The sequence below is a fragment of the Vreelandella indica genome (genome assembly GCF_037070225.1).
Classification (GTDB): Bacteria; Pseudomonadota; Gammaproteobacteria; order Pseudomonadales; family Halomonadaceae; genus Vreelandella; species Vreelandella arctica.
The window spans coordinates 1-57,671 of the sequence record NZ_JBANSO010000026.1 but is presented as its reverse complement, the minus strand read 5'-3'; the positions used below and the strand labels follow the sequence as shown (position 1 = coordinate 57,671).

Annotated in this window: 51 protein-coding genes and 1 pseudogene (1 of these 52 running past the window's edge); 28 read left to right on the top strand and 24 right to left on the bottom strand. The window is 54.1% G+C overall.

All coding sequences use genetic code 11. The features are described 5' to 3' along the window. Positions 1-345, top strand: partial view of a nitrite reductase small subunit NirD gene (gene nirD, locus V8L71_RS16530; RefSeq protein ID WP_101148027.1) — the 3' portion only. It extends 57 nt beyond the left edge of the window; the window shows 345 of its 402 coding nt (coding positions 58-402); the start codon falls outside the window, past its left edge; it ends in the stop codon at positions 343-345. Between the two features lie 111 nt (positions 346-456). On the opposite strand, the gene V8L71_RS16525 is transcribed toward nirD, so the two are convergent. Then, the gene (locus V8L71_RS16525; RefSeq protein ID WP_336274818.1) at positions 457-1,293 is read right to left on the bottom strand and encodes an alpha/beta fold hydrolase; all 837 of its coding nucleotides are present in this window, start codon (positions 1,291-1,293) and stop codon (positions 457-459) included. Positions 1,294-1,502: 209 nt separating this feature from the next. Here V8L71_RS16525 and V8L71_RS16520 point away from each other — a divergent pair, with 209 nt between their 5' ends. Continuing rightward, the gene (locus V8L71_RS16520; RefSeq protein ID WP_336274817.1) at positions 1,503-2,432 is read left to right on the top strand and encodes a cation diffusion facilitator family transporter; all 930 of its coding nucleotides are present in this window, start codon (positions 1,503-1,505) and stop codon (positions 2,430-2,432) included. A 16-nt stretch (positions 2,433-2,448) separates the two neighbouring features. On the opposite strand, the pseudogene V8L71_RS16515 reads toward V8L71_RS16520, so the two are convergent. After that, positions 2,449-3,608: pseudogene (locus tag V8L71_RS16515) on the bottom strand (MFS transporter). 137 nt (positions 3,609-3,745) lie between these two features. On the opposite strand from V8L71_RS16515, the gene V8L71_RS16510 reads away from it, so the two are divergent. Further along, positions 3,746-5,134, top strand: a complete 1,389-nt coding sequence (locus V8L71_RS16510) for an aminotransferase-like domain-containing protein (RefSeq protein WP_336274816.1) — start codon at positions 3,746-3,748, stop codon at positions 5,132-5,134. Between the two features lie 3 nt (positions 5,135-5,137). Here the strand turns inward: V8L71_RS16510 and V8L71_RS16505 are convergent, their stop codons facing one another. The 5 genes from V8L71_RS16505 to V8L71_RS16485 all read right to left on the bottom strand — a co-directional run bounded on the left by V8L71_RS16505 (position 5,138) and on the right by V8L71_RS16485 (position 11,242). Then, on the bottom strand, positions 5,138-6,628 hold the full coding sequence (locus tag V8L71_RS16505) for an alanine/glycine:cation symporter family protein (RefSeq protein WP_176304913.1): 1,491 nt from the start codon (positions 6,626-6,628) through the stop codon (positions 5,138-5,140). Positions 6,629-6,956: 328 nt separating this feature from the next. Continuing rightward, a complete protein-coding gene (locus V8L71_RS16500) occupies positions 6,957-7,718 on the bottom strand; it encodes a metallophosphoesterase (RefSeq protein WP_101148022.1) in 762 nt (253 codons plus the stop codon). A 29-nt stretch (positions 7,719-7,747) separates the two neighbouring features. Then, the gene (locus tag V8L71_RS16495) at positions 7,748-8,563 is read right to left on the bottom strand and encodes an alpha/beta fold hydrolase (RefSeq protein WP_336274815.1); all 816 of its coding nucleotides are present in this window, start codon (positions 8,561-8,563) and stop codon (positions 7,748-7,750) included. Between the two features lie 776 nt (positions 8,564-9,339). Beyond that, positions 9,340-9,891, bottom strand: a complete 552-nt coding sequence (speG, locus tag V8L71_RS16490) for a spermidine N1-acetyltransferase (RefSeq protein ID WP_336274814.1) — start codon at positions 9,889-9,891, stop codon at positions 9,340-9,342. A 130-nt stretch (positions 9,892-10,021) separates the two neighbouring features. Then, a complete protein-coding gene (locus V8L71_RS16485) occupies positions 10,022-11,242 on the bottom strand; it encodes an NAD(P)/FAD-dependent oxidoreductase (protein WP_336274813.1) in 1,221 nt (406 codons plus the stop codon). A 115-nt stretch (positions 11,243-11,357) separates the two neighbouring features. Between V8L71_RS16485 and ltaE the strand changes: the two genes are divergently transcribed. After that, complete coding sequence (gene ltaE / locus V8L71_RS16480; RefSeq protein WP_336274812.1) at positions 11,358-12,365, top strand: low-specificity L-threonine aldolase; 1,008 nt, start codon at positions 11,358-11,360, stop codon at positions 12,363-12,365. A gap of 28 nt (positions 12,366-12,393) precedes the next feature. On the opposite strand, the gene V8L71_RS16475 is transcribed toward ltaE, so the two are convergent. Beyond that, positions 12,394-13,008, bottom strand: coding sequence for a LysE/ArgO family amino acid transporter (locus V8L71_RS16475; protein WP_101148017.1), 615 nt, complete (start codon positions 13,006-13,008; stop codon positions 12,394-12,396). 134 nt (positions 13,009-13,142) lie between these two features. Further along, positions 13,143-15,143 carry a Fe(3+)-hydroxamate ABC transporter permease FhuB gene (gene fhuB / locus V8L71_RS16470; protein ID WP_336274811.1) on the bottom strand — a complete coding sequence of 667 codons (2,001 nt, stop codon included), beginning with the start codon at positions 15,141-15,143 and terminating at the stop codon, positions 13,143-13,145. Positions 15,144-15,461: 318 nt separating this feature from the next. On the opposite strand from fhuB, the gene V8L71_RS16465 reads away from it, so the two are divergent. Both V8L71_RS16465 and fhuF read left to right on the top strand, forming a co-directional pair. Further along, a complete protein-coding gene (locus V8L71_RS16465) occupies positions 15,462-16,229 on the top strand; it encodes an ABC transporter ATP-binding protein (RefSeq protein WP_336274810.1) in 768 nt (255 codons plus the stop codon). Positions 16,230-16,354: 125 nt separating this feature from the next. Then, positions 16,355-17,146, top strand: a complete 792-nt coding sequence (gene fhuF / locus V8L71_RS16460; protein WP_336274809.1) for a siderophore-iron reductase FhuF — start codon at positions 16,355-16,357, stop codon at positions 17,144-17,146. A gap of 3 nt (positions 17,147-17,149) precedes the next feature. Here the strand turns inward: fhuF and V8L71_RS16455 are convergent, their stop codons facing one another. After that, on the bottom strand, positions 17,150-18,802 hold the full coding sequence (locus V8L71_RS16455; protein ID WP_336274808.1) for a multidrug ABC transporter permease/ATP-binding protein: 1,653 nt from the start codon (positions 18,800-18,802) through the stop codon (positions 17,150-17,152). 153 nt (positions 18,803-18,955) lie between these two features. On the opposite strand from V8L71_RS16455, the gene V8L71_RS16450 reads away from it, so the two are divergent. After that, positions 18,956-19,822, top strand: a complete 867-nt coding sequence (locus V8L71_RS16450) for a LysR family transcriptional regulator ArgP (protein ID WP_336274807.1) — start codon at positions 18,956-18,958, stop codon at positions 19,820-19,822. Positions 19,823-20,047: 225 nt separating this feature from the next. Beyond that, the gene (locus tag V8L71_RS16445; protein ID WP_336274806.1) at positions 20,048-21,856 is read left to right on the top strand and encodes a sensor domain-containing diguanylate cyclase; all 1,809 of its coding nucleotides are present in this window, start codon (positions 20,048-20,050) and stop codon (positions 21,854-21,856) included. A gap of 2 nt (positions 21,857-21,858) precedes the next feature. Here V8L71_RS16445 and V8L71_RS16440 read toward each other — a convergent pair whose 3' ends face one another. Together V8L71_RS16440 and V8L71_RS16435 are read right to left on the bottom strand one after the other, a co-directional pair. Continuing rightward, positions 21,859-22,416 carry a cytochrome b gene (locus V8L71_RS16440; protein WP_176303327.1) on the bottom strand — a complete coding sequence of 186 codons (558 nt, stop codon included), beginning with the start codon at positions 22,414-22,416 and terminating at the stop codon, positions 21,859-21,861. Between the two features lie 170 nt (positions 22,417-22,586). After that, positions 22,587-23,450 (bottom strand): LysR substrate-binding domain-containing protein, encoded by an 864-nt coding sequence (locus V8L71_RS16435; RefSeq protein ID WP_176303326.1) that lies wholly within the window; start codon positions 23,448-23,450, stop codon positions 22,587-22,589. 101 nt (positions 23,451-23,551) lie between these two features. On the opposite strand from V8L71_RS16435, the gene V8L71_RS16430 reads away from it, so the two are divergent. After that, positions 23,552-24,430, top strand: a complete 879-nt coding sequence (locus tag V8L71_RS16430; RefSeq protein ID WP_336274805.1) for a DMT family transporter — start codon at positions 23,552-23,554, stop codon at positions 24,428-24,430. Between the two features lie 2 nt (positions 24,431-24,432). On the opposite strand, the gene V8L71_RS16425 is transcribed toward V8L71_RS16430, so the two are convergent. Together V8L71_RS16425 and V8L71_RS16420 are read right to left on the bottom strand one after the other, a co-directional pair. Next, entirely contained in the window at positions 24,433-24,924 is a 492-nt protein-coding gene (locus tag V8L71_RS16425; RefSeq protein ID WP_336274804.1) for an NUDIX hydrolase, read from the bottom strand. Positions 24,925-25,049: 125 nt separating this feature from the next. Next, complete coding sequence (locus tag V8L71_RS16420) at positions 25,050-26,120, bottom strand: hypothetical protein (RefSeq protein WP_336274803.1); 1,071 nt, start codon at positions 26,118-26,120, stop codon at positions 25,050-25,052. Positions 26,121-26,445: 325 nt separating this feature from the next. Here V8L71_RS16420 and V8L71_RS16415 point away from each other — a divergent pair, with 325 nt between their 5' ends. The 3 genes from V8L71_RS16415 to V8L71_RS16405 all read left to right on the top strand — a co-directional run bounded on the left by V8L71_RS16415 (position 26,446) and on the right by V8L71_RS16405 (position 30,921). Beyond that, the gene (locus V8L71_RS16415; protein WP_176303323.1) at positions 26,446-26,826 is read left to right on the top strand and encodes a septal ring lytic transglycosylase RlpA family protein; all 381 of its coding nucleotides are present in this window, start codon (positions 26,446-26,448) and stop codon (positions 26,824-26,826) included. 259 nt (positions 26,827-27,085) lie between these two features. Next, positions 27,086-28,090 carry an NADP-dependent oxidoreductase gene (locus tag V8L71_RS16410; RefSeq protein WP_336274802.1) on the top strand — a complete coding sequence of 335 codons (1,005 nt, stop codon included), beginning with the start codon at positions 27,086-27,088 and terminating at the stop codon, positions 28,088-28,090. A 269-nt stretch (positions 28,091-28,359) separates the two neighbouring features. Beyond that, a complete protein-coding gene (locus tag V8L71_RS16405; protein WP_336274801.1) occupies positions 28,360-30,921 on the top strand; it encodes a glucose/quinate/shikimate family membrane-bound PQQ-dependent dehydrogenase in 2,562 nt (853 codons plus the stop codon). A gap of 90 nt (positions 30,922-31,011) precedes the next feature. On the opposite strand, the gene V8L71_RS16400 is transcribed toward V8L71_RS16405, so the two are convergent. Next, positions 31,012-33,072, bottom strand: a complete 2,061-nt coding sequence (locus V8L71_RS16400) for a TonB-dependent receptor family protein (protein ID WP_336274800.1) — start codon at positions 33,070-33,072, stop codon at positions 31,012-31,014. 153 nt (positions 33,073-33,225) lie between these two features. Between V8L71_RS16400 and V8L71_RS16395 the strand changes: the two genes are divergently transcribed. Further along, a complete protein-coding gene (locus tag V8L71_RS16395; protein ID WP_035538925.1) occupies positions 33,226-33,399 on the top strand; it encodes a YqaE/Pmp3 family membrane protein in 174 nt (57 codons plus the stop codon). Positions 33,400-33,469: 70 nt separating this feature from the next. Here V8L71_RS16395 and V8L71_RS16390 read toward each other — a convergent pair whose 3' ends face one another. Continuing rightward, positions 33,470-33,949: a nucleoside deaminase gene (locus V8L71_RS16390; protein WP_336274799.1), complete on the bottom strand. Its 480-nt coding sequence runs from the start codon at positions 33,947-33,949 to the stop codon at positions 33,470-33,472. A 63-nt stretch (positions 33,950-34,012) separates the two neighbouring features. Continuing rightward, a complete protein-coding gene (locus V8L71_RS16385) occupies positions 34,013-35,275 on the bottom strand; it encodes a dicarboxylate/amino acid:cation symporter (RefSeq protein ID WP_336274798.1) in 1,263 nt (420 codons plus the stop codon). A gap of 396 nt (positions 35,276-35,671) precedes the next feature. On the opposite strand from V8L71_RS16385, the gene V8L71_RS16380 reads away from it, so the two are divergent. From V8L71_RS16380 to V8L71_RS16370, 3 genes are all read left to right on the top strand, one after another. Then, entirely contained in the window at positions 35,672-36,160 is a 489-nt protein-coding gene (locus V8L71_RS16380; RefSeq protein WP_336274797.1) for a DUF6438 domain-containing protein, read from the top strand. 65 nt (positions 36,161-36,225) lie between these two features. Next, entirely contained in the window at positions 36,226-36,441 is a 216-nt protein-coding gene (locus V8L71_RS16375) for a TIGR02450 family Trp-rich protein (protein WP_335596674.1), read from the top strand. Positions 36,442-36,695: 254 nt separating this feature from the next. Further along, positions 36,696-36,902 carry a cold-shock protein gene (locus V8L71_RS16370; protein ID WP_007111402.1) on the top strand — a complete coding sequence of 69 codons (207 nt, stop codon included), beginning with the start codon at positions 36,696-36,698 and terminating at the stop codon, positions 36,900-36,902. Between the two features lie 154 nt (positions 36,903-37,056). Here the strand turns inward: V8L71_RS16370 and V8L71_RS16365 are convergent, their stop codons facing one another. Continuing rightward, on the bottom strand, positions 37,057-37,926 hold the full coding sequence (locus tag V8L71_RS16365; RefSeq protein ID WP_336274796.1) for a putative RNA methyltransferase: 870 nt from the start codon (positions 37,924-37,926) through the stop codon (positions 37,057-37,059). 103 nt (positions 37,927-38,029) lie between these two features. On the opposite strand from V8L71_RS16365, the gene V8L71_RS16360 reads away from it, so the two are divergent. Beyond that, positions 38,030-41,206: an acyl-[ACP]--phospholipid O-acyltransferase gene (locus V8L71_RS16360; RefSeq protein WP_336274795.1), complete on the top strand. Its 3,177-nt coding sequence runs from the start codon at positions 38,030-38,032 to the stop codon at positions 41,204-41,206. A gap of 83 nt (positions 41,207-41,289) precedes the next feature. Here V8L71_RS16360 and V8L71_RS16355 read toward each other — a convergent pair whose 3' ends face one another. The 4 genes from V8L71_RS16355 to V8L71_RS16340 all read right to left on the bottom strand — a co-directional run bounded on the left by V8L71_RS16355 (position 41,290) and on the right by V8L71_RS16340 (position 45,824). Further along, on the bottom strand, positions 41,290-43,059 hold the full coding sequence (locus V8L71_RS16355) for a mechanosensitive ion channel family protein (RefSeq protein ID WP_336274794.1): 1,770 nt from the start codon (positions 43,057-43,059) through the stop codon (positions 41,290-41,292). Between the two features lie 188 nt (positions 43,060-43,247). Continuing rightward, complete coding sequence (locus tag V8L71_RS16350) at positions 43,248-43,781, bottom strand: GDYXXLXY domain-containing protein (RefSeq protein WP_336274793.1); 534 nt, start codon at positions 43,779-43,781, stop codon at positions 43,248-43,250. Continuing rightward, positions 43,771-44,856 (bottom strand): DUF4401 domain-containing protein, encoded by a 1,086-nt coding sequence (locus V8L71_RS16345; RefSeq protein WP_336274792.1) that lies wholly within the window; start codon positions 44,854-44,856, stop codon positions 43,771-43,773. The genes V8L71_RS16350 and V8L71_RS16345 overlap by 11 nt, the downstream gene beginning before the upstream one ends. Then, entirely contained in the window at positions 44,853-45,824 is a 972-nt protein-coding gene (locus V8L71_RS16340) for a DUF2157 domain-containing protein (RefSeq protein ID WP_336274791.1), read from the bottom strand. Before V8L71_RS16340 ends, V8L71_RS16345 begins: the two co-directional genes overlap by 4 nt. Positions 45,825-46,025: 201 nt before the next feature. Between V8L71_RS16340 and V8L71_RS16335 the strand changes: the two genes are divergently transcribed. The 5 genes from V8L71_RS16335 (at position 46,026) to msrQ (ending at position 50,308) form a co-directional block, all read left to right on the top strand. Beyond that, positions 46,026-46,301, top strand: a complete 276-nt coding sequence (locus V8L71_RS16335; RefSeq protein WP_336274790.1) for a hypothetical protein — start codon at positions 46,026-46,028, stop codon at positions 46,299-46,301. A gap of 47 nt (positions 46,302-46,348) precedes the next feature. Next, positions 46,349-47,050 (top strand): winged helix-turn-helix domain-containing protein, encoded by a 702-nt coding sequence (locus V8L71_RS16330; RefSeq protein WP_336274789.1) that lies wholly within the window; start codon positions 46,349-46,351, stop codon positions 47,048-47,050. Between the two features lie 17 nt (positions 47,051-47,067). After that, complete coding sequence (locus tag V8L71_RS16325) at positions 47,068-48,585, top strand: HAMP domain-containing sensor histidine kinase (RefSeq protein WP_336274788.1); 1,518 nt, start codon at positions 47,068-47,070, stop codon at positions 48,583-48,585. A gap of 86 nt (positions 48,586-48,671) precedes the next feature. Then, complete coding sequence (gene msrP / locus V8L71_RS16320) at positions 48,672-49,688, top strand: protein-methionine-sulfoxide reductase catalytic subunit MsrP (RefSeq protein ID WP_336274787.1); 1,017 nt, start codon at positions 48,672-48,674, stop codon at positions 49,686-49,688. Next, positions 49,688-50,308, top strand: coding sequence for a protein-methionine-sulfoxide reductase heme-binding subunit MsrQ (msrQ, locus tag V8L71_RS16315; RefSeq protein WP_336274786.1), 621 nt, complete (start codon positions 49,688-49,690; stop codon positions 50,306-50,308). Before msrP ends, msrQ begins: the two co-directional genes overlap by 1 nt. A 20-nt stretch (positions 50,309-50,328) precedes the next feature. On the opposite strand, the gene V8L71_RS16310 is transcribed toward msrQ, so the two are convergent. Further along, the gene (locus tag V8L71_RS16310; RefSeq protein WP_176303306.1) at positions 50,329-50,907 is read right to left on the bottom strand and encodes an NAD(P)H-dependent oxidoreductase; all 579 of its coding nucleotides are present in this window, start codon (positions 50,905-50,907) and stop codon (positions 50,329-50,331) included. 201 nt (positions 50,908-51,108) lie between these two features. Between V8L71_RS16310 and V8L71_RS16305 the strand changes: the two genes are divergently transcribed. Then, positions 51,109-52,011, top strand: coding sequence for a LysR substrate-binding domain-containing protein (locus V8L71_RS16305; protein ID WP_336274785.1), 903 nt, complete (start codon positions 51,109-51,111; stop codon positions 52,009-52,011). 154 nt (positions 52,012-52,165) lie between these two features. Here the strand turns inward: V8L71_RS16305 and V8L71_RS16300 are convergent, their stop codons facing one another. After that, positions 52,166-53,104 carry a LysR family transcriptional regulator gene (locus tag V8L71_RS16300; protein ID WP_336274784.1) on the bottom strand — a complete coding sequence of 313 codons (939 nt, stop codon included), beginning with the start codon at positions 53,102-53,104 and terminating at the stop codon, positions 52,166-52,168. Positions 53,105-53,245: 141 nt separating this feature from the next. Here V8L71_RS16300 and V8L71_RS16295 point away from each other — a divergent pair, with 141 nt between their 5' ends. The 5 genes from V8L71_RS16295 (at position 53,246) to V8L71_RS16275 (ending at position 57,187) form a co-directional block, all read left to right on the top strand. Continuing rightward, positions 53,246-53,638 carry a RidA family protein gene (locus V8L71_RS16295; RefSeq protein WP_336274783.1) on the top strand — a complete coding sequence of 131 codons (393 nt, stop codon included), beginning with the start codon at positions 53,246-53,248 and terminating at the stop codon, positions 53,636-53,638. A gap of 231 nt (positions 53,639-53,869) precedes the next feature. Next, positions 53,870-54,613: an SDR family oxidoreductase gene (locus V8L71_RS16290; RefSeq protein ID WP_336274782.1), complete on the top strand. Its 744-nt coding sequence runs from the start codon at positions 53,870-53,872 to the stop codon at positions 54,611-54,613. Between the two features lie 238 nt (positions 54,614-54,851). Then, positions 54,852-55,280, top strand: a complete 429-nt coding sequence (locus V8L71_RS16285) for a DUF2231 domain-containing protein (RefSeq protein ID WP_336274781.1) — start codon at positions 54,852-54,854, stop codon at positions 55,278-55,280. Then, entirely contained in the window at positions 55,277-56,569 is a 1,293-nt protein-coding gene (locus tag V8L71_RS16280; RefSeq protein WP_336274780.1) for a PQQ-dependent sugar dehydrogenase, read from the top strand. Before V8L71_RS16285 ends, V8L71_RS16280 begins: the two co-directional genes overlap by 4 nt. Positions 56,570-56,653: 84 nt before the next feature. Beyond that, positions 56,654-57,187: a hypothetical protein gene (locus V8L71_RS16275; RefSeq protein WP_336274779.1), complete on the top strand. Its 534-nt coding sequence runs from the start codon at positions 56,654-56,656 to the stop codon at positions 57,185-57,187. Positions 57,188-57,671 lie beyond the last annotated feature (484 nt).

Sequence of the window (57,671 nt, the reverse complement as noted above, 5' to 3'; positions counted from 1 at the left end):
GCATGGCAAAAAGCCTGCACCAAAGCCGACCTAGTCGCGTTCTCCGGCGTCGCCGCTTGGTTGGAAACCGCCGACGGTCCCGCCCAGGTCGCTATTTTCTACTTGCCCGGGCTGCGAGGGCAGAGCGATGAACTCTATGCTCTCGATCATCATGACCCCTTCTCGAACGCCAACGTAATCGCCCGAGGCATTGTCGGCGACCTTAAAGGCGCCCCAGTAGTCGCCTCGCCTATCTACAAGCAACACTTCCGTCTTGAAGATGGCCAGTGTCTGGAGGATGAAAGCGTCAAACTGCGCACCTGGAAGATCGAATTTAAAGGTGATGAGGTGTGGGTTGAGGGGTAAAGGGGTTATTTAGCCCGATAAAACGACAACGCCGCCTTCAGGGCGGCGTTGTCGTTAGCAGGCGGTAACTCTCTCAAACGTTATTCATCCAGATGCTTATTCATCCAACCCCTAATCATTCATAAACTGAATCAGCGCCTGATTAAACGCATCTGGGTGCGTGGCATTCAGGCCATGCGGGCCACCCTTGATCACTTCCGTCTTCGCGTTGGGCAGTAGCTCCTGGGCCCGCTTGCCGCTGACCTCAAAGGGCACGATGCCGTCTGCATCACCGTGCAGCACTAGCGTGGGAATATCGATCTTAGGCAAGTCTTTGCGGAAATCGGTGTAGCTGAAGGCTTTGATGCAGTCGTAGGTCGCTTGGGGTGATGCAAAGGCGGCAATATCACGATGATACTGACGATTTGGTTCACTGATTAAATCGCTGCGCTCACCGGCAGCAAAGAAGTTCTTGGTAAACTCTTCCAGGAAGGCGATACGGTCGCCCTTTACTCCCTCCAGGAACTGATTGATCGTCGCATCGTCCAGGCCACCTTCGGGGTTGTCGTCAGCTTTATATAGGTAAGGCGGCACAGCAGCGGCAAACACGGCTTTACTCACCCGGCCAGTGCCGTAGCTTGAGAGGTAGCGGGCCACTTCACCGCCGCCCATGGAAAAGCCCACTAGAGTGGCATCGTGTAGATCCAGCGTGTCGATCAATTTTTTAAGATCTGTTGCGAGCGTATCGTAGTCGTAGCCGCCATCGGCCTGCGTCGACCAGCCAAATCCCCGGCGGTCATAGGTCACGACTTTATAACCCGCCTCAACCAGCGCTGGCACCTGTTTTTCCCATGAACGGCCACTGAGTGGCCAGCCATGAATGAGTACCACGGACTTACCTGCCCCACGCACTTCGTAATAAAGCTCTACCGGCGTGCCCTGCTCCGTTCCTACGCTCAGCATTGGCATCGTCTCACCCTCCTGTTTGGCTTAACGTGAATCAAATAAACGTGCTCTAAGGTTAGTAGAACTGGCGGTGCTGTCCAAAAGCAGGCGTTGGGCAGTCTGGTCAGAAAACAGGACGGAAGACATCGGCACGGCGCCGTCGATAAGTCGCTAGCAAAATTGCTATGCTTAGCGGCTATTTATACGGTGTGCACACTGGAGCAGAAACGTTCGTGAAGACAGAATCGAGTACCTTGGCCTTCTCCGCTTTTATGGCGCTGCTCATTGGCTGTGCAGGCATCGTGGCCACGCTGGCCTCTAACTCTCAAGCTATCCTGCTGGATGGGCTATTTAATCTGATCTATTTCAGCGTTGCCCTCGTAACCATTAAAGTCAGCAAGCTTGCCAGCCGCCCGGACAGCGAATCCTACCCTTTTGGCTATAGCTACTTCGAGTCGCTGGTCAATCTTTGCAAAGGGCTGCTGATTTTAGGTGTTTCCATTTTTGCACTGGTGGATGCTGTCGCTGCGCTACTAACAGGCGGTCGTGACATTGCCGCTGGGCTTGCCGTTATCTACGCCCTTTTTGCCACTGCGGCCTGCTCGCTTACCGCCTGGGTGATGCACCGCAGTCAGCGCCATGTCAGTAGCCCTCTGGTGGCGGCAGACAAACTCAACTGGCTAGTCAACAGCGTCATTTCTGCCGCCGTACTCGCGGCGTTTTGTCTGGTGATGCTGTTTGAACACCTGGGCTGGCAGACCATTTTGCCCTACGTGGATGCGGTATTGGTGATTGCGGTGGTGGTGCTGTGCTTGGGCGTACCGGTGCGCATGGCTTCCCAAGCGCTGCAGGAACTGCTTAACAAGACCCCGGAAGAGGCCATCGCAGCCCCCGTCCGCCGCGCCGTTGCGAATGCCCTGGCGGGCACTGACACGCAAGAGGTGCGCGTGCGCATGGTTCGCCCTGGCCGCCTGCTGTATGTGATGGTGCATGTGGTATTGCCAGAGGAACCCAATCTGACCATCGTTTATCAAGATGCGCTGCGCGCACGGATCGATGAAGAAGTGCGCCGTTACTATTCGCTGGTGGTGTGTGACGTGGTGTTTACCGCCAACACCCGCTGGGCCGCGCCCTCTTGCGGGCTGCTGGTCGAAAAAGGTTAGCTTGAATGATCGTCGATCACGTGAGCGCTCTGCGCAGCAAGGCGAACGCTGTGATCACACCGCCCAATAGCGCAAAACCAAACAGCGTTAGCGCCAGGGTATGCCCCACTGCATCAATGAGCACTCCGGTCGTGATCACCGGGAGGCTGAAGCCAACATACGCCATCAAAAAATAGCCTGCGCTGGCCTGAGGCGCGGAGGCATCGGCCGCTGCCAACACACCACTCAACCCACCCAGGTAGATAAACCCATAGCAAGCGCTGCTGGCAGCCACCGTGCCCAGCAGCACCGCTGCCAGGTAGCCTTGAACGGCTCCCCAGGCGATTAGCGCATAGGCCATCGGTAAAATCGCCAGCCCCAGTCGCGTCGCGCTTCGTGGTGTGAACCTTCTTGCCCAAGGCTGAAACAGCACCCCGCAGCTGCAAATACCGAACGTGGCGAAGCCGCTCCAGGCGGATAAACCGTGTCGCTGCAGGGCGGAAGGGAGTATCGCAATCACTAACCCCACCGTCGCCCAGGCCAGCAAAATAGCCAATCCAAAGGCAGAAGCGCCCCGAGGATAGCTGGGCAGACGCAGCAACGAGCGTTTAGTGGCACTCGGCGGGCTATCCTCCAGTGTGGTGACCACCACTAGCGCCAGCGCCGCGGCGACTAGGTAAATCCATAGGCTGGGCGGCGACACACTGGGGGTGTGAAAGAGAAACAGGCTGGTGACCGCTGCCCCCAGGCCAAACCCAAGCGAAGTGCTGGCCGTCACGACGTTGGTGGCGACGCGATTATCATCCCTATCCACGAGCAGTTGCATATACGCAGGCGCCACTGCCGACGTTAATCCCATGCTGATGCCCAACAGAAAGCGGGCAACCCCTAGTGCCACCAGGTTGGGAGCTATCAAGATCATCGCCGTCGCCATCAGGCTTAACAGTAGTGCAGCAATGATCATTGGCTTGCGCCCCACCCGATCTGCCAAGCCATTTAAGCCCAGCAGTACCGGCAAGAAACCGCCACATAGCAAGCAAAGGCGAACGTGGTTGCCCCTACCCCCAAGCCATCGCGCACCGCCAGTGCATCGTAGAGCGGCGCCTGTAAATTGACTGCCGTGGTAATCATGCACAGTGCAAAGGCCAGGCCAACAGCGCTACGTTGGGCGATGGTTCGATTTAAAGCGCGATTCATAGCGTTATCCTAAATAAGCCAGTATTTGAACCGCTAAGCTCCCACGCTTGCCGATCACCGGTAAGGTACACTTACCCACCACTTTCAAGACACTGTTCCGCCCTTTTCAAGAACAGTTGTGAGCCACAGGGTCAGCTATGAAGCTTAAGGTTAACCGCGACGCCCCCATGCCCATTGCACAGCAGATCGAAACCGGTATTCGCGCCTGGATTGCAGCGCACGGTGCCGGTGGTGGCCGCCGTTTACCCTCTATTCGCTGCTTGGCAGCGACCCATCACATTAGCCGTAACGCGGTGATTGACGCCTATGAGCGACTGGTAGCTTCTGGCTTAGTGCGCTCACGGCCCGGGTCAGGTTTTTATGTGGCGGATAGCGCAGCAGCACTGGTATCGCAACCAGCAGCTACGAGCAGATTGGAAGAGGTCACCAATGGCCTGTGGGGGCTTTTCAGTGCCAACGAGCACACGCTCAAACTGGGCTGCGGCTGGCTGCCCAGTGATTGGCGCGAGGGTAATGACCTGACCCACGCCATCCGCCAGGTCGCGCGTAAAAGCCGCTCGGGAATTTTCGAGTACAGCACGCCCCAGGGGCCAGAGGAATTGCGCGGCTTGATCCAGGAACGCCTGCGGCCCCTATCGATTACCGCTAATGCCGAGCAGATTGTGATGACCGGCGGTGGCAGCCACTCGCTGGATCTATTGGTAAGGATGCTGCTTGACCCGGGCGATGTGGTGTTCGTGGAATCACCGGGTTATTACAACCTGTTCGGCCTGCTGCACTTACAGCGCATCCGCGTGATTGGCGTACCGCGATTGGCAGATGGGCCAGATATCAAGCGCCTGGAGGCGTTACTGGCGCAGTACCAACCCAAGCTTTTTTACATTAACAGCGTGTTTCATAACCCCACCGGGAGCACTATTACCCCAGCAGTGGCTCACCGGGTACTGCAGCTCGCCGAGCAGCACGATTTTCAGATTATCGAGGACGATATCTACGCGGATTTTCAGCACGCACCGACGACTCGCCTAGCGGCCTTGGACGGTTTGAGTCGGGTACTCTATCTGGGTAGCTTCTCAAAAAGCCTCTCCTCTTCGCTGCGGGTAGGCTTTATCGCCTCCCCACCCTCTCAGGTGCAGCGCTTGGTCGATATCAAGATGCTGACCAGCATTTCCGCATCGCGCTTTGCGGAGCAAGTGGTCACTACCATGCTGCAGAACGGCAGCTATCGAAAGCTGACCGAGCGGCTGCGCGCCAAGCTCGCCAATCAAATGGCGTTGGCGCTAGGTATTCTCAAAAAGGCAAACTGGGAGGTTTATACCGAACCGACAGGGGGGATGTTTGTGTGGGCCAAGCCACCGGCCGCCATCACGCCAGAGGCGCTTTCTGAGCTGGCTGACCGGTGCGAGGTAATGCTGTCACCAGGACATCTATTCTTTGCGGATCATCAACCAACCCCCTGGCTCCGGCTAAACGTTGCCTATATGCAGGATCCCAGGGCGAAGGCGTTTATTGATACAGTCCGTTGAACCCTACCCTTCCTTGACCTCTTTCACTGGCCATACATCGGCATCCACAAGCTCTGGGCGTTTCAGTATGGCAGGGTCAAATAGTGGTTCTTTAATACCTTCACGGCGCTGGCGCTCATAGTCTTTCAGCACGGCTACGGCGATTGGCCCCATGATTAGTATCGCAAACAGGTTAGTAGTCGCCATCAGCCCCATCGCAAGATCGGCAAAGTCCCAGACGACACTCAGTTCAGCCACCGACCCGAGCAGCACCATGACGATCACAATCACCTTGAACACGCTCACCGCTTTTGCGGCGTGACGGCGGAACAGGAATTCGATATTCACCGCCGAGAACGAGAAGTTGGCCAAGATTGAGGTAAAGGCAAAAAACAGAATCGCCAGCGCAATGAATATCTCACCAAACCCGCCTAGATGATCCACCATGGCATCCTGGGTCAGTTGAATACCTTCAATACTATCGCCCGGCGACTCCGACATCAGCCGCTCATAAACACCAGAAAGCAGAATCACTACCGCCGTGCAGCTACAAATCACGATGGTATCGACGAACACGCCGAAAGATTGCACTAAACCCTGGGCCGCCGGGTGTTTGACGGACGCCTGGGCCGCCGCATTCGGGGTGGAACCCATGCCCGCTTCATTGGAGAACAGGCCACGCTTGACGCCGTTTTCCATTGCCGCTTTGATCGCATAGCCAGCCGCGCCACCCACCGCTGGGCCCAGTCCAAAAGCACTCATCACAATCAGCGAGAGCATGTCGGGCACGGCAGAAAGGTTGGTGACCAGTATCCAAAGCGCCACGAGCAGATAAGCAATCGCCATCGCTGGCACAATTTTCTCAGCGGTACGCGCTACCGACTTGAGGCCGCCATAAATGACAAAACCTGCCAAGATGGCAATTACGACGCCCGTCAGCCAATTGGGAATACCAAAAGCGCCATTCATCCCTTGCGCGATGGTATTGGATTGCGCCGCGTTAAATGCCAAGCCATAAGCAATAATCAGAAACACCGCGAACAGCGCGCCTAGCCAGCGCCACCCCAGGCAGCGTTCGATATAGTAAGCCGGCCCGCCGCGGAATACGCCATCCTCGTTGCGATGCTTATAGACCTGGGCCAAAGTCGACTCGATAAACGCGGTGGCAAAACCCAGCAGCGCGGTCACCCACATCCAGAAAATTGCCCCAGGCCCGCCAATCCAGAGCGCCAGGGCCACACCAGCGAGATTACCGGTTCCGACTCGCGCTGCCATCGACGTCGCAAAGGCCTGAAAGCCACTAATACCATCTCCAGCCCCACGGGCAGAGAACGTCACATACGCCATGTGCCTAAACAGACGAAACTGCATACCTCGGGTCATAATGGTAAACAGCAGGCCAGCGCCTAACAGTAGATAGACAAGAATGTAGCTCCAGATAAAGTTACTGACAGGCATCATGATGGTATAGAGACCATCGCGCAGCGGGGCAATGAGTAATTCGAGGGTCTCCATGGGAATGCTCTCCAGTTAGCGTTTGTTCACACTCGGGTGCCTAGAAAACCCAGCAAGTCCCCTAACCCAATGTGTTGAAGTGACCGCCGAAAACCCGACGCCACACACCGATTCTAGCCAGTTTTTGTACCAGTCCCAAAAAACATGCATAAAAAAGCGGCCCGCAGGCCGCTTAGCGTGTTCAACGCTGCGTGCTGCGCTTCAAGCCGCTGACGATCTTCATGTTACGGCAGCGAATACCGGATTACTTTTTTATAGGTACTTAGCAGCTTTTCTGGGTGCCAAAATAGCCATCAGATAATCACAACCCAATGAAATAAAAAATTTTTCATACATCAATCACAAAATCTGGCTTAAACAACTCAGGAGTGAACTCATAGGGATAACCACCGGGGTTAGCGATAACACGCGTACCGTTGCGCAAAATATCTATTGGTTCATGAACATGCCCATGCACCCACATATTCATCTTGCCCATTAGGTGCGGTAGGTTGGAGGCAAACGCGGGGGATAACGCGTCGCCTAGGTATTGGCCAGGAATACACTCATGCAGCGGTGCATGATGGCTGATCACCACCTTGGGGCCGTCAAACGGTTGGGCCAGTTGGCTTTCAAGCCATGCTAGCGCTTCAGCATGTAGCTGGCGGCTCGCTAGCGGGGTGAACGTTATACCAGGAGATGCCTCGACGATCTTAAAATCGGGCATATAACGCAGTGCTTTTGACTCGGTATGGGCAGGGTTTTGGGTCGGGTCATTGGCATAGAGCGCGAAGTCCGTCCACAGTGTTGTGCCGTAAAAGCGCACGCCGTCGAGGGTTACCGCGCGATTATCCAAAAGCTCGATATTGAGGCGCTCGGCTTCGCGCGCCAACTCTTCACGCAGCTGCGGCATGCATGTTCCGTAGAATTCATGGTTGCCAGGTACATAAATAATGGGCCTGTCCGGGAATCGGTGACGCGCCCAGGCAAGCCCTTCGCTCTCGCGATGAATATCGCCAGCTAGAATCACCACGTCGGCGTCCACTTCTGGCAGTTCGCGGTTGCCGTCGAAAAACTCCAAGTGTAGATCAGACAAAATACGCAGGCGCATAAGGCTCCTTGTGGCTTTCATCACGGTAGCTAGCGTGAACGATATTCAACAAACCGGCTGACCAGACTCACTACATCGGCTTCACACTCACGATGAGGGACGTGGTGAATATTGGCCAGCATTTCACAGTGTGCAGGGCCGTTGATATAGCGAACCATACGCTCCGGCTGACGGTGCGAGCCATACTCATCTTTCTCACCATGAATAACTAAGCTGGGACACGTCACCTGCGCCAATGCTGGCGTTAATGACCAGTTTTCAAACGCTGGATTTAACCAGGTTTCTGTCCAGGCATTGAGTACCCAATGGGCTTTATCACCATGATATTTTTCCAGCTTGGCAAGCTGTTCTGGCGCCTGAAATACCCCTTTGGCTTCCACAATACCGTTTCGCGTTCGTGCTTCGTTAAATGCCTGGGCAGAGATGGTAATCAAACCATCGCACTCATCGGCATATACCCCCGCGCAGTGAACAGCCATACAACCGCCTACGCTATGCCCAAGGGCAATAAAGCGTTTAATATCCAATGCATCACGAAGGACAGAGAAATCTTGAGCCGGTTCATCATCGATAAAACTCAATGGCAACGTGTCGTGGCGGGCATCAGAACGGCCGAAACCAAGGCGATCATAGGCGACTACGGTGCGCTGGGTGGCTGCACACAGCGCCGCAGGAAAGCTACGCCATAGCTCAACGCAACCTAGTGAGTCGTGCAGCAGTACGATAGGGCTTTGTTCAAGGGACGCGGCACTGGCTGGTTGCCAGACACGTGTTAATAGTCGCCCCTCTGGGGCATCTATCATGCTGTCATGGTGTACAACCGAGGCGGAAGAGAGATAAGTCATTAGAAGATACTATCGTTATTTTTAGTCTTTTATTAACAATAACATATTTTATTTTAAGCCTGTTCCCCTTTACCCAGAGGTTTTATAACAACCTTTTATGCTGCATCGCAGCATAAAGAGGCTATACTTCATATGTAGTCCCATTAGGAGGACCATATTATGACGTTTCTCATACCCTCCCATGCACGCGATAATGAAGTTCTGGAGTTTTGGAGCTTGAATGCCCAGTGGCATCGTGCCGCAGCCGAGGCGCTGAAAGCCTATTTAGGTTAATTCAGGTGCTTTTGACTCTTTAAGACTAAAAGATAATCACCGAAGCCGGGTTAATTCCCGGCTTTTTATGACTATGAAAAACTTTTTCATTCAAATGGATAGAGGTGTCAGTAGGCTAATTGTAAGCATATGCTTACACAAAATGGCAAATTACCTACATCATTTGGACTACCCGAAGCTCGCAAAAGCCCTTATTATCCTACCCAGAACTAAAATGCTGCTTCGCACAAATTAATTTGTGTACAAAAAAGGCTATGAATAAGGCCTTTCACTTAACCTCTGAAAAGGGAGTGGACGCTATGCAACACTCAGTGAATCAAGGACAGACAAGGGATGCCGATATTATGGAAGTATGGGCACACCGCGCACGACAACAGCGCGCGGCCTTTGACGCGATCAAGGCCTACTTAGGCTAAAGGGATAAGTAGTTAACACTATTCATACGCCTCGTCTCCGCGAGGCGTTTTATTGTGTAGTTTTATTAGGGCGTTTTGCTGTAACGCTTACAGCCAGTTAGATTCTGGCGCATCGACGCTATCTATCTGGCCGAGGTAGGCGTCCTGCAGGATATACATACGCTTCACATCCCTATATTTGCCATTGATAAAGAACTCCTGCACTAGGTGCCCTTCCTCAATAAAACCGCTCTCCTCGTAAAGATGGATCGCTTTGACGTTTTCCACCGCCACAATGAGATACACCTTGTGCAGGTTTAAGATCGTGAACGAGTAGTGCAACGCTTGGTGAATCAACGAACGAGCAAACCCTTTGCCCTGATGATCGGGAGCAATGATGATTTGAAATTCAGCGCTGCGGTGGATGTAGTCGATCTCAATCAGCTCCACCAAACCAATCGCGTTACCATGGCTATTTTCCGCGACAAAGCGCCGTTCGGCATTGTCATGAATGTGCTTGTTATATAGCTCTTCCAACTCATCAAATGACTCGTAAGGTTCCTCAAACCAGTACGACATGATGCTCTGGTTATTATTGAGCTCGTGGACAAAGCGCAAATCATTGCGCTCCAGTGCCCTTAAAAATAGTGTGTGGCTCATTGTCCTCTACTCTGGTGGGTATCCCATAAGAATACCCGTTTCTCCTTGGCTCGCTGCTAAATTTTAAGGGCGCTGTGAACTCTGTTTTAAGTGCTTAGGTGTTTTGTGATGATTAGGTGGTTTTTGATGGTCAGGTGGTTGTAGCTATCCGCTTGAATGAAAATAGCTCTGCCAGCGGATGCTCTTCTCCTTCGATCAGCGCGCGCAGTAATTTTGCACCGATCATGCTGTAGCTAATGCCATTGCCACCATATGCCATGGCGAAGTGTACGCGGGGCCCATGGGCCTCATGGGGGCCAAAAAATGGCAATCCGTCTTTGGTTTCGGCAAACGTACCGCCCCACGAGAACGTTGGATTAATATCCAGCTTAGGCCACAACGCCTCTACTTTGCTCGCCAGCCCCTGGGCTTTCTCTTCGACCCGCGCGTCGCGACGCTGGGGGATATCTTCATCATCATCGTCGCCACCTACAAGCAAGCGGCCATCGCAGGTAGTTCGTAGATAGAGATAGGGCCGCGCAGACTCCCACACCATGGTATGGCGTAATTTACCCAGTGCTTTGGGTGAGAGGGGATCGGTGATTAGCGCGTAGCTACTGCGGTTGATCGCCACGCTTTCCGGCAACCAAGCTTGCGATTCATAGCCTGCCGCCATCACCACGTGCTGGCAGCGCAGGTTGGAGCCATTGGTCAGTGTCAGCGTGACTCCCTGATCATCCGGCGTCATCGTCTCCATTTGTGTTCGGTCATATACCTCACCACCACGCTCAACCACCCTGGCAAACAGCTGATAAGCCATACGGTAGGGGTCAATACTGGCGGCCAACTGGGTAAGAATAGCGCCCGGTGCTGCAAAACCGTAATCGGCTAAAATAGTGTCGCGCTCAAGCCAAGAGGCGTCGAAACCATGCTTTTGGCGCAGCGCTAGCTCTTCTTTGAGTGACGCAACATCCTCTTCATCACTGGCATAATAAAGGCTTTGTTGACGCGCAAAATCCACATCCCCCAACCCTGCCGCTAACGTTTCGAGCTCTCTAATCGCCTCAGCACAGGCACGGTAAGCGAGCACAGCATTCGCTTCTCCATAAAGCTTCGCGAGCTCCGTCATATGGGTATCAATTTCATATTGCAATAAAGCAGTGCTGGCGGCGGAACTGCCCCAGCCAATATCACGCCGTTCAAGCACCACGACATAATGACCATGGCGGCTTAACTCGTCCGCAATTAACGCCCCCGTAATACCACCACCGATGACGACAATATCGCATTGGTGATCGCGAGCAAGCGGGGGATACGCTTTAAGCAGGCCGTTTTTTACAGCCCAAAAGGGGTAGCCACTTTTTAGATCCATCGGGTTGCCTATGCTTGAGAGACTTGCAGTATGCTGTTAACCATAGATGGTTCTTATAAACTTGCTTAAAAAATTTAATCTAAGTTGTTGCCCTTACACAAAAAAGGAGATCTGCATGATTGATTTACGCAGTGATACGGTGACCCGCCCCACTCCCGCCATGCTGGAAGCCATGATGGCAGCGCCGGTAGGTGATGATGTGTGGGGCGATGACCCAACGGTGAATGCGTTTCAAGCCAACCTGGCCGAGCAGGCAGGCAAGGAAGCCGCGCTGCTATTTCCTAGCGGCACACAAAGCAACCTAGTGGCGCTAATGGCTCACTGTGAACGCGGTGATGAGTACATTGTTGGGCAGTCAGCCCACACTTATCGCTATGAAGGCGGTGGCGCGGCGGTATTGGGGAGCATCCAACCCCAACCCATTGAGAATGCGGACGATGGCTCGCTACCTCTGGAAAAACTAAGCGCCGCGATTAAAGCCGACGATTTTCACTTTGCCCGCAGTAAACTGTTGGCGTTGGAAAACACCATTGGCGGCAAGGTACTCCCGGCAGACTATGTGCTAAAAGCGACCGATCTTGCTCGCGAACGCGGGCTGGCAACACACTTAGACGGCGCACGTCTATTTAATGCCGCCATCGCTACCGATACATCGCTTAAACAGCTTTGTCTGCCCTTCGATAGCGTTTCCCTTTGTTTTTCAAAAGGCCTAGGGACACCGATGGGGTCGGCGTTGGTGGGTTCTCAAACGCTGATTGATAAGGCTCGCCGTTTACGCAAAATGGTAGGCGGTGGTATGCGACAAGTGGGCATTATCGCTGCGGCCTGTCAATACGCCCTGGATCACCACGTTACCGATCTCAGCGAAGATCACCGCCGTGCCGCTCGATTGGCGGAAGGGTTGGAGAAACTGCCAGGGGTAGAGATCACCTCGCAAGCCACCAATATGGTATTTGCACAAATTCCCGACGCCCATGTCCAGCCACTATCCGCCTGGCTAAAAGAGCATGGCATATTAATTGAGTTACTGTACGCCACCCGTTTTGTGGTCCATCACGATATCAATGATGCCGATATTGATAAAGTAGTAGCGGTGATGGAGGCCTATTTCAGCCGTCACTAAATGCTAACTAACTTGCTCACTAAGCGGTTTAGCTAAGAGAAGTTGCTCCCAGGGCAAGATGAACGGCGATGCCTGCCATCATTAACCCAATCAGACCATCGATGATGCGCCAAGCGATAGGCTTTGACAGCCAAGGCGAAAGTGCGGCGCCACCCCAGGCCAGCAGACTAAACCAGAGTATGGAGGCCGTAGATGCCCCTGCCACAAAAACACCGGCGCTCTCCTGCTGAGCGCCGATGGCGGGTATCAACAGCAGCGTATCCAGGTAGACCTGAGGGTTGAGCACGGTGACGGCAAGGGTTGCGAAAATCACTTTCGTTAAGCTAGGCGCTTTGCCCGCTTCGGCTCTCAACCCTTGCCGTCCACTGACGGCTCTAAATAACGCCTGCGCCGCCAACCAGCTTAAAAACACCACGCCCACCCAGCGCATTGCCTCCAGCGCACTGGGCATCGTCAGCAGAAAGGCGCTCACCCCAAACATACCCGCCGTGAGCAGGATAATATCCGCACTCATGCACAGCCCCGCCGACCACCAGTGATACTCGCGGCGAATAGCCAACCCTAAGATATAAGCGTTCTGCGCCCCAATCGCCATGATGATGCCGCCGCATACCAGCAGCCCGGTGAAGTAGCTTTCCCACATTGCCTAGCTCCCAGTGCCAGAATAAGTATCGTGTTAAACAAACGTGGCACTAAGATAACGAGCAAGCTGGATAACTAATAATCATCCTGCTAATGGGGCATCAGTTTTACTTATAAAGGGATGCTTTTAGCGAATTAAAGCCGCCGCAGCCCCCACATAAAGTAGGCACCGCCAATCAGTGAAGCGACCAAGCCTGCCGGTATCTCGTAAGGGAAGATAATCTGACGCCCTACCCAATCCGCCAGCACCATTAGCAGCATGCCGATCAATGCCGCTCCTAGCAGATTCTGCTTAGCTCTGGAGAAACCCACCAACCGCGCCATATGCGGCGCCAGTAGGCCAATAAACGAAAGCGGCCCCACGACCAGCGTGGCGCAGGCGGTTAACAGCGCGACAAGCAGCAGCAGCGCCAAGCGGGCGCGGTTGAGGGTTACCCCAAGCGCCTTGGCCGTCGGCGCGCCTAAGGGCAAGATATCCAGCCAGCGGGTAAAGGGCAGCGTCACCAGTGCCAGCACCGCAGCAATCCCCCCGACCACCACCGCATTGGTGATATCCACGTAGTAGGTAGAGCCTGCCAGCCAGGCAATGACCTGCTGGCCGCGGGGGTCGCCGCCCGCCAGTATTACGCTGCGCACCGCATCGAACAGCGCACTGATCGCCACCCCAGTAAGCAGCAAACGCTCGGGGAGAAAGCCACTCTTGCGGTTGATACCCACCAGTACCAGCAGTGTTGCAAACGCGCCTAGAGTGCCTACGCCAATCAGCATCATATTGGTGGGTGCGGGCAGTAAGAAAATGCCGAGAATTAGCGCAATAGCACAGCCACCGCTGATGCCCAACACTTCAGGGCTGGCCATGGGGTTGGCAGAAAGGCGCTGTAGAATCGTACCTGCAATCGCCAGCATCAAGCCGCTTGCCGCGGCTGCCATGACGCGAGGCAGGCGCCACTGCATTACGCCCCAGTTATTAGGTGCAAGCCAATACCAACCATCCACCCCCTGGCCAAATAGCAGGCCTAGCACTGTCGCGGCGAGTAGCGCGAGTAGTAAGCCAGCGGCTAACCGCGAGGGTGCAGGATGACGGTGCGTGAAGACACCCGTGCTTTTCGGTGGCCGATCTCCCTGTAGCTTTAAACGCGGAATTAGCCACATTAATAGTGGCGCACCTAAGGCACCGGTAATCGCCCCGGTGGGAATCAACGTTGCTGCCATACCAGAGAACTGCTGTAACAACAGATCCGTTGTTGCCAGCAGGACGGCTCCCAATAGCGTCGACCAGAGTAACCGTGGCCCTAACCGGCGCGCGCCAGCCATGCGCACAATATTGGGTGCCGCCAAACCGATAAAACCAATAATGCCCACCACGCTAACAATGCTGCCGGTAATAAACACCGCCAGCCCCATGCCCGCAAAGCGTAAATAGGCAAGCGATACACCGAGGCTCTTGGCACTGGCATCATCCAGCTCCAGCACCGCCAAGGGGCGCAGCAAAAACCACGCGGCCACGCAGCTAATCGCCAGCCGGGGCCAAAGTATCGCAACGCCGTCCCAACCATTTTGCGCCAGCGAACCCGCGCCCCAGATCAGCAGCCCCGAGAGCGCTTCGTGATTAAACAACAGCAGCGCCGTGGAGAGTGCCCCCAAGTACAGATTCACCACCAACCCGGCCAACACGACCACAATCGGCGCTAAACCGCGCCGCCACGAGAGCAGGAAAACTAACCCCACCGCCAGCGCCCCGCCCAATAAGGCGACCCATTCGCGCCCTGCAACGAGCAGCCCCGGCGCCAGCAAGGTGGCAGTCATCAGCGCCAGATTAGCGCCCGAGGCCACGCCAAGCGTGGTGGGCGAGGCCAATGGGTTGCGAAGCACCTGCTGCATGAGCACGCCTGCCAACCCTAAACCGCCCCCGGCCAGTAGCGCAATCGAAAGGCGCGGCCACCACGTGAAATAGAGCAATAGTTCATTAACGTTTTCGAATGAGGGCGCCACTAACGCCCGCAGCCCCAGCGTAAAACCACCTTGGCCCTGCAGGCTTACCCAAAAAAGAACAAACATCGGCAAACTAAGTAACAGGCAGGCTTTTGCAGGCGATAGGCCACGCATTTTCTGAGCTAACAGTACTGAACCTAACATGATGCGTTGGCCCGTATCGCCGCCGGATTCAGCACAGGAATGAAAACAGTAGTTGGCGCCCCAAGCACCTTCATTTCTTGCAACACCATTATGAGAGGCATGATCTGCGCCTTAGCAATTTCTGGACGGTAGTGGTTAAAAAACAGATAATTCTAAATGATAACTATTAGCGCTACAATTGATAACCTGATTGCGGGAGAAAGCCGCAAGATAAAAGAAGCCTTAAACGGAAATCTTTTTTCATATTTTTGTTAAAAATGAGAACCATTAGCACTAGAATGGAGCCATTGTTATTTACCCCGCTCCCAGGAGTCATTCATGTTCGAGGTCAAAGGCGCCACCTTTGAAATCAATGGCAAACCAATTCTGAATCCCATTGAGCACTCCTTTCATGAAGGCAAGGTTTACGGCTTGATTGGCCATAACGGCTCGGGGAAATCGACGCTGATCAAGCTAATGGCACAGCAGCAGTCGATAAGCCAGGGTGGGATCCACTTTGACCAGCGCCCGCTGAGTGACTGGGGAAATCGCGAATTCGCGCGCCAAGTGGCGTATTTGCCGCAGCATTTACCCAGCGCCGAAAACCTGACCGGGCGTGAACTGGTGGGGTTTGGTCGCTACCCTTGGCATGGGCTGCTAGGCCGCCACACGCAAAAGGATAAAGACGCCGTGGCGCGCGCCATTGCGCTAACCCACACTGAAGCCTTTGCCGACCGCCTGGTTGACACCCTTTCTGGCGGCGAGCGCCAGCGGGTGTGGCTGGCCATGCTGCTGGCTCAAGGCAGCCGTTTTCTGCTATTGGATGAGCCACTGGCGGCGTTGGATATCGCTCACCAAATGGAAGTGCTGGCATTAATTCGCAAGCTATGTGATGAGCTTAACCTAGGCGTGATTATCGTTCTGCACGACATTAATATGGCGTCGCGTTACTGCGATGAGCTGATGGCATTGCATAGTGGCCGCCTGCTAGCCCACGGCACACCGGGCGACATGATGTGCGATAGCACTCTAGAAGCGATTTACGGCCTGCCTATGCAGGTCATGAAACACCCTAATGGAGAGCACAATATCGCCGTAGCGCAATAACGCTATTCTCCGTGGGCGGCACTTTTAAAAGCACTCATTCTCAATCAAGCACTTCAACTGATACGCATTATCGATTAAGCTGAACATACTGTTATTTTCCCAGCGCCTAGTGTTGGAGTCTGGTTATGCCCCTTGCCCTGCGTCAGCCACAACTGTTCGAGCCTTCATTGGCCGCTTGCTACACCGGGCCGTTGGCGAACTTTATGCCGCCCCTTATTGGCAGCGCACCACCGCTGGAAGCGTTCAAAGCCGCCCGCTGGCGGGATGGTAACTGGCTCAAACAGGACCTAGAGCGCTTCTCTGCACAGTACCCAGGCGGTGACTCACGAGCAGTGGTATCCCTTTGGTCAAAGTGGCACTTCAGCGCCCTGACCGTGCCCACACTCACGGCCAATTTGCTGCTTAACCGAGACCTACCGGTGGGGCTGGATGACCTTCAAGTCATCTTCACCGAAAAAGGTGCTACATCGCGGCTATGGTTACCCAACGAAGGCGCGAGTTTAACCACCTACGACCCGTATGAGCGCTTTACAACGTTAATTGATCAGCACTGGGCGCCGTTGATTGAGCAGTTAGCGGCCATCTCCGGCGCTGCGCAGCGGGTGTTCTGGAGCAATGCCGGTGGTTACTTGGATTACTACGTGCGTGCGCTGGCCGAGCACCCACTGGTCAATGAAGCGGCGCTCGAAGCCGCTAAAGCGCTGTTAGAAGCGCGTACCCTGCCCAACGGCAAACGTAACCCGCTATTTCAGCCAGTGCAGCACTTTACGCCCAAGGGTAGCGAGGAAGTTAAGCGAGTGCGCAAGCTCTGCTGCCTGCGCTATTTACTGGACGAGTTTGATACCTGCGGCAACTGTCCACTGGAAGATTGCGACCTACAAGCACGCAAGCATGCCAAACAAGTCGCGAGACCATAGTCGTTACATATTAATTTGTGTTACCGCATCCTCGCTTGCTCGCACGCGTTCCTCGCCCTTCAGCTCGCTTAATTGCCCCTTTGACATCTCCAGCAAGCGGTCAGCGTGGACGAAGTAACTGTCGTCATGGCTGATGGCGAAAACGGTTTTGCCCATCGCTTTTAAGTGCGGTAACAGCTCGCGGTAGAACAGCCGCCGGAACTGCGGATCCTGGTCCGCCGCCCACTCATCCAGCAGTAAGATATCGCGCTTTTCTGCAATCGCCAGCAGTAGCGCCAAACGCTTGCGTTGCCCTTGGGAAAGCTGGGTATTGATGACGCGATCCCCTTCCCACTGTAGTTTATGCTGCATCTGCAGTCGCTCAAGCCAGGTATCAACGACGTGCGTGTCAGCGGGGAGCCCGGCAGGGCCCATGGTCTGATCAAATTGATGAAAATCGGTAAACACGCTAGCAAAACGGGCGCGAAATGCACCCCACTGGGCGGCACTGATCACTTGCCCATCGACTTTAATGAAACCGCTTTGTGGGCGGTATAACCCCGAAAGTAGTCTTGCCAGGGTCGACTTGCCGCTGCCGTTCCCACCAATCAGAAAGACCTGCTCTCCACGCGCCAGAGTGAGATTAATTGGCCCTACCTTAAAACCTTCGCCTTGCTCAGTGTGCGGATAGTGGTAAGTGACATCGACCAACTCAAGGCGCTGCCAATCGGCGAGAGTATCATCTACCGCAAAGCTTGGCTGGTACTCGGCTAGCTCCAGACTGCTCAATTTATCAAACGCAACCTGAGCACTAATCAGCGTTGGCCACGCACCCACCGCTTGAATCAGCGGCGTGCGAAGAAACAAAAGCGTTAAAGCAAAGGTGGAGGCCACCGTGGTATTCGCCCAACCCAACCCATTAGAGAGGAAAAACACCACACCGATGGCGCCTAGCATCATAATGTTAGACCAGTTGTTAGCACTTAAATGGTAAGTGTCAGCGCGGATAATATGGTGGCGATAATCGCGGGCATTGGCAGTATAGCGCTCATCAAAAAAGCGCCGGGCACGGTCGCGGTTCAGTGCCAACTCTTTGCGCCCTTCAATGGCCGCCTGGAAATCTTTATACAAGCGGTCTTCGCTTTCACGCACTAGGTGAAAATGGCGATATACCTTAGAGACCAACCACCAGCCTACGCCCATGGTGAACGCCATCCACAGCACGGTGATCACCACCATTTGCGGCGAAAGCCATGCCAAATAAGCCACCGAAGCCAGCGTTAGCACCACACCCTGAATCAATTCCGGCAAACGCACAAAACCGATGGTGATATTGCGCACATCGCTGGAAAGGCTAGCCAGCAATGTGGAATTACCTAATTGCTCTAAACGCTCAATATCGGTATCAAGAATGCGTTTTACCAAGCGTGAGCGCAGGTCGAACACAAAGTAATGCCCCAGCAAAGTGAGCGCCAACTGAGTGCCTAGGGTGACCGCAAGCAGTACCACCAAAAGGCCTAGAAATTGCGGTAATGCAGCCAGGCTGCCGACCTCTATTAACCGCTGATTGATAAACGCAATAACGCCCACCCCGAGGCCAGCGCTCAACAGGCTCAGACCCATCGCGCCTAAAAAAGGCCAGCGGTAATGACGAAATACTAAGCGCAGCAGCTCCATTATTGCCTTCCACCATTGCTGTATAAGCGGCGAATTGTGCCGCACTGATGGGTCAAGTCAATAAAGAACTGATTTTCATTTGCTTTGGGAGGCATTTGTTTCATCATCACTTTTTGATTAACGTCATTACTCTTCTGAACTTGGAACATCGCCATGCTCGATTACAAACTGCTTCATGCCTTGGCGACCGTAGTGGAGTGCGGCGGCTTTGAGCGCGCGGGGGATGAATTGGGGCTGTCACAATCTGCCGTGTCCCAACGTATAAAAGCACTGGAAATTCGCCTTGGCCAGCCAGTGCTGGTTCGGCACCCGCATTTAGCTCCAACCCCTGCTGGCCAGCGGCTGTTAACCCATTATCAGCAGGTACGGCTATTAGAACGTGACCTGCGTGGCTCACTACCCACCTTAGATGATCAGGCGCCGCGCCTGCGTATTGCGATTAATGCGGACAGTCTGGTCACCTGGTGGGCCGAGGCTGTTGCCACTATTTGTCAGCAAGAAGGCGTGTTACTGGACCTTGTGATTGAAGATCAAGATGTCGGACTCAAGCGGTTGCGCGATGGAGATGTAGCGGCGTGCCTATGCGCCACACCGCAACCGATTGCCGGGGCGCGCTGCGTAGCGTTAGGGGAAATGCGCTACCATCCCCTGGCAACCCCTGAATACGTTGAGCGCTATTTTTCAGATGGTCCGACGACAGAGAACTTTCAGCGTGCACCAGCCATCGTTTTCGGCCCCCACGACCAGTTACAGCATCGGTTTATGGCGCTGTTTGGTTTCCACAGCCACTTTCCTTATCACCTCTGCCCCTCTTCAGAAGGTTTTGTTCGCTTAGCCTCGGCGGGGATGGGTTACGGCATGATGCCGCAGCTGCAGACAAAGGAACTCATGCAAAGCGGCCAACTGGTCAGCGTGGCGCCAGGTCACTCTTTATCGGTGCCGCTCTACTGGCATTTTTGGCGCCATAGCGGAGAGTTGATTCAACGGCTTACCCAGCACTTGAGTCATATCATTTATTAAGTATGAAAGTTTTAAACAGTGACTTTTTTCAAACCTGCCTACACTAAAAATGCTTCTCGCGCGACACAGAAAAATTTGGTAATGATGTTTTTTCTCTACCGCGTTAGTGCAAGATGGTGAGTAAACCGCAAACTCACCTGAGCTCTAGAACGGTGGGCGGCCCCGGCAAGGGTAAGGGAACCCAGGGGACATGGACGGGTTAAAAACTAAAAAAAGCGATGTGATATGCATGTTCGACGTTTAACGGCGAGTGTTTACACCGGCCTATTGCTGCTGTTGGCTGGATGTTGGGTACCTTGGGCACATGCAAATACTCTCTTATCAGTAGCGCCAAACCAGGCGAGCTACTCGCTTGCCCCTTACAGTGAATTTTGGCATGCAACTGATAAATCAATCACGCTTAATAACTTACTCTCTCACCCGCCTGATTTTAAGCACTCCCATCACGAAGAGGATTTAAACTTCGGCTATACCCGTCATGATGTGTGGCTTAGAACACAAGTGCGTAATGACTCGCCAGAAACCCAGCGCTGGATGGTGCAGTTTGAGTACCCATTCTTGGATTACGTCACACTTTACACCCTGCGCCAGCAGGGCATTGAGGCACAGCGCAGCGGTAGTGCAGTCCCGGTTGAACAGCGTGCGCTAGCCCATCGTCAGGCGGTTTTTTCACTAGAGCTTGCTGCCCATGAACGCGTAACGCTGTATACCCATGTGGCTGCCTCAGGCAGCAAAATGCTCAACTACAAGCTAATAACGCCCGAGGCGTTTTATACCCAAAACGATCGCCATAATTTTTGGCTGGCTACCTACTTCGGTATGCTGCTGGCAATGGGTTTATATAACTTACTGCTATTTTTTGGCTTAAAGGAACGGGTTTTTCTTCATTATTCGCTCTTTGTCGGCGGCTTTGCTCTCGCTATTCTGACCTTTAACGGCATCGGTACACTGATGTTTTGGAGCTTTCTGGGTGATAACACGGCTCGTCTCGTGGCACTCGGTTTTACCTTCGCTTCCACCATGGCCACACTGTTTGCGCAAAGTTTTCTTAACACGAAGACCTATTGCCCCCGCTGGCACAACGTATTGAGCACCTTTCGCAGTTACTGCTGGTTGACAGTGATTGCCACCCTGTTATTGCCCACTCCCTCGGCGCTTCACCTCATGGATGTGACGGGCTTTATGGCCGCTTTACTGCTTCTGCTATGCGGCAGCTACTGTAGTTTGCAACGCGTACCCAGTGCTCGGCTGTTTGTATTTGCTTGGTCACTATTTTTACTAGGTACTGGTGTCTTTGCGCTGCGTAACCTGAGCCTACTACCAGCCAACTTTATTACTCTGCACGGTATTCAAATTGGCTCAGCACTGGAAATGTTATTGCTCTCGTTTGCCTTAGCATCGCGCTTCAATAAACTTAAACGGCAAAAAGAGAGAACTCAAAGCGCGATGTTGGCAGCACTCAAGAAACAGGAAACCCTATTGGAACGAAAAGTCGCTGCCCGCACCAAAGCATTGGAGCATTTGGCCAATCATGATGTACTCACTAGCCTGCTGAATCGCCATGGACTGATGCGTTCTGCCGAAGGTGCGCTACAGCGTAATCGTCAGCATGGTCATCGTTTGGCGCTATTAATGCTCGACCTGGATCGCTTTAAGCCTATTAATGATAATTATGGCCATGAAGCAGGCGACTTTGTTTTACAGCAAATAGCCAAACGCATCGTCCACTTAGCGCGCACCAATGATCACTGTGCCCGGTATGGAGGCGATGAGTTCATTATTATCATGGAGAATATAGGCACCGGCGATACGTTAGCGCCTATTCTGGCGCGTATTGACCAAGCCATCTGTTCGCCGATCAACCTTCCCGGCGGTGAGCAAGTCAGTGTTAGCGTCAGTATTGGGGTAAGCACCTGTCACGGCGCAGAGGATGCCACGCTTGAAAGCTTGCTGAGTGAAGCTGATAGCAATATGTATGCAGTTAAATCAAGCCAAGCCGCCGCTTACTATCGCTACGGCTCGGCGAGTTCTTAATTCTAGTCAAACAGGCTCATGCGCTTCATAACGTTGTCACGCTTGATTTTCCAATGGAATATTGCGCCAGCAACGTGTAATACCACTAAGCCTAAAATGATCCAGCCTAACCGCCCATGCCACATGAAAAGTTGTTCAGAGAGCTGCTCACGCTCAGCAAGTAAACCGGGCAAATGCCAGTGGAAAAACTCTACTGGAAAGCCGCCGCTAGCAGTGGCGGCCCAGCCCAGTAACGGCATAATAATGAGCGCTAAATAGAGCAAGTGGTGCACACTGGAGCTAACAATCCGCTCGAACGCATTTAAAGGTGGTTCATGATCTGGGACCACAAACGCCAGCCGAGTAATAATGCGCAGCGTCATCAGCAATAATATCAATACGCCGAGCGTTTTGTGGCTGGTATAAAGCAAGTTCGTGAGCGTATTGCCTACCAACGCAACGGTGCGCTCAAACCCCAGAAAGCCTAGCGTCAAACCGCTAGCCAACGAGAGTAACACGGCACCCGCCACTAGCCAGTGCAGCACCCGGTGCGGGTAGATATAACGATCCAGTTCGTGCATGTAGTGCTCCTAACAGCAAATTTATTTGCTTTTTAGTCTAGTCAGTAACGTTCCCTTTCGCTGATTAAAGCACTTCGCTGCCCTCAACGTTAAGTGTTACTTTTACCCAATGCTTTTCCTCTACTGCCTGCTGGGAACGGTTGAATCGCTACGATCGGTGTTTATATAGCCTAGTCAGGCACGGCTAATTGCTCACGTATTAACTCACCCAAGCGCCGCGCTGGCTCTGAGGGCCGGTGGGGTGCGCGGTGAAGCGCCAGCTCGATCATTGGCAGCGCAGGCAGGCCACTGCTCTCATCCAGTGGCCTTAGCGCCGGCGTCAGCATGCTGCGCGTCACCACCACTATCGCGAGCCCCGCGGTCACAATCGGCGCCAGACCGGCCATGGATTGGCTGGTATAGGCAACACGCCAACTGCGCCCTGCCGACTGCAGCGCCTGCTCGGCGACTTCACGAAACACGTCAGCCCCCGGCGAATAAAGCGCTAATGGCAATGGATCGCTTAGCAGCGGCTGCTGGTGCATTCCGACGGCCCACAGCAAAGGCTCTCGACGGATTACATCGCCCCCTGGCGAGTTGCGTTGGCGTGTCACCAGTGCCAGATCAAGCTCTTTGGCTTTTACCTGCTCTACGAGATGGGCGCTGGTACCGCAGATCACCTTGAGCCCCACCGCCGGGTAGAGCTGATTAAAGTAAGCAAACACCGAGGGCAGCAGCGAGGCGTAATCTTCCGGTATGCCTAACGTGAGGTCACCGGTAACTTGGCGCGCCTGCATATCACTCCATGCTTCATCATTAAGCGCCAGCAGCCGCCGGGCATGGTTAAGTAGGCGCTCGCCTTCTGAAGTAAAGCGTATTCGCCGTCCTTCCCGCTCGTGCAGTATTAGCGATAACTGCGCCTCCAGCCTCTGCAGCTGCATACTTACCGTAGACTGCGTGTAAGCCAAACGTTTGGCGGCGGCGGTCACACTACCAGTATCCGAAATTGCCACCAGAGTACGAAGCAGGGTTAGGTCTAGGGTGGGCGCGCGCATATATCACCATTCTTGATCAAAACGATCATAAAAGATCGATATTGTGATGCTTTGATGATGAGTATGCTGCTCAGCACATGCTCAAATCAAGGAGACCTCCGATGCATCGCGTTCACTCCCCCGCCCTTTTTCCACGTTGGTACAGTGTTGGTGCGGCACTGGTGGCCGTGATGCTTTGGAGCGCCGCGCCGCTGCTGTCAGAGTTTGCCAAGTCGACACCGCCTTTACAGCTAACCGCCGTAACACTGCTTGCGGGGGCGATGGCAACGCTGCCGCTGAGCCGCCGGGTTAATGTTGCTGCCAGCGGCGCGGTTTGGCAGTTAAGTGTCTGGGTGGGCATTCCGTTACTTATTTTTGGCGCGGTGAGTACTTACTTTATAGGTATGCGGCTAGCGCCCGCCGCTGAAGCGGCGCTGATTACTTATACCTGGCCCGTGCTCTTTGTGCTGCTTAGTCAGTGGAGCCGCTTTGGCCGTCTGCGCATCGCAGGCGTTGTCGGTGCGCTGATTGCGTTTTCAGGCGCAGCGTTACTGCTGGTTCCTCAAGCCATCAGCGGCGGATTAGGGGGCGCTACCACTGGCTACGCATTAGCACTGCTGGCTGCCTGCTGTTGGGCGTTTTATTCATGGCTCAGCCAGGCAGCCCCAGTGGCGTTGACACCGCTACTGCCACGACTGCTGCTGATCGCTTGTGCTATTGCCGTGGCCGCTAGCCTGCTACTTGAAGGACAACTCCCTTTACCCAGCGGGGAAGCGTTGCTAGCAGGCATTGCACTGGGGTTAGGCCCTTACGGCGTGGCCATGGTGGCTTGGGACAAAGCACTGCGCTGGGGGCACGCCAGCCTAGTGGGCAGCTTAGCGTATGGCGTGCCGATTCTAGCCGCACTGCTACTGGTTCTGGCAGGCATGAGTGTGCTCGACTGGCGATTACCCACTGCGGCAGTGCTGGTGGTGGTGGGCTGCCTTAAAGCTGGCCGCTAGGCTTACTTAAACAGATTCACCTCGGCTACTTTAATCGCTGGCTCGCTAGATAGAATGTCGTCGAGTAATTCAGGTAGCCATCTGGGTTTGAAAAGCGCGGGGGCGGCCTCGCGCATCTCTTCCCGCGTCCACCAATGCCTAGCCTGAACAGTAGAAGGCTCTTCATCGCTCCACTGTGTAGTGGTAACTTCAGCCATTGGCGGGCAGCGCACCAGAAAGTAGCGCTCAAGCCAGCGGGCTGGCGGAGAGCCTGCCACGGCGTCTATGTCATCTCGTTCGCGCAATAGCGGGCCGAGTGGGCAGGTCAACCCCGTTTTTTCCTTCAGCTCGCGCATTGCCGTGCTGGGGTAATCCTCTCCCTCAAGCAATTCGCCGCCTACAGTGGTCCAAAAAGGCGCTTGATGCTCATCATGATGGCGAAAAAGCAGTAGCTGACCTTGCGGGTCAACCACCATTAAATGTGCTGAACGGCGTGTTTTGATTTGTTGGTTCATAAGCGATCCATGCCTATTATTGAATGACAGTAAACAGTGCTAAAGCAGACACAATGCGTGCTTTTGGCAATGCCTTTTCAGCCTAGCTGGTTTAAATAAATTTACCGGGATAAGTGAGGTAGTAATTAAAGTTGAGGAGGAATTTCCGTCGGTTCCATTTCAATATTTAATTCGAACAAACCACTACCGGTAGCGCTAAAACCGCTTGCGCTTACCGTATAAGTACCAGGCAGCAATTGCTCTTGAAGACGGGAATCGGTGCCCCCTGCGCCGTCGTCGTCGCTGGCTGCAACGCCTTGTCCACTAATTTCAATCAACGTATCGAAATCAGCGGAGCGCATTTCTATGGTAACCAACGAGCTCTCTGCCAGCTCCAACTGATAGATCAGTGGTTCACCGCTGTACCAACCACTTAGCGATCCTTCGGCAGTGAGTGACCCATCGTTGCGCAGCTCGCCATCGCCCGGTAGTTCGTGAGGCGCCACTAAAAGGGTATAAACCCCATTGCCATCGTCATAAGCACTGCGCGCGGTCAGCGTGTATTCACCGGCCTCAAAGAAATCGGCAATGCGGGCGTCTAAATCACCGGCACTGTCATCATCTTCACGGGTATAGCCGTTGGGTCCTTCTATGGCTAAGTAGGGGTCAAAATCATCAGAGCGCATTTCAAGCTGGTAAAGGCCCGCCTCTTCTATGTTCAGCGCTATTTCATCGGCATCGCCCTGCAACCAGCTGTCAAATGATTCGCCTATTATTACCGTGTCGGCATCGGTGAGCTCTACGCTGCGGCTATCAATGGTAAATGGGCCATAGCTATAGGCATCGGCCCCGCTTACCACCACGACATAGTCACCGCTTTCTTCGATACGGTGGCGAACAACAGGCGCATTATCGAGTAGCTGAAGCTGATCATCGTAAAGGGCCACAACGCCTTCCAAGGCACCATCAAGAGAGATTTCAACAATTTCATCTTCTTCTAGGGAGATTGCATAGCGCACAAAGCGGCTGCCATCGTTCCCGTTAAGCTCGCTAGCCAAGGTTATTTCCCCGCGTAAAGGCTCTGCAAGAACGAGCCTCTTGGTGGGCTTATCCTCAGCAGTTTGCAGCTGCAAGGGAATAACCTGAGCAGCCAGAAAACCGACGGCAGCGCCGCCCAACGCCACCAATACAAATGCTAGCGAAGCCGATTTAGCCATGAACGATCCCTTGTTAAGTTGTAATGACAATCATTAATAAATTAAGCAAACGTGATTATAAGATGCTTAACGAAATCAAGTGAGCGTTTGATAAAAAATACTGCATTGCACAAATCTGATTTTTTACTAACTTAACCCCTGGGTTGATAAGTCACTGAAACTCAAGGGCACGAACATTGCGATTAAAAAATCTTGAAATTGAACCTAATTGCGTCGATCTTCTCAAAGCTTGCTGACCCGCAACGACAAGGGTACTATCGCAAGGCCTACTCGGCACCTCATCAAAGAATGCGGGATCCGTAATACGCAAAACTGAGGTACTCCTATGGGAGCCCAAAAACGACTGATCCGAACGATTTGTTTGGCAGCGGTAGTAGTTGGTAGCGCTGCTAATAGTGCTTTCGCACACGAAACAGATACACAGGAAGGCGTCGCCTCCTTTTACAGTGACCGCTTTCAAGGAGCCACCACAGCGAGTGGAGAGCCCTTTGACCAGCAGGCACTGACAGCCGCCCACCCTAGTTTGCCGTTTGGCACGAAGGTGTTGGTGACGCGCCCGGACACGGGGCAAGAGGTAGAAGTATTGATCAATGACCGCGGCCCCTTCGTTAAAGGGCGCATTATTGATTTATCCAAACGCGCGGCAGTGAAGCTTGGCATGCTACGCCGCGGTACAGCACCGGTTATGGTAACGCTGTTGGATTAACGGATAACACATTCTTGGTTGGTGTGTGATACCCCTTAGCCTAATTAATGCGACAGTAAACCAGTCAAAATAGTGCCACTCTATACATACAGGGCGACCAGCAATGGTCGCCCTGTTTCTTTTGAGGTGCTTTATCGCCTACCGCTTTCTCATGCATGGCGAACTTGCAAGCAAGCTAATGGTCTCTATGCTGCAAGGAGTTCAATGCGCGTAGCTGAAACAGATAGCTCAAAGCGCCCTTTATTCGCAGGAGGCATTTATGCAGTCACGGTTTTATACGCTTAATGATTACCCCCAGGGCCTACCCGATCGCTCTCTGTTTAAACTGGAGACACAGACGCTGCCTGAGCTAGCCGACGGCGAGGTGCGAATTCGTAATCGCTGGCTCTCTGTGGACCCTTATATGCGGGGCCGCATGAATGGCGTTCGCACTTACGTAGACCCCTTTGAACTCGGCAAACCTATGGAAGGCGGCGCCGTTGGTGAAGTGATCGAATCCAAAGATCCAAGCCTAAAAGTAGGTGACAAAGTCAGCCACATGGGCGGCTGGCGTGATATTGCCCAACTGCCTGCCCAAGGGGTGACGCCATTACCCGAACTTGATGTTCCTGAACAGGCTTACCTGGGTGTGTTAGGCATGCCGGGCATGACCGCCTGGACCGGTCTTAATTTGATTGCAGAGTGCAAACCGGGCGATAACGTTCTGGTCAGTGCGGCCAGCGGTGCGGTTGGTTCGTTGGCGGTTCAGTTAGCCAAAGCAAAAGGATGTCATGTTGTGGGCATTGCGGGTGCTGCTCATAAGCTCGCTTGGCTTGAATCACTGGGTGTCGAACCGGTCAGCTATCGCGATCGCAATGCGCATGAACTAAGCGACGCCATTAAGCTCGCAAGCCCCAACGGTATTGATGTGTATTATGAAAATGTGGGTGGCATTTGCCTGGAAGCTGCCCTCAGCCAGTTAAATGAAGGCGCCAGAATCGCAGTGTGCGGTATGATCGACGACTACAACGCCGCAGAGCCCACCCCAGGCCCCAGCAACCTTTCGCAACTGGTCATCCGTAAAGCCAAAATGCAGGGCTTTATCGTGGCGGATCACTGGTCGAGCTACCCCTACTTCCTAAACGAAGTGGCCCCGCAAGTCGCCGCTGGCAAACTGGCTTATAAAGAAACCGTGAAAGAGGGTTTAGAGAGCACGCCAGATGCTTTCTTGGCGCTATTTGAGGGCGGCAATACCGGTAAGATGCTGGTCAAACTAGACAGCTAATCGTTGCGTTAGATTAAACTTACTGGTGCTACCTACCCCACATCCCGAAAGCCGCGCTACGTTGATAGTGCGGCTTTTTTATTGATGACTGTTCGTGCTTGCCCACCAGAAATCATTAGACCAAAAGCGAATTGATTATTAAAATCGATTAGCTATTGAGATGTGTTTTAACCCATCGGCTTTGCTGATGGGTTAGGGCACATTGCGGAATCGCCGCTTAGCAGCCACTGCTAAGTGGCATTAACTCGTTGTTAAATAGGGGTTACCTCATGGATGAACACTCACGTACGCACAGCAGGTGGCCGCTATTACTGCTTGGCCTTTTGTTAGTTGCGGCGGGACTTGCCTTGGCCATTGGCGGCGGCAAGCTGCTTAGCGTAGGCGGCAGTGCTTATTACTTAATTGCCGGCATCGGCATTATCGCCAGCGGTGTTTTACTCGCCATGCGCCGGGGCGCGGCGCTCTGGCTGTATGCGTTCATCTTGTTTGCGACGCTGGTGTGGGCATTATGGGAAGTCGGCTTAGACTGGTGGCAGTTGGTGCCACGCGTTGCGATCCTCTGTCTAATCGGGATCATTCTACTGCTTCCCTGGTGGCGTAAACCACTACAGTCACGGGGCGGCAGCTTGGCCTTGGTAGGTAGCATTGTTGCCGCCATCTTGGTAGCTATTGCGAGTCAGCTGAACGACCCAGGCAGCATCGAAGGGACGATTTCCAACGCCAGCGAAGAGGCCAACGCCGTTAACCCCGCGCAAGTAGCGGGAGACGACTGGCCTGCCTATGGCGGCACCAATGCGGGCACTCACTACTCCTCACTTGAACAGATTACGCCTGACAACATCGGCGAACTGGAAGAGGTATGGCGCATTCAATCCGGTGATGCGGCAGGCCCTAACGCGCCGCCTGAAATCACCAATCAGAACACCCCGCTTAAAGTAAACGACAGCCTGTATATTTGCACCTCGCACAGCCGCGCAATGGCGCTCTCCCCGGAAACCGGGGACACATTATGGGAGTTTGACCCCGAGGTGAGCACGATGGGTGCCGAGGATTTCTCGCTCTGGGCCCATATGACCTGCCGCGGCCTCGCCTACTACGATGCGGCTAACTACTCTGCGGCGCCAGATGCTAACGAATCAGCGGATAACAGCGCGTCCACAGACAGCGCTGCTAGCAACAACGATGCACCGAACAGCGACACAGCACTCTCTTTCGACATCTTCGATAACAGTGATATTTTCAGCGTCGATCTCTCTTTCTTGTCACTGCTGTTTGGTGTTGAAGAAGATAGCACTACGCAGCCCATGCTTAGCGAAACGGACGTCATGTGCCCACGCAGGCTTTACCTGCCAACCGCCGATGCGCGTTTAATTGCACTGAATGCCGACACCGGTGAGCGATGCGCCAACTTTGGCGACAATGGTGAAGTCGACTTGACCAACAATATTGGCGACTTCGACCCTGGCGGTTACTACTCCACATCGCCTGCGACGGTAACTGAAAATCTGGTCATTCTAGGCGGGCATGTTACCGACAACAGCTCCACCGATGCGCCTTCTGGCGTCATTCGCGCCTTCGACGTGCATACCGGCGAGTTAGTGTGGAATTGGGATAGCGGTAACCCCGATAACACCGAACCATTAGCGGAAGGCGAAACCTACACACGTAACTCGCCTAACGTATGGGCGCCGATCAGCGTAGATGAAGAACTCGGCATGGTTTACCTGCCCATGGGTAACGCCACACCAGATCAGTATGGCGCCGACCGCACTGAGAACGATGAAACCTATAGCGCAGGCTTAGTGGCACTCAACCTGGAAGATGGTCAGGTTGAATGGGTTTACCAGTTCGTTCATCACGACCTGTGGGATATGGACACACCCGCGCAGCCGGTGCTGATTGATTTAGCCACTGATGAAGGCACCCAACCCGCGGTGATTCAGCCGACCAAGCAAGGCAGTCTTTACGTCTTGAACCGCGAAACCGGTGAGCCGATGGTGCCCATCGAAGAGATACCTGCTCCGCAAGGCGCCGTTGAAGGCGACTGGACGGCGGAAACACAGCCACGCTCGGCGCTTAACCTGCTGCCTCCCCCGCTCACCGAGCGCGATATGTGGGGCGCCTCACCGTTTGACCAAATGATGTGCCGTATTCAGTTCAACTCGTTGCGTTATGAAGGACAGTACACGCCGCCTTCGCTGGAAGGCAGCATTGTGTATCCGGGTAATGTTGGCGTGATGAATTGGGGTGGCGTTGCCGTTGATCCTGAACGCCAGGCGCTATTCACCGGCGCTAAATACTTGGCCTTTGTTTCCACGCTGGTACCTCGCGATGAGGTAGAAGAAGGACAAGGCTCGGCCAGCGAACAGGGGTTGCAGCCTAATGCAGGCGCTCCCTATGCCGTTGAGCTTGGGCCACTGCTTTCCGTTCTAGGGCTGCCCTGCCAAGCGCCTTCCTGGGGCGATGTGGCCGGTATCGATCTACAAAGCGCAGAAGTGGTATGGAAGCACCGTAATGGCACGACACGTGACAGCATGCCGTTCGATCTGCCGATTGGTTTGAATGTCGGCGTTCCGGCGCTCGGCGGACCGCTCACCACCGCGGGCGGTGTATCGTTCTTGAGCGGCACCCTAGATCAGTACCTGCGCGGCTACGACATCACCACTGGCGAGGAAGTGTATAAAGCACGCCTTCCGGCAGGTGGCCAAGCCACCCCCATGACCTACACCGGCGAAGATGGTCGCCAGTACGTAGTGGTCACGGCGGGTGGTCACGGCACCTTTGGTACCAAGATGGGTGACTATGTGATTGGCTACGCGCTGCCTGAGTAACCGATCGACCTAGTAGACTCACCAACGAGAACGGGCGACCCAAATGATGGGCCGCCCGTTTTTACTCATCGTTTTTTATTCATTTAGGGTTTAGAAACGTACTTCTAACCCGCCATAAACACTGCGCCCGGGAGCAGGCTCGTAAAAGCGGCCAAAGGTGCCGTTCAAGCGCACATTGGAATAATGCTCTTCATCCAATAGGTTGCGCACGCCCACATAGGCATTTAGCTGCGTATCGCTGCCCAACTGCCAGCCATCTCCCACCCGCAGATTGACCAGCCAGTAGCTATCGACCTCGGTTTCATTAGCATTGTCAGCCACCAAGTCACCCACGTATTGGGTTTCAAGGGTCGCAAAGCGCTCATCAATTCCTTCCCAGGTTAGCTGATTGACCCAGGTCTGTTCAGGTAAGCCGGGGATACGGTTGCCACCAAAGCTTTCCGTTGGTGTGGCAAATTGATCAAACTCATAGCGCGCCAGCGTCAGAGCACTATCCAACCGCCACTGGTCGGCTAACTGCCAGCCTAGCGCCAGCTCAATGCCGTCGCGGTCGGTGTCGCCTGCGTTTTGGTAGAAGGTGCGGCCGCCGTCATCATACGGCACGAGCTCGTCACGCACGCGCACCGAAAATAGCGCCAGATCGTAATCCATGGCCAGCGGTTCAACGTAGCCCCGCAGCCCCACTTCACGATTCCAGGCTTTTTGCGGCGACACCGACGGGTTAAAACCACCGCCTGCCGGATTGGCAAACTCGGAGAACGTCGGCGTTTCAAACGCCGTACCGGTATTGATATAGGCTTGATGCTGCGGACGATAACGGTAACTTAACCCCGCCGAACCGCTCCACTCATTGAAGGTCTGGTCACCGCTTTGATCGCCATCGTCCAAATAGCGATCATCTACTTCTAGCTCCACTCGGTCAAAGCGTGCGCCAAGCGAGAGCGTGACCTGCTCGGTTAAAGCCAAATCACCTTGAGCAAACACCCCAGCCGAGGTTGCCGTTTGGGTCTCTTCCGCCAGCTGCTCACCAACAACACCCTGCGGATTGACATCGTTTCTAAAGCGTTCGTCGTCTTGGCGAGCCACATCCACACCGGTGATATAGCTCAGCGGTAAGCTGCCCAGGCTGACCTCATGGTGATACTCGGCGCTCGCGCCCAGGTAATCACGCTGGTAGCCGATGCGACTGTCACCCACGTAAGGCAACTGCTGCTCAAAATCGCGCTGGGAAATAAAGCCTTTTAAGTAGAACTCGCCAGGGCCTGCGGACAAATCTTCGTACTGTAAGCCGAGGAGCTGTTGATCGACATTCTGCCCAGCGTCTAGGGCGAGCGAGTTAGGCGCGGCTTGATCACGCCCTGCGGCTACTTCTCTGGCGTTTAAAGCACCAGGATCTTCAGAACGGGGGTTATCGAGGAGATTGATAATCGCGGTTAACGCTCGGTCGCTGCCTAACTCGCGGCGGAGTTTGGCATTCAGCAGGTACTTTTCCGTGGAGCTCTGCTCTCGATAGCCATCGACATTAAGCGCTGAAAAGCTCACATGGTGCGACCAATCCCCTTGGGCGCCACCGGTTTGCACGACCGCCTTACGGTAGCCATCGCTCCCCACCTCGGTACGCACGCTTGAACCAGGGTTATCGCGCCCATCCGCTGTGGTGATATCAATCACCCCGCCCGCCGCATTGCCATAAAGCACCGAAGAAGGCCCACGGATGACTTCAATACGCTCAGCGCTGTCCAGGTCAATGGCATCTAACTGCGCCTGACCGTCTGGCAGCGTGTAGGGAATACCATCGACCATCACGGTAATCCCGCGTACGCCAAACGGCGCGCGAGCACCAAAACCGCGGATGGAAATGCGCTGGCCCTGGGCGAAGTTATCGCGGTTCTGCAGAAAAACACCCGGCACACGCACCAGTGACTCATCCAATCGCGCGCGCTGCTGACCTTGCGCAATGGCTTCGCGGTCAATGGTGGAAACCGCCGCGGGCGTATCATATAGCTCACGCGCCAAACGAGGCGCGGTCACCTCCACGGTGGCCAGGTTAGTGTTGTTCGTCGGGCCCTCTTGAGCCCAGCTTTGACTTGCTACAAAGCAGCTCAACACCCCTAAAGACGCGGTGGTGACTTTCAATGTTATGTTGGGCATGGGGTCCCTCCCAGATAGTGTTAGTGGAAATTGAAAGCGTAAATGAACGATTTTCTATTGGGTTAGTCTCAGCTTATTCACCAAGGCCTGGATAAAACTTCCGACAGTGCCTACACTTGTACAAGTTACACCCCTGAAAGCAAAGGAGGCTTCATGGCGTTTACAGCGACTGATCCGATTAAGATGATTTTTGCCGTTATACTTCCCCCACTCGGCGTATTTTTTGAGGTCGGCTTTAAAGGGCATTTCTGGCTGAACATTATCCTAACGCTATTTGGCTTCATTCCGGGCATCATTCATGCGTTTTATGTGATATTGAAGCACTAGCATTTAATGAAGCTGTTTGTTGGGTATGTGACGCCGCCTAAGCTAACGCTTAGGCGGCTTTTTTGTAGCATTAACTAAGGCGTCCGTGTCGACGCTGATGCAATGCACGCACGCTCTCATCAAGCTCTGGAATAGGGCCTTCTACCTTCAGCCCAGGTACCACCTTTTGAATAGGCAAAGTGGCAACAGGCGGCGGCCCAACCCCTAAATCCGCTAGCCAGTCACTTAGCTGCTCTGATGAGCTCGCATAAACAATACGCCCCAGCCCTACCCAGCCATGGGCAGCAGCACACATGGGGCAATGTTCGCCTGAAGTATAGACAGTCGCCGCTGCTCGCGCTTCTGGCGTCATATGCTGTGCTGCCCAGCGTGCCAGAGCAAACTCAGGGTGTTGCGTGGAATCACCACCGGCAATGCGGTTACGGTCTTCTGCCAACACATCACCTTCAGCACTTACTAGCACACTCCCAAAGGGCTCATCGCCCGCCTCAAGGGCCTCTTCAGCCAGCTCAATGGCACGTCTCAGATAGATGAGTTCTCGATCATTCATCGTGAGTTCTCCTTTAAATCAACGGCGCTGACTTACTATCCCTTTCTTACTATCCCTTTCTTACTACACCTTTGCCGTGGCGGACGTATCTTCCAGAGCTGTCTCTTTCAACTTTTCGCCTTCGCTTCGGGCAATAACGGAGGAACCCACTAAATCGCCTGTCACGTTAAGCGCCGTAGCCCCCATACCTACCAATGCATCAATGGCAGTGAGCAGCGCAACCGTCTCTATTGGCAGCCCCACTTGGGCAAACACGGTCGCGATCATAATGATCCCAGCGCCTGGCACGCCTGCGGTACCCACCGACACCAACGTGCCAATCAGCACTATCTGCACCATGCTAATGAAATCCAGCGGCGCGCCAATCACGTTGGAAGCAAAGACCGCCGAAATCGCGATACGAATCGCCGCACCATCCATATTCAAGGTAGCCCCTAGTGGCAGGCTAAAGCCATAGATGCTTTTGGAAATTCCCAGCCGATGCGCAGCATTAATAGTGAGTGGCAGTGTGCCTGAGCTGCTTTGGGTGGCAAACGCGGTTGCCATGGGCGTACGTGCCTCACGAAAGAAGGTAAGTAGCTTGACGCCAAACAGCTGCATGATGCCGCAATAAATCAGCAAATGAGTGGCGATTGCGATATACAGCACCACCACCATGTCGCCCAGCGATAGCAGCGTTTCCATCCCCTGCTGGCTTACCGTTTCGGCGACAATCGCAAACACGCCGATGGGCACGTAGTGCAAGACGCCCGACATCACTTTTAAGGTGACCTCATTGAGCGCTTCAATCACCTCATACAGACGCTCGCCTATCGCCTGCTGACGTTCAGACTGCCGCATTTTTAACAAGGCGATGCCAAACACCAGCGCTGTAAAAATAATACCCAGCATATTGAGCTCGGCGAATGCACCGATAATATTACTGGGCACGATATTAAGCAGGGCATCCACAACGCCAGGGTTATCCGGCACCGAGAAGCTGGCTTCCTCCTCCAGCCTCATTCCGCTACCCGGATTGAACAGGGAAGCGATAGTTAAACCCACGGTGATCGCTAATGCCGATGACGCTAAATAGTAACCAAATACCTTGCCGCCAATACGTCCTGCACTGCCCTCTCGTGACTGGTTCACCCCCACCATCAGCGTAAACAGTACAATCGGAACAATCAGAAAAGTAAGCAGCCGAAGGAGCAAATCGCCTAACGGCGCCAGCCAGGCCGCTACCGGCTCATCACCCACCAACCCGACCAAAACGCCCAGCACCAGTGCGATGGTGACGCGTAAAATCAACGACGCCTGTGAATAGGCTTTCCATATGCGAGTCATTTAAGTCCCTATAGGTTTGCATGTGTGAGCAGGTCTAATGTGAGAAGCATGTGCCCCACTTATACATCTCATTCTATTAGTGTGGCACAGCGATATCGACAAGATAGGAAGGCGACAATAAATCAAGGCGGTACGCACTTTCTCTGCAGGCAGCCGGAGAAACAGCTCACCACTATCGCAGGCCCGTTGGCTTTTATAGAGCACAGACGCCTCAAACATGCACAGCCTTGTGCATGTTTGTTAATTTAGCGATTACTTTATGGAAACTGTTGGCGTTAACGTACACTGCAAAGCCGAATCCCCTCATTCAAGCATTAAGGTATTGCTGGCACGAATGAAGTCCTCTGCAAATAACGTATCAAGTCAGATTATCTTTACAAGAAAAGGAGTTTTCGCATGCGTTTTTCTATTACCTGTTTAATGGTATCCACATTGGCGCTAATGACAGCGGGCTGCGCGCAGCATTCCGCCACGCCCAGCGAAAATAGCCTGGCTGAAATCCGTTATGAAGTAGGCCCTTGCTACGGTACCTGCCCTGTCTATAGCGTTGCGGTTGAGGCGGATGGTACAACCCGCTACGTAGGTGAACGTCACACGGCCGTTGAAGGTGAGCGCACTCAGGCAGGCAATGCGACTGTCTTTCGTTCGCTGCAAGAGCGGCTAGCTGCGATGCAACCCGACATGGGCACAACGCAGCAAACCCTTGATTGCGAACCCCGTGCCACCGACCTGCCACATTACACAGTGACGTGGGTTAACCAGGATGGCGAACAAGCAGTGCTTGAACACGATACGGGCTGTCACTCTGAAAACGGTCGCGAACGCACCGAGACCCTAAAAGGCCTCAATGCAGAACTTGGCATTGAAAACTGGGTACAACAGTAAGTGCAATAGTCAGTGCATAACCACTGATGGCAGCTAACAAGCGATATCTTTGCCAAGGAGCGTCAATGCATACGATCAATCCGAGCAAGCTACACCACAGCAAATGGACGGCTGCCCAGCCAAGCAATAAAGAGAAGCACTTTATGGTTACCCAGTTGCTGCGCGATGAAGAAGAGAACGTAGTAGAGGTCGTGATTGAGGCTGTGTACTCGCATCGCGAGCTCATTGTGCCGTGGCAAAGCTTAAAAGATGACAGCGTGTGGAAAGTAGGCTGGCAATAGAGGCTACTCAGTGAGCGCAACGGTAGATAATCAACAAAGGGTTTGACACGAGCTACATTTAATGACACTGTAGCGCCAGTTGGTTAGCAAGCAAGCATGGTTTCAGAAGTGTACGAAAAAGATTTAGAAATGTACGAGATAGACGAGTACAAAATCTTTCGGCAAGACTGTAATTGTATTCCTTGTTTTATCCGCTATTAATCTGGGTGATACCAGGAACTTTACAAATCGCATTGCGCGAAAGGATTTTTATTATGTCTACTGGCACAGTTAAGTGGTTCAACGATACTAAAGGCTTCGGTTTTATTGCTCCTTCTGACGGCGGCGATGACCTGTTTGCCCATTTCTCTGAAATTCAAGCAGATGGCTTCAAAACCCTGCAAGAAGGCGCTAACGTTTCTTTTGACGTTACCCAGGGTAAGAAAGGCCTTCAAGCTTCAAACATCAAGCAAATTTCCTAAGCCCTAGCGCTTAAGAGTTTGCTCGAACCTTCCGAGGTTCGAACAACAAGGCCCGCTTATGCGGGCCTTGTTGCGTTTGGGCACTGCTAACGTGACAAATACGCTAATGTGACAAGTACGACAGTGCACCAAAAATCTCTGCTTTAAGTAACGGCTAAACTCGAAGCCACTGTACTACTCGCACATCCACCGTAGTGACTAATGTCTCCAGCGCCGCTGCCCGCGCACGCCCTTCCGCACTGGCCCGATAAAGATGCGGTGTCATCGCCAATAAATCGGCGATCTCCTCAGCTCCCTTTAGCGCTATCGTGTAACGCACGTTCTCGCTGCTTTGGTAGGCAAAACTTTCCGGCACTCCCGCCTCATTTGAACGCTCTGGCTTTAATGTGGGGTAGATAATTTCCCGCAGCTCGCGCAGATGATTTGGCCCAGCCTCCACTTGGAGCAGCACTCCACCGGCTTTTAATACCCTGGAAAATTCGCTATACACAGGAAAGCCAAACATACACAAAACGCTATCCAGTGTTCCCGCCTCTACGGGTAAGTGCGCATTGCTACCCACCACCCAACGACTTGTCGGCGTCTGCTTATCATCCTGCTTCGCCGCGGCGAGCACTGCCCATTTAGAGATATCCAACCCCATCAGTGCAAGTGATTGCTGGGCTGGTACGGCGCGGGCCAGTTGACGCAGGTAATAGCCTTCCCCACAGCCGGCGTCTAAACAACTTAGCGGCGAGCTGCCTGACGTAGGCGGCTCCTCAATATGGCGCAGTACAGCGCTACTGATCGCCTCTGCAATGGGCTGATAGTGCCCCGCGTTTAAAAAGCGCTGCCGGGCTGCCACCATGGTTTTACTATCACCAGGGTCATGGGAGCGCTTCTGCTGCACAGGCAGAAGGTTCACGTACCCCTGCTTGGCAATATCAAAGCTGTGCCCAGCCGCACAACGCCATACATTGCCCGCAAGCTGTAGCGGTTCACCATCCAGCGGGCAAGCCAGTGCCTGAAAAGGGCTCATGCTCATAGGTGTTTCATCTTAAATTAAGAGATAGTGTATGAAAATGTGGTTAAGAAAGTACGTCATTGAGAGTGCGATAACGCAAAAATTCGGTAAAGGCTAACACACCATGTATCGATTACTGCGCATACCCGGCGCCTGGCCCTACCTGATCGCTATCTTTCTCAATGCCTTTGTGGATCTGGGGCACAAAATCGTGATCCAGAACACAATCTTCAAAAGTTACGATGGCGAAACTCAGGTAGTACTCACCGCGCTTGTGAATGGGCTGATTCTACTGCCATTCATCTTGCTGTTCAGCCCGGCTGGTCACGTAGCCGATAGCTACCCCAAAGTGCGTATTCTACGTGTCTCTGCTTGGATCGCAGTAGCGGTATCGCTGGGCATTACCGCTGCTTACTATCAGGGTTGGTTTTGGCTGGCATTTGCCATGACGCTACTTCTCGCCATCCAGTCGGCGTTCTACTCTCCGGCCAAATATGGCTTGGTAAAAGGCTTGTTCGGCAAACCTCGCCTAGCGGAAGCCAACGGACTCATTCAGGCCATCACCATTGCTGCCATCCTGGCAGGTACAGTGGTTTTTACGACGCTGTTTGAAACCTGGGTCTCGTCTGATAAGCAAACGCCAGCGCAGCTGTTACGCCAAACAGCCCCACTGGGTTGGCTATTAGTGCTCAATAGCGTTATCCAAGTCATCACGCTGTATCGCCTGCCATTGGATGAAACCACCCGCTCCGATACGCCGCTAACCTGGCAACGCTACCTCAAGGGTACGGCGCTTAAAGATAACCTGAGGATTATCGCCCGTCAGCCAGTCCTCAGGCTCTCCATTATCGGCCTTGCCACCTTTTGGTCAGTGGGCCAAGTGCTACTCGCGGCCTTCCCCGCCTATGCCAAAGATGCCCTCAACGTCGATAACACACTGGTGCTACAAGGCATTCTAGCCGCCAGCGGTATCGGCATTGCGCTGGGCTCACTGTTGGCCAGCAAGTTATCTCACAACCGCATTGAAACCGGTCTAATCCCCGTGGGCGCTATCGGCGTGGCCGTCGGCTTATGGTGCCTGCCGCTGTTAACTACGCCCGCTAGCCAGGCAGTGAATTTTGTTTTTATTGGCATCATGGGCGGTCTGTTTATCGTCCCCCTCAATGCGCTGATTCAGTTTCACGCAGCCGACAAAGAGTTAGGCACCGTACTGGCCGCCAACAACTGGTTCCAGAACATCGCCATGCTGAGCTTTTTGGTACTCACGGCGCTGTTCGCGCTGGCGGGAGTGGATAGCCACTATCTGCTGCTACTGATCGCTACCGTGGCGATGGTGGGCGGCGGTTATACGATCTTCAAACTGCCGCAAAGTCTGGTGCGCTTTCTGTTGAGCTTCCTGCTGACCCGACGCTATCGCGTCGATGTGCATGGCCTGGAGAACCTGCCCGCCCAGGGTGGCGTACTGCTACTGGGCAATCATATCAGTTGGGTGGACTGGGCCATGGTGCAGATCGCCAGCCCTCGCCCAGTGCGCTTTGTTATGCTGAAATCGGTTTACCAGCGCTGGTACCTCCGCTGGTTCTTCAAAGCCCTAGGCTGTATTCCCATCGAGCGTGGCAGTGGTGCCGAACAGGCGCTCGCCGATGTGGCCTCACAGCTCAATGCGGGAGAAGTGGTGTGTCTGTTTCCTGAAGGGGCCATCAGCCGCACTGGTCAACTGGGCGAATTCCGTCGTGGTTACGAGCGCGCCTGTGACATGGCAAATCCAGACGTCAAAATCGTACCGTTCTACCTGCGTGGCCTATGGGGCAGCCAGTTCTCCCGCTCCTCCGGCAAATTAAAAGAGATGCGTAACGCACCACTGCACCGTTCGGTGATCGTCGCGTTTGGCAAGCCGCTACCCAAAGATACCTCTGCCGATGTGCTTAAACGGCGTATTTTTGAACAGGCAACCCGCTCCTGGCAGCAAGCCATGGACGAACTGCCGACACTACCCAACGACTGGATTCAGACTGTCAAACGTCGGCCTAGCGACCTTGCCTTGGCGGATACCCTGGGCAGCCCGCTTAAGGCCAGCCAGGCGTTAAGCGCCAGTCTGTTACTGGCGAAACGTCTTCGCAAACTCAATCCCGGCCAAAACGTCGGCCTGCTGCTTCCTACCAGCAGCACCGGCGTCATTGCCAACATGGCCACACTGCTGGCCGGCAAAACGGTAGTAAACCTCAACTACACCGCCCCCCAGGAAGTGCTCGCGTCTGCGCTTTCCCAGGCCGAAATCGCAGTCGTCTTCACCTCACAACGGTTTGTGAAGAAACTGGAAAAAAGCGGGCTAAACATCAGCCAATTACTAACCGGAAAGCAGGTGATCTATCTGGAGCACCTGCAAAGCGACATTGGCACCACCGAGCGCTTGGGTACCTGGCTAGCCGTTCGCTTATTACCGACATGGCTGATACAGCATGGTTTCTGCCATAGTCACGATACTGATGCCACCGCCGCCATCGTATTCACAAGTGGCAGCGACGGCTCTCCCAAGGGCGTAATGTTGAGCCATCGCAATCTGATGGCCAATATCAAACAGACCTCTGACGTGCTCAATACCCAGAGCGACGATGTGGTTATGGGGTCGCTGCCCCTGTTTCACGTCTTTGGCTTCACGGTGACCCAGTTGCTGCCGTTAATCGAAGGATTGCCGCTGGTCTGCCATGCCAACCCCGCCGATGCTCCCGGCATTGCTGGCGCCGTTGCCAAGCACAAAGCCACCCTCTTGTTCAGCATGTCCAGCTTCCTATCGATGTTTGTCAGCAATTCAGCCGTGCATCCGATGATGCTGGAAAGCCTACGGGTGGTAGTTGCCGGAGCCGAAAAGCTCGACGAGGATGCGCGCATCCGTTTCGAGCTGAAGTTTCACAAACCCGTTTATGAAGGCTACGGCGCCACCGAAGTTGCCCCCGTGGCCTCCGTGAATCTACCCGACGCTCTGGGCGTTAATTACCAGCAGGTACAGCGCGGCAGCAAACCAGGTACCGTGGGTATGCCGCTGCCCGGTACCAGTTTCAAAATCGTCAAGCCAGATAGCTTTGAGGAACTTCCTACCGGGGAAGCAGGCATGGTGTTAATTAGCGGCCCCCAGATTATGCAGGGTTACCTCAACGAACCACAGCGCACTGCCCAGGCGATCCACGAAATGGATGGCCAACGCTGGTATATCACGGGGGACAAAGGGTTCATTGACGAAGACGGCTTTTTGACGCTGATTGACCGTTATGATCACCCAGCCAACGATGATGCTCAGCTATAAGGTTTAAAGGGGAGAAACTCTCCCCTCATAGGCAATAGTAAGGCAGCGTTTTGCGCTGCCTACTTGACTGCTGATGAATGCGCCTAAGGATTATCTACTTCAGGGCTATTTTCCTCAGAACTACTATTTTCAGAACTTTTTGTTTCAGAGCTATCCGTTCCCGACGAGCGTGTGCCCTGCTCGCCACGGGCGATATCGTTGTGGCTGATCACCACGATATCTCTTGGCCACCACTCGGGATGGTTATCACGGATATAGGCCAACAGTTTCTCTCGCACGTTCATCTCTGCCGTCCAGCCCGCTAGCGGGTCTGACGTCATAAGGTAACAGGTGACGGTTTGCGCCGTTCCTGTTTGAGCGGTCACGTAACACAGCAGCTTATGGTGTTCGATAACACTATTTTCCTCTTTGGCCACTTCGAGGAATTTATCTCTTAACAACCCTATATCGGCACTGAGGTGGAGTGTCAGCTCTAGCGTCCGATACATCTTGGTGCTCTTCACCGACAAATTATCGAAAGGCTTAGACGTAAAATAGGTGACAGGCACAATCAAACGCCGTTCGTCCCATGACCTTAAGCGAATGAAGGTGTAAAAAATGCCTTCTACATAACACCACTGGCCTTCAAAAATCACCAGATCGCCAATACGAATAGGCTTGGCAAACGACAGCTGAAACGACGACAGGATATTACCCAGCACCGTTTGACCCGCGACACCCACCAGTACCGCTAACACACTGGCAGAGGCCAGGATAGAAAGGCCGAGGGATTCAAAGAGCTGAATCTGCCCCAATATATAAATCGATACACCGGTCACGGTGATCAGAATAATAATACGGCGCAGCGCGTAGAGAGAGGTTAGCAGCCTGCGCTCGTCTCGCGGTTTCGTGTCATCAATTTCGCCCACTAATCGACGCGTCATCCGCAGCATAATGGTGTCCACTAAGCGCAGCGCTATCGTCCCTGCTCCCCAGGCTAAAATACTGATTAACAGCACTCGAAAGGTAGTCGTGGCGACCGCCGAAAATGACACCACATAATCCAGCAATCCCTGGGTAACTAATGACATCGCAATCAGCGCCGCAGGTATACCAATTTGACTAGCAAAAATGCTCGACACGCCGGAAGGCAACCATTTCGACATCAACCCGATCAGATGATGGACTCCCCACCCCACCATGCCGACGACCAGCAAAAAGAGCGGAATAGCGATCCATTCCCAAATCCGCAGAAGGCCAAACGACGCCTGGAAGCGCTCGGGGATGTAGCCTTCTAGCATTGACGGACCGTACTGCTCATACAGCACCGGAATATATGACACGCTAACGGGCATGATCAGCCAGACGGGCTCCTGCTCACCGACCCGATACCTACCCAGACGAATATCGTAAGTTTCTCCATTGGCCTGCATAGAGGAGACTTCGATATTGCGGCGCGCCTCACCGACACGCGGGTTTTGGCCCGAAGAGTCTTCAATAACAGCATCTTCCCGCCCCGGTAGGTCAGACACACTCAGCCATTCACCGCGTTGGAAAATCTCGGCCAATTGCCGGGCCAGTTCACGCCCCTTCTCTGGCTGCTCCGCTTCCGAGAACTCGGCGAGGTTGAGTATATGGGCAGCGGCTTCATACTCTTCCTGATCCGTCAGTGCCAGGAAACTTCTGATTGACTCACGGGGCGTCACCCGATTCGCTTCTTCGGGCGGCTCGCCGAGCCCTGGGTTCAAGGCATCGACGGTAAACCATCGGCTGTTCTCGCTCTCTCCTCCTTGAGTTTGCGCTGCGCATAGGCTGGAAAAGGTTAGTGCTACTACCAGCAAACACCATGCGAACCACGAGCTTTTTACTTTCATAAATACCTTAGTGAAGTAGGTGGGCCACGTTGCCGACCGCCGACAGGCTAATGACTAGCCAGCCCAACCTTCATCACAGGGCCATCCTTGTCAGCGGGAGGACGAATTACAGCCTACCTTTATGCATGGTGCAAGGCGCACCATGATGATTCAGCGATGAGTCATCGACACGCAATGAAAACTGATACTTACTTAGCCGCCTCACCCAGCTGATTAAGTTCCTCATCGTACAGTGCGTCGAGCAGCGGCTCACCCTTGGCATTTACCCGAAACTGACCATAACGCGCTGGCTCATAGCGTTCGCCGTGGCCCTCCTGAAAGAAGAACGCATCCGTGGTAAAGCGTACTTGACCATTGCGCAAACGGTAGCGAAGGCGCCGTTCGTCGTCGCGTAAGGAGGAACCATCATCCAGCCTCTGGAAGTGGGCAATACGCTGTTCATCCAAACGCACCACCACGTAACCGTTACGAGCTTGCAGCGAGTCTTCATCACGCTCACTCTGATGAAGCGCGCTGTGAATTTGATTACTCAGTGCAAAATTTAGCGCCATATAGTCGCCCTGCATCAATGAGCGTGGGTCGACAGGCGCCAGCTCCAGGTAAACAACTTCACCCTCGGCTAAATGACGCTCTTTCTGCCAAATTGCCCAGTTCACCACCACCAGCACGACGACGGTGGTTAACACTATGATCCAGCGACTTCTCTTGCGGTTATTCCTCATGGGCAGCTCCTTTTGCGCTTGGTTTAAGCGCTATCAGCCATCGCCGCAATAACCAGCGCAGTGCCAACAGCAGCCCACCCATGATCAATAGTATTAGCGCCTTGGTTAACAGCGTTGCATCCAGCCAGTAGTAGTAACTGCTAATTCCCATCAGCAGCGAGAATCCCCCAAGCCCCACCAACACACGGTGGCCAATCGCAACCCCTAACAGCAAAACCACCGCGCCCTGGCCTACTCCCGGCACATAGAGTTCAACCAAAAGTAGTGCCACAGGGCTTAGATAAAGAGACCAATGCACCTTGGATCGGGTAAATACATAGCCCTGCAACACATAGCCCAGTAACGCTAAAGAGAGCGCCACTAAGGCGGAATTAAACCAGCGGGCCAGCCCGGCAACCTCGGCGCCATGATTATCAAACCAGAGCGGCTGATCGCTATGCGTTAATCCCTGTATGACTAACAGGCCTATCAATAGGCCATAGCCCCACGCTTGCGCATCCCGAATACGCCCAGACCAACGAAACTCATTGAGCCATAGCATTGTTAATGCCAGCAGCACCACGCCACCCACGACAGCCGCTATAGCGCTCTCTGCCAAGGCCACATAGAGTGCCAAGCAGGCAGCAAAGGCTGAGAACGTGCGGTGCACCAAGCTTGGCATTATCAGCGCCAGCACGCTCTGCAAGACCAGCATTGACCACCCCAGCAGTGTCCAAGATGGATACACGGGTGTTTCCCACAGTTCGACCATCGCCCAAGCGATGAGCAGTTGCCCTGCCAAACTAATCGCCAGCGCCAAGTGCTCAACTACATCGTTGGAAGCCGAACGGAGTAGCGCAAAAGCAGCACCCACCATGGCAAGCCCGACCCCCATTGAGACAATGGGGTTTTCCATTACAAACACCGCCCCCATGGCGATAAAACCGAGCAGAAACAGCGCCGCCAGCCAGCCTGAAAACGCCTGTAGCAAGCGCACAAACCAAGGCGTCTCCAGCTGTGCAGTATAAGTAGGCTCATTGAGCGTAATACCTGCTCGTATCAGCCTGGTGGTTAAATCATTGGTATTATTGATCACTGGCCAATCTCCCGATGTAGCCGCTTCAGCCAGACCACCGCTCCAGCGCCCATAATTACCACCATAATCGCCAGCAGCAGTAAGCTACCCGGCTGCCAATCACCCTCCCAGAGCAACCGCCTGGCAAGCAGCAGCGTGGTCACCGTTAACGCCGAGACACAGCCGCCCGCGATCATAAACAGATCAGGCCGCCAATAGCGGTAAATGCCGTACAGCGCCATCAGCCAAAGAGGATAAATCGCCAGCACAGGAGACCATACGAGGCCTCCATCGACGATCAACATCATCATTAACAGCGTTATCGGCACCCCGCTGCCCACCGCCAGCAAGCGTACCGCCCACTGCCGTGGCCAGCCCCGGAAACGCGCCCCCCACTCCCAGGTTATTAATGCCAGGGTGTTTAGCCCAAAGAGCCCCCAAAGCGCAGCATCGCTACTGGTCAAAACGCCAAACGGCCCGCCCCAGGTACGAAAATAGAGCCCGACGGCCAGGTTAAGTAACCCCAGCCACAGTACCCAGAGCAGCTCATAGCGCGCCACCCAGACCCAGGGCAGCGTCAGCAGCGCCCAGCTAAAAAACAGCTGCCACGGGTCGGCCCCCGTCTGGTACACCTGCCCGAACAGCGCCAACAGCACGCCCACCAATAAAGTGGCCGAGGTTAGCGCCACACGCTGAACCATCGGGCTGGCCTTGGGCCAAACGGCGATACCCACCGCCAGCACCGTCGCTACCTGCACCACGCCAAAGCGTAGCCAGCGGCCCATCTCGGCCCAGTTATAAGCGACGAAAAACAGCACCGCGAAGGCCAGCGCCAGCCCGCCCAGCCACAGTAGCAGGCGATCAATAAACAGCGCCCAAGCGCGAGGCGAAGGGTGCAGGCCAGAAGCTTGCACTGCGCGCATCACCTGTTCAGGCGGTATCACGCCTTGCTCAATCAGTGATATCAGTTCACGGCGGGTAGATGCCATGGGGGTTCCTTGTTGAATCTAACTTTTTAAATATAGGAGTTGATACCGTTGCCATCGCACTGTCATTCATCCACCTGTGACACTTTTGTGAGATTTGCGCGATACACTCTTTAACACCGCGTGACGCTACGGTGATGGTGAGTACCTAGGATGTTATTAAGCCTGCCAACCCGGCAGACTTAACATCCAGGGGAAATCACCATGAACAAGTTCACTACCTTCGCTGCCACCTGTCTACTCAGCCTAATAGCAACGGCCAGCCATGCCGATGAGAAAATGTCCGACGAGGGCATGATGGAAGACAACATGCATGAGTCGATGGAAAATAGTGACATGCATTCGGGCGATATGGCCGACCCAATGGGTGACGCCATGAGCGATTCCATGGGCGATTCTAAGGACAATGATATGCAAGATGACAGCATGTCCGAGGGCGATATGGCAATGGAAGAGGACATGGAAAGCGAAGGCATGTAAGCCTTGGCCACACACACTTATCTTGGGCATTTAAATGCTAGGCGCCTATGACACGAAACGTACTGATTATCGAGGATAACCCGGGTATTGGTGAGCTCCTCCGTATTCACGTCGCCGAACTCGGCATGAGCCCCGTTCTTTATGAACGGGGTGATACCGGGCTTGCACGTTTTCGTGAAGGAGGAATCGACCTAGTGATTCTTGACCTGATGTTGCCTGGCATCGATGGGCTGTCAGTTTGCCGTGAAATCCGCGCTGGTTCGGGCTACGTTCCGGTGCTGATGCTCACGGCGAAAAGCACGGAACTGGATCGAGTTTTAGGCCTGGAAATCGGGGCAGATGATTACCTCACCAAGCCCTTTAGCGTGGCCGAACTCTCTGCCAGGGTGAAGGCCTTATTCCGACGCGTGGATGCCATGGCATCCACGCCCGTCGCGGAAACCTGCAGTGAAGCGTTAATCACCAATGGACTACGTATTGATCCCGTTCGGCGGCGAGTGTTTATACACGAGCAAGCCGTCGAACTCACCGCGCGGGAGTTTGATCTGCTCTGGCACTTTGCCAGCCATCCCGGGCGGGTATTTAGTCGTGTTCAACTACTCGACGCCGTGTGGGGCTACAGCCACGAAGGTTACGAGCACACCGTCAATACCCACATCAACCGGCTGCGGGGGAAGATCGAAACGGATCCCGCTCACCCGGCATTTATCCAGACGGTCTGGGGGGTGGGCTATCGCTTCCGTGAATAAACCATGCTGAAAACACCATGCTGAAAACACTCTACACTCGGCTAGCCCTCGGCCTATTTCTACTGCTGCTGGCCGTCGGCCTGCTTTACACCTTTATCAGCCTGTATTCACTGCGTGAATACAACGCTTCAGTCAGCCAGACACTCCATCAGGATCTGGCACAGAACTTAGTGTCTGACAGAAACCTAGTCCGCGACGGTGAGCTTGACCGTAGCGCCCTGGAAGAACTTTTCGCCCTTTACATGGCCATCAACCCCAGCATCGAAATCTACCTGCTGGATCTTGATGGCACTATCCTCTCCTATTCGGCAGACCCGGCGAAGATCAAACGCAATCAGGTCTCCCTGGCGCCCATCAGCAGGCTAATGGATGACATGAGCCTTTACCCGCTACTCGGCGACGACCCCCGCAGCCATGATCGGCAAAAAGTCTTTTCCGTTACTCCGGTGCCCTCCGCTAATAAGCCGGAAGGGTATCTTTATGTGGTGTTACGGGGTGAGGAATACGATACGGCGGAAACCATGGCCCGTGGCGGCAAAATACTCGCAATGAGCGCCTGGGCGTTGCTGGTTAGCCTGGTGGTAGCAATGGTCGCGGGACTGACTATTTTCCACCTACTGACCCGCCGATTGAGATCGTTGACGCGGCTGGTAGCAGAATTTGAAAACAGCAATATGAATCAGAACTCGCCCAGCGCTGGTTTTAACACGACAAGATGGCGCGACACGCGGCCCGTGGTACGCGACGAAATCGATTACCTAGGGGCATCCTTCGACGATATGGCCAACCGGATTGCCTATCAGATTGAACAGTTGAAGGAAAAGGACGCCCAGCGCCGCCGCTTGGTTGCCCAGGTATCCCATGACCTGAGAACGCCGCTGGCTTCCATGCAAGGCTATATCGAAAGCCTCAAATTAAGACGTGACCGCCTCAGCCCCCAGGAGCAGGATCGCTTTCTCGATATCGCCCTCAAAGAGGGTCGCAACTTAAGCCGCTTGGTGGATGAGCTCTTCGAGCTTGCTGCGCTTGAGGCGAGGGAAAAACAGCCGGTGCCGGAACCCTTCCCACTCGCAGAGCTGGTGCACGATGTGGTTCAGAAGCACGGTCAAGCCGCGCAGGAGAGTCAGTTAACGCTAAGCCTAAGCGGCGATCCGGCACTGCCCACTGTCTATGCCGACCTCGCCATGACCGAACGAGTGTTGGACAACCTGATCAGCAACGCTATTACCTACAGTCCGCCTGGCGGCCGTATTGATGTCGTGGTTGGTCAGACGGGCGGCAAACCGGAGGTTTACGTGCAAGACAGTGGCCCAGGCATTGCAGAACAGGATCTGCCGCATATTTTTGATCCCTTCTATCGAGGTGAGGCCTCGAGCAGCTCTGGCCATGCAGGGCTTGGGCTGGCAATTGCGCGCAGAATCATGACCCTTCAGGGGGGTGATATCCGTGTGGAAAACCGCGCCTCTGGGGGAGCGTCCTTCTGCATACGCTTGCCGGTATACACCTCCACTGAGCCAATGTTTAACAAAACGTAATAATTTGGAGAGTTAACTGTGATAAATCTTGTACAAACTGGTCACAGTAGTAACACACACCTTATCCATCGCTAGTGGAGACACCCATGCTAATAAAGATTGCCAAACCGAGTGACTTACACGAATCCGATGTCACGCCGGAATCTATTTACCTCTCCCGCCGACGCTTCATGGGGGGTATGGCGGGCTTAGGTGCGGGGTTGGCCCTTTCCGGCCACGCCCAAGCTAATGCCGATTATTCGGATGTTCCTAATGGCAATGCGCCAGCGTGGTTGAAGGAAAAAATCAGCGAGACTCAGTGGGAAGCGATTACGCCCAGCGACCCCAAAAAAGACAAGATCGCCCCCTTTGATGATGCCAGCGGCTACAACAACTTTTTCGAATTTGGCACCGACAAGGGCGACCCTGCCCGCCATGCGGGCAGTCTGAAGACGGAACCTTGGAGCGTGGTGGTCGATGGTGAGGTCAATAACGGCGGGCGTTTTGCCCTGGAGGACTTCGCCAAGTCCTCACAGTTTGAAGAGCGTATTTACCGCCTGCGTTGCGTGGAAGCATGGTCGATGGTGATTCCCTGGCTGGGTATTCCGCTGGCCGATATCATCAAACGCGCCGACCCGACCAGCAAAGCCAAATACGTACGCTTTGAAACCCTCGTCGATCCAGAGCAAATGCGCGGGCAGCGCTCCTCGTTTGCGATCATTGATTGGCCCTACGTGGAAGGCTTGCGCCTGGATGAAGCAATGCATCCGCTCACGCTATTGGCCATGGGTATGTATGGTCGCGAACTGCCCAACCAAAACGGCGCGCCTCTGCGCTTGGTAGTGCCCTGGAAGTATGGCTTCAAGAGCATTAAGTCGATTGTGCGAATCTCGCTAACGGAAGAACAGCCGGTGAATTCCTGGCAGAAGATCGCCGCCGACGAGTACGGTTTTTACGCCAATGTGAATCCCAACGTCGACCACCCCCGCTGGAGCCAAGCCACCGAGCGTCGTTTGCCCAACAGCCTCTTCAACCCCAACACCATCGATACCCTAATGTTTAATGGCTATGCCGACGAAGTCGCCGAGCTCTATGCGGGTATGAATTTGAAGGAAAATTACTAATGGCCAGCCCACGTATATGGTTAGCATGGCGCGTGGGCGTGTTTCTGGCCGCGCTAGCACCCCTGCTGTTCTGGAGCTGGCAGGTAGCGAATAACGCCGCCGGCCCAGAACCGGGGCGCTACCTGCTGCTGAACCTCGGCATCGGTGGGCTGTGGATGCTGCTGCTCACCCTTAGCCTTACCCCATTCACCAAGCTCACCCGCTGGAAAGGCTTTGCGCTGATCCGGCGCCAGCTCGGTCTCTGGACACTCGCCTACGCCACTCTGCATATGCTCAGCTACGCGCTGTTTATTCTGGGGCTTAACTGGGCTCTGCTAGGCAGCGAAATCGTCAAACGCCCCTACATTATTGTCGGCATGATCGCGCTGATCGGCCTTGCCGTGCTGGGCGCGACGTCCAACCGCTGGGCGATGAAGCGACTGGGCAAGCGCTGGAAGCCGTTGCACAAATTCTCCTACGCCATTTTGGGTCTGGTACTGCTCCACTTCTTCTGGGTGGTGCGCGCGGATATGCAGGAGTGGGCGATGTATGCCGCTATCGCGGCGCTGGTGATGGTCACCCGCTTGCCCCCAGTAGCCCGCGCGCTACCTAAACTACGTTATCGGTTTGGTAGTGCTTAGGGATATATGACGTGCAAAGCTTAGCCAAGCACTTTACGCAGATGGTCGCGGTAATCGGCTTGGTTGCGGTCTACCTGCGGTACTTTCATCACATCGTTGGCGATAAACGTCGGCAGCGCCTCTAGGCCGATAAATTCCTGAGATTTATGGAACGGGAAATAAACACCGTCCACGCCACGCCCTTCAAAGAAGTTATCCGGCTCTTCGAACGCTTCCAAGGGGGCGTTCCAGGTCAGCGACAACATATAGCGACGGCCCTGCAGCAAACCACCGCTGCCATACTGTTTGGTTGGGTCTTGGCGGCTGCGGCCATCACTGGCATAAAGCGAACCGTGGCCCTCAGTGAACACTTCATCAATGTAACGTTTCACGATCCAGGGCGCACCCATCCACCAGCCAGGCATCTGGTACACGATCGTGTCTGCCCATAGGTAGTTTTGCACCTCGGTTTCAAGATCGTAGCCTTGATCAATGACCGTCTCACGAATTTCGTAGCCCATCTCCGTCAGCGTACTCACCGCCACGCCGTGTAGCGTATTGTTGAGCTCACCGCCAGAGTGTGCAAAGGCTTTACCACCATTAATCAGCAGGATCTTCATTTAGCAATTTCTCCCAAAGAGGTTCACCATCATCGCTAACGAAAGTAGACATGATGTTAATGGCGCGTATTGTGGGAGTTATGGCGGAAAAAAAGAAGCGATGCTGCGGCAAGACACTTTTGATTTAAAATCAACAATACTATTGGCTGATCATTAAGGCATTTGAGAACGCTGTGAAAAACACTTTATGAGACGGACATCATGAAAAGTACCCTTGAAGAGCAGCAAGCCTTTGTGACAGTAGTGGATAGCGGCTCAATCACCGGTGCTGCCGAGCGGCTGGGCATCACCGTTTCCGGCGTGAGCCGCTCACTTAATCGTTTAGAGCAGAAACTCGGTGCCACACTACTGCGTCGCACCACGCGCCGTTTGGAACTGACGGAAGAAGGCGAAACATTTCTGAGCCACTGCCGCCGTATTCTGGCCGCCGTGGAGGAAGCCGAAGAAGCCATGCAGGATCGCCACAACCAGCCTCAAGGTCGGCTGCGGGTCAACGCCGCGCCTAGCTTTATGCAGTTTGTGATCGTGCCGGTGATTGGCGAGTTCCGCGCCCGCTACCCCGGTATTACGCTCGAACTGGATACCCACGACCGGTTTGTCGACCTGCTGGAACAGCGGGTCGATTTAGCCATTCGCATCGGCGATTTGGAAGACTCCTCCCTTCACGCCCGCCTGCTGGGCCATAGTCCGCTGCGACTTCTCGCCAGCCCCACCTATATTGAACGCCACGGTGCTCCGCAAAACATTGATGAGTTAACGCAACACAGCCTGATGGGCTTTAGTCAATTAGAACACCTTAATCAGTGGCCGCTCACCGGCGCCGACGGCAAGCGTTTACACATCTCACCTACCCTGTCGGCCTCCAGCGGCAGCACGCTAATAGAGCTGGCCATCGCCGGAGAAGGGATTGTTTGCCTGGCCGACTTTATGACCATCGCTCCCCGCCAGAAGGGGTTACTGGTCGACGTATTGCCCGACCATACCGAGCTGCAGACTCAAGCCGTGAACGCCGTTTACTACCGCCAAGCCACGCTTTCTCAGCGCACACGCTTATTTATGGAGTATCTGGCTGAACGGCTACCAGGGAAGTATTTGCAAGGTTAAAGGACTTATAACGTCGCTAACCCTGTTCGACTTCATTACGGCAACGTGCCCGCCGACCGCCGGGTATTGTTGGAAGGCTTGATCGAGCGGCTCGAACTGTCCCTGGAGCGCCTGGCGCGCATCATGGCAGAACAAACGAAGCAGCCCCGCTCCCTCATTCGTTAGCGGGTTTACTTTTTCGATCTAGCCGAGGCGCATGCTGTTCCATCAACGCCACTACCCAATCAATGAACACGCGCAGCTTGGCGCTAACGTGCCGATTCGGCGGAAAGGCGATGTACATTGGCATCGGTTCGATGTACCAGTCGCCAAACAAGCGCACCAGTTCGCCGCGAGACACATGCTCTCTAGCCATGTAATCCGGTAGCCAAAGCACACCGAGTCCCGCCAGACCCGCGGCAAGCCCAGCATTCCCATCGTCGACGGAGATCACGTGACGCCCTTGCACGACAACACGCTCTCCATCGCGGCACAGAGTATAAGGAAAAGCCAAGCCAGCGCGTGCCCAACTGAACCCGACAATGTAATGAGGCGGAAGCGACAGCGCTTGCGGATGCGTAGGGTGACCGCTCCTTTCCAGATAGCTTGGTGCGGCGTAAACACCCAGCGTTAGATCCCCCACGCGTCTTGCCACCAACGATAGATCGGTAAGCTCCCCGCCGCGCACCACGCAATCCACGCTTTCGCCGATCAGATCCACCATACGATCACTCACCCCCATGTCGAGTTGAATATCGGGATAGCGAGCATGAAACGCGGGGAAAGCGGGGATTAAGATCATTCGCGCCAACGGGCTGGGCACATCTACTCTCAGTCGTCCGCGCGGCTGCACCGAGGCGTTGGACAAGCTGGTTTCGGCATCATCCATATCGGCTAAAAGCTTTATCACACGCTCATAATATGCCGCTCCGTCCGCCGTGACGTTCACCTGACGCGTGGTCCGGTTGAGCAGTTTGACACGCAGCCGGGCCTCTAGCTGTTGCACCATCTGCGTCACACTGGTTTTGCTCATATGTAGTGTTTCAGCGGCCTTGGTAAAGCTGCCTGTTTCCACGACCCGAGCAAAGGCCTGCATTGCGTTAAAACGATCCATGACTATGCCAAGCACCTTTTGATTGTTTGAAAACTACAAATAATGTTGAACAGAATTCGCCGTTTATCCAGCACTCAGGCAGGCTTAAAGTGACTTCATCGACTACAAGGGTCGCTTTCGACCTAATGATGGAGGTACACCATGGCTAAACGTAACGTTGTTTTTCCCAAGGGCCGCCAGGCGCTTTATGAGCAGAACACCTATTCCGCCGCCGTCCGCTCAGGCGACTTTCTGTTTGTATCGGGCCAGGTTGGCAGCCGTGAAGACGGCTCGCCCGAGCCGGACTTCGCCGCCCAGGTGCAGCTTGCTTTCGACAACCTACAGAGTGTGCTGGAAGCAGCAGGCGCAAGCTTCGACGATATCGTCGATGTGACGAGCTTCCATACCGACCCCGAAGCCCAGTTCCCTATCTGGTTAGAAGCCAAGGCGCGCGCGTTTCCGGAAAAACCCTACCCCAACTGGACGGCGGTCGGCGTGACATGGCTGGCGGGATTCGACTTTGAAATCAAAGTCATTGCTAGGGTACCCGAGTAAACAAGCGCAGCCGCTGCTGGCACTGCCCCAGCGTAAGCGAAGTCATGTACTTAAAATGATTGTGAAATGCGTTGAGGCTCATGTCTGCAGGATCAGGCAAGTTTTGTACAAAGCAGGGCAAGCCCCGCCATTACCGATTGATTAACATGATAGTGGTTCAACCGTTAATGCCAACGCCTAATGGCCGTGGGCATACAGATATCATCATCACGTTAAAGGGAAGGTGACACAGTGAAAACATCAGGAAATACGATTCTTATCACCGGTGGCGGCTCCGGGATTGGCCGTGAACTTGCCTTACGCTTCAATGCGCTTGGCAACACCGTTATCGTCGCCGGACGGCACATGAAAACGCTGGAGGAAACCATTGCTGGCCAGCAAAACATGCATGCGATGGTCGTCGATGTCGAAGACCCAACGTCCATCGAAGCTTTCGCTGAGCGGGTCATCACCGAGCACCCCAACCTCAATGTACTGATCAACAATGCGGGCATTATGCGGCGCGAAGACGTATCCCGCACCCGCGACCTGAGCGATGCCGAGCAGACGGTCGTTGCCAATCTGCTCGGGCCAATCCGGCTAACTAACGCACTGACCAACCATCTGGTAAACCAGCCAGACGCGGCAATCGTGAACGTCTCCTCCGGATTGGCGTTTGTGCCGTTGAGCGGCACGCCCACTTATAACGCCACCAAGGCAGCCATCCACTCTTACACAATCTCCCTACGCGAACAGCTCAAGGGCAAGGTCGAGCTCATCGAGCTTGCGCCTCCCGCCGTACAGACAGAACTGACGCCGGGCCAGTCGACTCGGGAAGGCTATATGCCGCTCAGTGACTACATGGAAGAGGTCATGACGCTTTTTAGCATGCAACCGACACCCAAGGAAATTCTGGTTGAGAAAGTAAAGTTCCTGCGCTGGGCAGAGCGGGATGGACACTTCGATCAAGCGGTCGAGATGCTCAGTAAGATGTGACTTCCCCCGCATCTCCTCACAAAAAAGCGGTCTCGTGGCAGCATTAAAGAGTTCTTATGGTAAGCATTCATGAGCATCACGTGCGGCTAACCACCTGCCCGCTTCGCTTTGGGCAAGTTTTTGATCGTCAACTATACTCCCCCCTGACGAACATGATGTCGTTGCCTGGGATGGCTTGGCGTTTCGCGTCGGTCAATCTAGGTAAATTAATTAGCTTGAACAGCATAAGGAGTTTGCCGTGACAGCCACTGACAATCGCACTTATCGAAGCGGGCTGAATCCGCTTCACGCCACACTGCTTGCTGGCACTATCCCTCTCTTTTTGGGCGCCACGCTAAGTGATTACGCCTACTCAACGACCTACCATATTCAATGGGCTACCTTTGCTTCCTGGCTAAACGTGGGTGGGCTTGTATTCACAGGGCTTGCATTTTTATGTGCCATTATTGGCTTCTTTCGCGCTTCGCACCGCGGCCTGGCGCTCATGATTTACCCAGCGCTACTACTGCTGACCGGGATACTGGCCTTTGTTAATGCGCTGGCGCATGCGCGGGACGCCTGGGCCATGATGCCTGCTGGCTTTGCCCTCTCCATCGTTGTTGTTTTATTGGCCGGCACAGCCACGTGGGTCGGTTTTTCTCGCCTAGGCACCGGAGGTAAGTCATGAAGCTTCCCAGCCTCTACGCTGCACCTCTCTCGGTGCTTTTGGTGGCAGGTAGCGCCAGCGCCCAAGACGCACAACAGTACGGCCCAAACCCTGACCTAGCTGAACCGCAACGCGGGCTTTTGCCCGACATGACAATTCCCGAGCCCGCTGAATGGGGGGATCAATCACCCACCGTTCCCGACGGCTACACCATTACCGCCATTGCGACGGATCTTCAGATACCGCGCCAAACGTTGGTGCTACCCAACGGCGATATTCTGGTGGCCGAAGGGAGCGGCGGCAACGCGCCTCAGTTGAAGCCGAAAGATTTCATTGCCGGATATATCAAAAGCCAGGGCACCACCACTGTTGAGAGCGGCAATCGCTTGACCCTGCTGCGCGATGAAAATGGCGATGGCAACTACGAGCAGTCGGTGTTTGCCGAAGACCTCAACGCGCCCTACGGGCTGGCGTTAGTTGATAACAATCTCTATGTGGCCAACCAAGATGCGGTCGTTCGCTTTGACTACGAAGAAGGCCAAACCGAGGCCAGCGGGCCGCCGGAGGAGCTTACCAAGCTACCGGCTGAAATCAATCACCACTGGACGAAAGCGATGACCGCCAGCGCCGACGGTGAATTCTTGTACGTGGGTATTGGCTCCAACAGCAATATCACCGAACGCGGCATGGCAGCGGAGGTTAACCGCGCCGAGGTGTGGGAAATTGATGCCGAAACGGGCATGCATCGGCCTTATGCCACCGGCCTACGCAACCCAACCGCGCTGACCATTCAGCCAGACACTGACCAGCTATGGGCCGTGGTCAACGAGCGCGACGAGCTAGGCCCCGACCTAGTGCCTGACTACCTTACGACTGTTCAGGAAGGTGGTTTCTACGGCTGGCCGTATAGCTATTGGGGCCAGAATGTCGACCCCCGCGTTCGCCCACAGGACCCTGAAAAGGTCGAGTCGGCGATTGCCCCTGATTACAGCCTGGGTTCACACGTAGCCCCGCTTGGCCTCGCCTTCTCCATACCCGAGATGGGCGATGAGTTCGCGGAAGGCGTATTTATCGGTGAGCACGGTAGCTGGAACCGCAATGACCCTGTTGGTTATAAAGTCGTGTTTGTGCCCTTCAGCAACGGCGAACCCAATGGCGACCCGATTGACTTCGTTACCGGGTTTCTCAACGGCGACGACCAAACGCGCGGTCGACCCGTCGGTGTCACTATCGACCCAGACGGCGCCCTCATCATCGCCGATGACCTGACCAATGCCGTGTGGCGCGTCACCTATGACGGCAATGATTAACCGCACTCTGTGTTATTCAATAGCGTGAAGAAGGCGGTAGCCACTTAGGCTGCCGCTTTTCCGTTTGTTTTAAAAGGGATTTATATGATCAGATCACTGGAAGAGCTCGAAGCCGTTAAACAGTCGTGTCGCTCGATGGTAACGAAGAGCTCAAGCCTTTCTGCTGGCACCGCCATTATCCCCATTCCCGGTGTGAACATCGGTTCTGACGTCGCTATATTGCTGCGCTTGATCCCGAAGATTAACGAGCAATTTGGCTTATCGCCGGAACAGATCGAGAGCCTGGATACAGAGACCCGGCTATTTGTAATGAGCTCCATCTCAACGACTGGAAGCAAAATGGCGGGTAAATATATCACCCGTAAACTGATCACGATGATGTTCAAAAAAATGGCTGGCAGGATCTCGGCAAAAAGTGCGTCGAAATATGTGCCCTTCCTGGGCAGCGCCGTTGCGGGCGGCATCAGCTTTGCCACCATGAAATACATGGGCAACAGCCATATCGACGATTGTTACGAGATTGTCCTGGCAACGCTGGAAAACGAGCAACTGGAGCCCGTGGCGTTGATAGAGTCAGCGCCGACATTAGAAGACGCCATGCCCTCGCAAGATTATTGACGCCCAGCCTTACCCATTCTGGCAAGTATCTCTTTCCCTTCTGATTAACTACCGAGCATTCCTCGGTAGTGGTGCCTAATAGTTTACCTCAACCTTACGGTAGCTAAGCAGCGGGCAATAACTAGCCAAACAGGTAGCCGCCTAAGCGTATTGCACGCTTATGTAGCCTGCTATCAATTAAATCTTGATCCTCGTCAATTTTCTCGGGCAATTGTGACATTGTTTCACAATGTGACGATTATATGCGTTTACGAAATCGCTTAAAATCACATCAATCAAAAGAAGCCTAAAACTAAAAATGAATTACCCAAAACGCCTAACAATCGATGAAAATTACTAAAAGGGATTAGAAATGGGAAAGATTGAATCGCCCCAGGTTTCGTAGACACCTCCAGGCCTTATACTAAAGGTATCTAGGAGGAACCATGAGCCATCCCCGCTACACTGAAGAATTCAAAATCGAAGCCGTCAAACAGGTGGTAGA

Coding starts and splice junctions, on each gene's coding strand:
- V8L71_RS16525 (WP_336274818.1), bottom strand. CDS start 1,293: ATGCCAATGCTGAGCGTAGGAACGGAGCAGGGCACGCCGGTAGAGCTT.
- V8L71_RS16510 (WP_336274816.1), top strand. CDS start 3,746: ATGAAGCTTAAGGTTAACCGCGACGCCCCCATGCCCATTGCACAGCAG.
- V8L71_RS16505 (WP_176304913.1), bottom strand. CDS start 6,628: ATGGAGACCCTCGAATTACTCATTGCCCCGCTGCGCGATGGTCTCTAT.
- V8L71_RS16500 (WP_101148022.1), bottom strand. CDS start 7,718: ATGCGCCTGCGTATTTTGTCTGATCTACACTTGGAGTTTTTCGACGGC.
- V8L71_RS16495 (WP_336274815.1), bottom strand. CDS start 8,563: ATGACTTATCTCTCTTCCGCCTCGGTTGTACACCATGACAGCATGATA.
- speG (WP_336274814.1), bottom strand. CDS start 9,891: ATGAGCCACACACTATTTTTAAGGGCACTGGAGCGCAATGATTTGCGC.
- V8L71_RS16485 (WP_336274813.1), bottom strand. CDS start 11,242: ATGGATCTAAAAAGTGGCTACCCCTTTTGGGCTGTAAAAAACGGCCTG.
- ltaE (WP_336274812.1), top strand. CDS start 11,358: ATGATTGATTTACGCAGTGATACGGTGACCCGCCCCACTCCCGCCATG.
- V8L71_RS16475 (WP_101148017.1), bottom strand. CDS start 13,008: ATGTGGGAAAGCTACTTCACCGGGCTGCTGGTATGCGGCGGCATCATC.
- fhuB (WP_336274811.1), bottom strand. CDS start 15,143: ATGTTAGGTTCAGTACTGTTAGCTCAGAAAATGCGTGGCCTATCGCCT.
- V8L71_RS16465 (WP_336274810.1), top strand. CDS start 15,462: ATGTTCGAGGTCAAAGGCGCCACCTTTGAAATCAATGGCAAACCAATT.
- fhuF (WP_336274809.1), top strand. CDS start 16,355: ATGCCCCTTGCCCTGCGTCAGCCACAACTGTTCGAGCCTTCATTGGCC.
- V8L71_RS16455 (WP_336274808.1), bottom strand. CDS start 18,802: ATGGAGCTGCTGCGCTTAGTATTTCGTCATTACCGCTGGCCTTTTTTA.
- V8L71_RS16450 (WP_336274807.1), top strand. CDS start 18,956: ATGCTCGATTACAAACTGCTTCATGCCTTGGCGACCGTAGTGGAGTGC.
- V8L71_RS16445 (WP_336274806.1), top strand. CDS start 20,048: ATGCATGTTCGACGTTTAACGGCGAGTGTTTACACCGGCCTATTGCTG.
- V8L71_RS16440 (WP_176303327.1), bottom strand. CDS start 22,416: ATGCACGAACTGGATCGTTATATCTACCCGCACCGGGTGCTGCACTGG.
- V8L71_RS16435 (WP_176303326.1), bottom strand. CDS start 23,450: ATGCGCGCGCCCACCCTAGACCTAACCCTGCTTCGTACTCTGGTGGCA.
- V8L71_RS16430 (WP_336274805.1), top strand. CDS start 23,552: ATGCATCGCGTTCACTCCCCCGCCCTTTTTCCACGTTGGTACAGTGTT.
- V8L71_RS16425 (WP_336274804.1), bottom strand. CDS start 24,924: ATGAACCAACAAATCAAAACACGCCGTTCAGCACATTTAATGGTGGTT.
- V8L71_RS16420 (WP_336274803.1), bottom strand. CDS start 26,120: ATGGCTAAATCGGCTTCGCTAGCATTTGTATTGGTGGCGTTGGGCGGC.
- V8L71_RS16415 (WP_176303323.1), top strand. CDS start 26,446: ATGGGAGCCCAAAAACGACTGATCCGAACGATTTGTTTGGCAGCGGTA.
- V8L71_RS16410 (WP_336274802.1), top strand. CDS start 27,086: ATGCAGTCACGGTTTTATACGCTTAATGATTACCCCCAGGGCCTACCC.
- V8L71_RS16405 (WP_336274801.1), top strand. CDS start 28,360: ATGGATGAACACTCACGTACGCACAGCAGGTGGCCGCTATTACTGCTT.
- V8L71_RS16400 (WP_336274800.1), bottom strand. CDS start 33,072: ATGCCCAACATAACATTGAAAGTCACCACCGCGTCTTTAGGGGTGTTG.
- V8L71_RS16395 (WP_035538925.1), top strand. CDS start 33,226: ATGGCGTTTACAGCGACTGATCCGATTAAGATGATTTTTGCCGTTATA.
- V8L71_RS16390 (WP_336274799.1), bottom strand. CDS start 33,949: ATGAATGATCGAGAACTCATCTATCTGAGACGTGCCATTGAGCTGGCT.
- V8L71_RS16385 (WP_336274798.1), bottom strand. CDS start 35,275: ATGACTCGCATATGGAAAGCCTATTCACAGGCGTCGTTGATTTTACGC.
- V8L71_RS16380 (WP_336274797.1), top strand. CDS start 35,672: ATGCGTTTTTCTATTACCTGTTTAATGGTATCCACATTGGCGCTAATG.
- V8L71_RS16375 (WP_335596674.1), top strand. CDS start 36,226: ATGCATACGATCAATCCGAGCAAGCTACACCACAGCAAATGGACGGCT.
- V8L71_RS16370 (WP_007111402.1), top strand. CDS start 36,696: ATGTCTACTGGCACAGTTAAGTGGTTCAACGATACTAAAGGCTTCGGT.
- V8L71_RS16365 (WP_336274796.1), bottom strand. CDS start 37,926: ATGAGCATGAGCCCTTTTCAGGCACTGGCTTGCCCGCTGGATGGTGAA.
- V8L71_RS16360 (WP_336274795.1), top strand. CDS start 38,030: ATGTATCGATTACTGCGCATACCCGGCGCCTGGCCCTACCTGATCGCT.
- V8L71_RS16355 (WP_336274794.1), bottom strand. CDS start 43,059: ATGAAAGTAAAAAGCTCGTGGTTCGCATGGTGTTTGCTGGTAGTAGCA.
- V8L71_RS16350 (WP_336274793.1), bottom strand. CDS start 43,781: ATGAGGAATAACCGCAAGAGAAGTCGCTGGATCATAGTGTTAACCACC.
- V8L71_RS16340 (WP_336274791.1), bottom strand. CDS start 45,824: ATGGCATCTACCCGCCGTGAACTGATATCACTGATTGAGCAAGGCGTG.
- V8L71_RS16335 (WP_336274790.1), top strand. CDS start 46,026: ATGAACAAGTTCACTACCTTCGCTGCCACCTGTCTACTCAGCCTAATA.
- V8L71_RS16330 (WP_336274789.1), top strand. CDS start 46,349: ATGACACGAAACGTACTGATTATCGAGGATAACCCGGGTATTGGTGAG.
- V8L71_RS16325 (WP_336274788.1), top strand. CDS start 47,068: ATGCTGAAAACACTCTACACTCGGCTAGCCCTCGGCCTATTTCTACTG.
- msrP (WP_336274787.1), top strand. CDS start 48,672: ATGCTAATAAAGATTGCCAAACCGAGTGACTTACACGAATCCGATGTC.
- msrQ (WP_336274786.1), top strand. CDS start 49,688: ATGGCCAGCCCACGTATATGGTTAGCATGGCGCGTGGGCGTGTTTCTG.
- V8L71_RS16310 (WP_176303306.1), bottom strand. CDS start 50,907: ATGAAGATCCTGCTGATTAATGGTGGTAAAGCCTTTGCACACTCTGGC.
- V8L71_RS16305 (WP_336274785.1), top strand. CDS start 51,109: ATGAAAAGTACCCTTGAAGAGCAGCAAGCCTTTGTGACAGTAGTGGAT.
- V8L71_RS16300 (WP_336274784.1), bottom strand. CDS start 53,104: ATGGATCGTTTTAACGCAATGCAGGCCTTTGCTCGGGTCGTGGAAACA.
- V8L71_RS16295 (WP_336274783.1), top strand. CDS start 53,246: ATGGCTAAACGTAACGTTGTTTTTCCCAAGGGCCGCCAGGCGCTTTAT.
- V8L71_RS16280 (WP_336274780.1), top strand. CDS start 55,277: ATGAAGCTTCCCAGCCTCTACGCTGCACCTCTCTCGGTGCTTTTGGTG.
- V8L71_RS16275 (WP_336274779.1), top strand. CDS start 56,654: ATGATCAGATCACTGGAAGAGCTCGAAGCCGTTAAACAGTCGTGTCGC.